The sequence below is a fragment of the Hymenobacter aerilatus genome, assembly GCF_022921095.1.
GTDB classification, from domain to species: Bacteria; Bacteroidota; Bacteroidia; order Cytophagales; family Hymenobacteraceae; genus Hymenobacter; species Hymenobacter aerilatus.
Map to the genome: position 1 here is coordinate 4,870,042 of NZ_CP095053.1, position 57,671 is coordinate 4,927,712.

A 57,671-nucleotide genomic window follows, 5' to 3' on the forward strand; every position below is an offset into this window, starting at 1 on the left:
GTGGGCATCACTGGCCGGCTGCGAATATCGTCGCCCTCGTCCAGCACCTGTCGTGTAAAGCGCCGGCTCAGGGAATCACGGCTACCATCGGGAATTTCCTGGCGGTTGTCGTAGAGCGTCATCGACCAGTCGGAGCTACCCCAGCTTTTGTCTACCCCAGCCGTGGCCGTGGCGTTCAGCTCCCGGAAGGCAGTGCCGTACACGCGGCCATCCACAGGGTTGCGGTAATTCTGGGCCAGGCGGTAGGAAGCGCGGCCGCCGTAGTGCCAGCCGGCGCGGTGGTAGCGCAGGCCGATGGAAGCGCCCAGCAGGTTGTTGTTGGTTTGATATTCCGTGAGGGCGTCGCCATGTAGCTGGCCCTCGGGGCCATCGTCGGGGCGGCGGGGTAGGAGGTTCACTACCCCAGCCACGGCATCGGAACCGTAGATGAGGCTGGCAGGACCTTTTACTACCTCAATGCGCTCAATATCATACTGATCTACCTCAATGCCATGCTCATCGCCCCACTGCTGGCCCTCCTGGCGCAGGCCATTGTACATGGTCAGCACGCGGTTGTAGCCAAGGCCGCGAATAAACGGTTTGCTGATGTTGGGACCAGTCGTTACGGCGCTCAGACCAGGCACGCCCCGCACAGCCGCATCAATCACGTTGCCGTTGGCGTTCAGGTTGATGTCGCGGCGGTTGAGGGCCGCTACCGGCACGGGACTTCGGCGCAACTCCGTAGCGCGCGATACGCCCGTCACCACTACTTCTTCCAGCGCGGCGGGCGTGGCTACTAGTGCTGCATCCAGTACCAGGGTTTGGGTTGCTGCTACCGTCACGCGCCGCCGCACCGGCTGGTAACCCACAAACGAAAACACAATTTCGGCAGTGCCGATGGGTACGTTGCGCAACTCGTATCGGCCTTGCGCATTGGTAGTACAGCCCTCCGCGGTGCCTACCAGCGCCACCGTCACTTGCTCCAATGGCTGGCCTACCGCCCGCACCTGCCCCCGAATGGTAGCCGTAGCAGACTGCGCTAGCGCCTCACTTCCTACCAACAGCACCAAAAGAAGAAAGAAAAGCTGTTTCATATTTAAAGCGTGTGAAAAATATATTTAGGGTAGTCTAAACCTGAAAACGTAAAAAAGCGCCGTAGCGGACTTGCCCGCTACGGCGCCTTCTGTATTACCCGATAAACGTTTGCACCAGCAAGTACACGTTCAGCGCCACGATGATGCTGGACACGCCCCAGGCCGTAGCTTGCAGCCAGGGCTTATTCACGAATACGCCCATTTTGAGTTTGCTACCCGTGAAGAGTACCAAGGGTATTACAGCGAAGCTGAGCTGAAATGACAGGATAACCTGGCTGAGTACCAGCAACTCGCTGGTGCCATGCTCTCCGTAGAGCAGCGTTACTACAAAAGCCGGCACCACCGCAATACTGCGCGTAATCAGGCGGCGCATCCAGGGCTTCAGCTTTAGATCTAGAAAGCCTTCCATCACAATCTGGCCTGCGAGGGTTCCTGTGAGGGTAGAGTTTTGACCCGAAGCCAGCAGCGCTACGGCAAATAGCACACTGGCCGCGCCCGCGCCTAGCACCGGCGCCAGCAGTTTGTGTGCGTCCGTAATGTCGGCCACATCGCGGTAGCCGTTGTAGTGGAAGGCTGCAGCCGACGTGACCAGAATGGCCCCGTTCACGAAAAACGCCAGTAGCAATGACACCGTGCTGTCGATGGTTGCGAACTTGATGGCCATGCGCTTGCCGGGTTCCGTCTGCTCGATCTGCCGCGTCTGCACAATACTGGAGTGCAGGTACAGGTTATGCGGCATTACGGTAGCCCCCAGAATACCAATGGCAATGTAGAGCATGTGCGGATTGGTAACAATCTGGGGCTGAGGAATCAGGCCCTGGGCCAAGGCGAAGTAATCGGGGTGCGACACCACCACTTCGTAGATGAAGCACACGAAAATCACCACCATCAGTCCGGCCACAATGCTCTCCAACGCCCGGAAACCCTTGTTTTGGAACAACAGCACCACCATCACATCCAGGATAGTGAGGGCCACGCCCCAGGTAAGGGGTAGGCCAAAGAGCAGGTTGAGTGCAATAGCCGAACCGATAACCTCAGCCAAATCACAGGCAGCAATAGCAATTTCGCAGAGCACCCACAGCACCAGCGACACTGGCCGGGAGTAGTGGTCGCGGCAGGCCTGGGCCAAGTCGCGCCCGGTTACAATGCCGAGCTTGGCCGCCAGGTGCTGCAAAAGCATGGCGAAAAAGTTGGAAATCAAAATTACCGACAGCAGCGTGTAGCCGTAGCGGGCGCCACCCTCAATATCGGTGGCCCAGTTGCCGGGATCCATGTAACCCACAGCCACCATCAAGCCGGGTCCGCCAAATGCCAGCAACTTGCGCCAGAACGACGCATTAGCGGCCGGCACCTTGATGGAGCCGTACACCTCGGGTAGAGATTTGGCACGCCGGGCGTGCCGCCAACCGGCATCGGGCGCGTCGGCGGTGGGGGTAGCAGGAGCGAGAGGGGGAGGAGAATCTTGTACGCGTGGAGGCATAAACGACTTGCAGCAGATACGTTACGAAAGCTAGCTAATTTTTTAGATAAACCTAAAAATTAATTTAAGCGTCTATAAATACGTATAGAGCGGCAGTAAAAGTTTCGCTGGCAGCAGAAGTAGTTTTTTTAGCGGAATTTTGTGGCCCTTTTTGCCGTTGCTCCCCTCCCTATGCTTGATAAGAAAACTAAAAACCGTCTGGGCCTGCTGTCGTTGGTGGTGAGCGTGGCGCTGGTGGCGCTCAAGTTCTACGCCTACTTCATGACCCGCTCGCAGGTGGTGCTCACCGACGCGCTGGAGTCGATTATCAACGTCTTTACCAGTGGGTTTGCTTTTTATAGCATCTACCTGGCCAGCCTACCCAAAGACGAAAACCACCCCTACGGCCACGGCAAAATCGAGCACCTATCGGTGGGGTTCGAGGGCGGACTGATTCTGTTTGCCGGCCTCTATATCTTCTACAGCGCCACGCGCACCCTCTTTGAGCCGCACGCTGTGGCCGCGCCCGACCTGGGCGTATGGCTGCTGGCGGCGGCGGGCATCATCAACCTGGGGATAGGCTACGTGCTGGTGCGCGAGGGCAAGCGCCTGAAATCGGCCGCGCTGGTTGGCGACGGGCAGCACCTCTACATCGACGCACTGACTTCGCTGGTGTCGTGCGCGGCCTTGCTACTGGTGTTTTTCACGGGTATTGTGCTGTTCGATACGCTAGCAGCGCTGTTGCTGGGCGTGGTGATTGTGGTGAATGGCTATAAGATGGTGCGCAGCTCTGCCTCAGCGCTGATGGATGAGTCGGATGCAGCGACGGTGGCCGAGGTGGTGGCTGAGTTGCAACGCCACCGCCAGCCTGCCTGGATAGATGTGCACAACCTGCGCGTGCAGCGCTACGGTGCCAATCTGCATATCGACTGCCACATGCAGATGCCGTATTACTTCAGCCTCGAAGCCATTCACAACGAGCTAAACAAGATTGAAACGCTTATGCGTCAGCACGCCGACGCTGAGGTAGAAATGTTTGTGCACGCCGACCCCTGCACCTTCCGCGCCTGCTCCCTGTGCCACATGCCCGACTGCCCCGTGCGCCAACACGCTTTCGCGCACGAGGTAGAATGGAACCTTGCCAACGCCGTCCGCAACGAGCGGCACCAGCTGGCAGAAGGGTAGGGAGATGAAAAACGGCGCCTCTTTGTCTTATGCTGACGCGCATCGTGGTTGGAAAGGCACGGAATGACTTGCGGAAGTAGCTGGGCCGAGTAGCTTTGCTGTATACCCGCTGTCCCTCCCCTTGCCATGATAAGAAAAGCCCTACCCTACCTCGTCGTGGGCCTGACCTGCTTCGGCGCGGGCGCCTTTGCCACGCGCCCGGCTGAGCTGCCACCTATCACGCTGGCCGCTGCACAGGCCGCGCAAGACCTGCTGGGCCTGCACTTCTCCGACGCCCAGCTCGACTCTACCCTTAGCAACCTGCGGCAGAACCGCGCCAGCTATGAGGCTCTGCGTAAGCTCGATCTGCCCAACAGCGTCGCTCCCGCCGAAACCTTCGATCCGCGCCCGCTCCGTGTTCGGCAAGCCATGCAGCCCGCCCGCGTGCCGGACGCCGGCAAGCTGCCCAAACTGAGCAAGGTGAAGCTGCCTGCAAACCGCGGCGACCTGGCTTACTACACTGTGCGCCAGCTGGGCGAGCTACTGCGTACCAAACAGCTTTCGTCGGAAGAACTGACGCGATTCTGTCTGGCCCGCCTCAAAAAGTACGATCCGCAGTTGCACTGCGTCATCACCCTCACCGAGGAGCTGGCGATGCAGCAGGCCCGCCAAGCCGACCAGGAAATACGTGCCGGCAAATACCGCGGGCCGCTGCACGGTATTCCGTGCGGGGTGAAGGACTTGTTTAGTGCCAAGGGCTACAAAACCACCTGGGGCGCCATGCCTTATAAAGACCAGATGCTGGACGAAAACTCGGCCGTAGTGGAGCGCTTGGAGCAGGCCGGGTCGGTGCTGGTGGCCAAGTTTACGCTGGGCGCGCTGGCTCAGGGCGACGTGTGGTTTGGGGGCAAAACCCGCTCGCCGTGGAAGCTGAGCGAGGGCAGCAGCGGCTCGTCGGCGGGGTCGGCCTCGGCGGTGGCAGCGGGGCTGGTGCCGTTTGCCATCGGCACCGAAACGCTGGGGTCCATTGTGAGTCCCAGCACGGCTTGCGGTACCACCGGCCTGCGGCCTACCTACGGGCGTATCAGCAGGGCCGGGGCTATGGCCCTGAGCTGGACCATGGACAAGGTAGGGCCGCTTACCCGCTCAGCTGAAGATTGCGCCCTGGTGCTAGCCGCCCTGGCCGGCCCCGACCCCCACGACCCAGCTACCCTGCAAGCACCTGCGCCCTTCCGCTACGCCTTCGATACCAATATCAGGAAGCTACGGGTAGGCTACGTGAAAACGGAGTTTGACCGCGACTACCCTACCAAGGCCAACGACCAGGCGAGCTTGGAGGTGCTGCGCAAGCTAGGTGTGAAACTGGTGCCGCTGGAGCTGCCTACCCTGCCGGCCGGGGCTATGCGCTTCGGTCTCTCAGTAGAAGGCGCTACTGCCTTCGACGACCTCACCCGCTCGGGCCGCGACGGGCTGCTGGTGCAGCAGCACCGCTACGCCTGGCCCAACACGTTCCGGTCGTCGCGCTTTGTACCGGCAGTGGAGTACCTCCAGGCCCAACGAGCCCGCACGTTGCTGATAGAAGCCATGGACCGGCAGCTGCAGGGCTTGGACCTTTACCTGGCGCCCACCAGTAGCGCTAGCCTCACCATCACCAACCTCACCGGCCACCCGGCCGTAGCCGTGCCGAATGGCTTCCGCCAGAGCGGCCTACCCAGTACCATCACCTTCACCGGCCAGCTCTACGAAGAAGGCAAGTTGCTGGCCCTAGCAAAAGCCTACCAAGACGCCACGGACTTTGACGAGAAGCATCCGCCGCTGTTTCAATAAAGGTTGTCATGCTTCGACTCCGCTCAGTATGACGTTCATTATCAGTAATAGACCCGAATCCTGCCCATGCATTCCCAAACCAACCCCGACGGCTTCCGCATCAGCACCAACCCGGCCGAGTTAGACATAGCCGCCATTCACCGCTATCTGTCCGAAGACTCCTACTGGGCCACCAATATGCCGCTGGAAACCCTGGAACGCGCCATTGCTAACTCACTCAACTTTGGGCTGTTTACGCCCGATGGCCAATTGGCGGGCTTCGCGCGGGTCATTACGGACCGGGCCACGTTTGCCTGGCTCTGCGACGTATTTGTGCTACCCGAGTTCCGAGGTAGGGGGCTGTCGAAATGGCTGATGGAGGTGATATGGGCGCACCCCGAGCTGAAAGACCAGCGTCGGCACATGCTGGCTACTATAGATGCGCACGGCCTGTACCAGCAGTTCGGCTTCACACCGCTCTCTTCTCCTGAGCGTTTTTTGGAAAAACGCCGGTTAAATCCGTACGGAGCCCCTACAAAGAACTAATCAGGCATCATTTTTTGTAGAAAGTAGACTTCCTACTGAATCCAATTGATGTGACAAATTCTACCTTATCTAACCGCTGGCATCAGCTGACGGCTCCTCTTCTACCCGATGAGGCCGCCCGAGCCGCAGCGTACGAACAACTTAGCGCCGCCTATTCTGCTTCCGACCGCCATTACCACACCCTGCACCACGTGCGGGCGCTGCTAGATGTTGCTGAGCGCCATGCCTCTACCCTGCAAGACTCCACGGTAGTGCAGCTTGCCATCTGGTTTCATGATGCCGTGTACAGTGCTCGTCGCTCCGACAATGAGGAGCGTAGCGCAGCGCTGGCCTTGAAGTTTCTGGAGCAAACCACCTTGCCTGCCGCCCGCCGGCAGCGCGTGGCCTATCTCATCGAGCGCACCAAAGACCACACGCAGCCGCTTTCTGCACCGGATGCCGACTTGGCGTTTTTCCTGGATGCTGATCTGCAAATCCTGGGTGCGCCGGAGGCCGATTATTGGCAGTACGCCCGCCAGATCCGGCAAGAGTATCGCCTGATTCCGGATTTGCTCTACCGCCCCGGCCGGCGCAAAGTATTGGAGAAGATGCTGGCTGCGCCTACCCTGTACCGCACGCCCGAGTTTCGGCAGCGGCTGGAAGACACCGCCCGCCGCAACCTGCGCCTGGAGTTAGCCGATTTGTAGCACAAGTTCCTGTTCAATGAGTTGATGAAATGCCATTTCATGTCCAGACGCATAGTTCTGTTACTGTGTTTGTGGCTGGTACCATCCTTGGCATTTGCGCACGGTGAGGAAGTACTGCTTCCTGTGCTTACTCAGTTTCTATCTCTCATCTTTTTTTTGATTTTTATCCTGTTTAGTCGACTTAGTTATTCCACAAAAGCTTGGTTGACTACTACTTATTTACTGGCAGTAATCATCATATGGGTCATGTTTGGTAACTTGCCATACCTTGCTTATCTTAAGATATTTAGTTTTTCTATTGGTCTGGCTCCTATTGCTAGCTGCCTGATAGTCTATTTCATTATAAAGCTGCGTCAGAAATAGTCATTGAACACTGCATGAGTTGGGGCAAGCTGCTGGTTGCAACGCCAGCCGGCGGTTGGCGTCCTTGGGAGGAACTGCGTAAGTTGCGGCTCCTCCTTCTGCCTGTCTATGCGAAAACTCTCCGCTCTGCTTGTAATCACTAGCGCATTGCCACTGGCTGCTAGTGCCCAAACGGCTTCCACTGCATCGCCGCTGGCTCCGCTAACCGTGGAGAAAATTATGCGCGACCCTACCCAGTGGCTGGGCACGTCGCCCAGCAACGTGTTTTGGAGTGAGGATGGCAAGCGCATCTATTTCAGCTGGAACCCCGACAAAAACCGCCAGGACTCCTTGTATTCCGTGACGCCAGGCGGCGGTTCTGCCCGGAAGGTCGGCTTTCGGGAGCAGCAAGCCCTACCCGCCGGTAGCGGTACCTACGATGAGCGGTACACCCGCAAGGTGTACGAAAAGGACGGCGACATTTTTCTGTTGGATCTGAAAGCGGGCACCATCCGGCAGGTGACGAACACCGCTGAGCGCGAATCCAGCCCCGATTTTGCGTTGCGTGGTCAGCTGGTAAGCTACGCCCGCGGCGGCAACCTGTTCACCTGGAATCCTGCCACCGGCGAAACGGTTCAGCGCACCGACTTCCGCAAGGGCTTGAAGCCCAAAACTAGCCTTACTGACCCCGGAGAGAAATTCTTGAAAGCGCAGCAGCTGGCGCTATTCGACATCATTCGGCAGCGCGACCAGGATGCCAAGGCCCGCGAGCGGGTGCAAAAAGCCCTTAGCAAGCTGCGGCCCAAGCCCATCTATCTGGGTCAGCAATCGGTGCGCAGCCTCCAGCTCTCCCCCGATGGCCGCTACGTGACCTATTCCCTGGTGCAAGAGCCGGCCAGCGAGAAAGTAGCTATTGTGCCGGCCTTCGTGACGGCCTCAGGTTTCACCGAGGATATTTCGACCCGCACCAAGGTAGGCGCCCCGCAAACGGCGTTGCAATTGGGTATTTATGATGTGGGTAGGGATACTACGTTTGTACTGGGTTACAAAGAATTACAAGGGCTCGACGAGCAGCCGGCCTACCGTAAGGAGTATCAACTGAAAGCCAAAGCACCTACCCCCGCCGACTCAGCCAAAGCTGCTACGGCCGCCAAAAAGGAAAAGCCAGCCACCGAGCTGCGCCGCGTGCAGCCCTACGGCCCCGTGTGGAGCTCCGATGGCAAGCATGCTTTCGTAGTCATTCGCTCGGCCGACAACAAGGACCGCTGGATTGTGGGCCTCGACCCTGCTACCCAGAAAATTACCCTTCTGGACCGTCAGCACGACGACGCCTGGATCAATGGGCCTGGCATTGGCTATGGCACCGGCAACGTGGGCTGGCTGCCCGACAACCGGCGCATGTGGTTTCAGAGCGAAGCCACAGGCTACTCCCACCTCTACACCATCGATGTCACCAACGGCCAGAAAAAGGCACTCACCAGCGGCAAGTTTGAAATCCTGAATGCCCAGCTCAGCCGCGACAAGAAAACCTGGTACCTCACTGCCAACAAGCCCGAGCCCGGCCAGCAGCAGTTCTACCGTATGCCAGTAGAAGGCGGCCCCATGACGCAGATTACCAGTAAGGTAGGCGCCAACGAAGTCACGCTCTCGCCCGACGAAAAGACCTTGGCCGTGCGCTACAGCTACTCCAACAAGCCCTGGGAGCTGTACGTGATGGACAACAAGCCCGGCGCCAAAATGCGCCAGCTCACGCACTCCACTACCCCCGAGTTTGAAAGCTACCCCTGGCGCGAACCGGAAGTTGTGACCTTCAAAGCCCGCGACGGCGCCGATGTGTATGCCCGCCTTTACCGCCCCGCTACCCCCGCGGCGCAAGGTCCGGCCGTGATTTTTGTGCATGGTGCTGGCTACCTGCAAAACGCGCACAAGTGGTGGAGCAGCTACTTCCGCGAGTACATGTTCCATAATCTGCTGGTAGAGAAAGGCTACACCGTACTGGACATGGACTACCGCGGCTCGGCCGGCTACGGCCGCGACGTACGCACCGGCATCTACCGCTATATGGGTGGCAAAGACCTCACCGACCACGTAGACGGCGCCAAGATGTTAGCTGAAAAATACGGAGTCAGCCCCCAGCGCATTGGTATTTACGGTGGCAGCTACGGCGGCTTCATCACGCTCATGGCCATGTTCACCCAGCCCGAGGTGTTTAAAGCCGGTGCGGCCCTGCGCTCCGTCACGGACTGGGCGCACTACAACCACGGCTACACCGACAATATCCTCAATGAGCCCTACAACGACAGCATCGCCTACGTCCGCTCCTCGCCCATCTACTACGCAGATGGCTTAAAGGGCGCCCTACTCATGTGCCATGGCATGGTGGACACCAACGTGCATTTTCAGGACATTGTGCGCCTTTCGCAGCGCCTCATCGAGCTACACAAAGAAAACTGGGAGCTGGCCGTCTACCCCGTCGAGAACCACGGCTTCGAGGAACCCGCCTCTTGGACCGACGAATACAAACGGATTCTGAAGCTGTTCGAGATGAATCTGAAGCCCGCCGGGATAGGGAGCAGTAGTGGTACCGGACAGTAGGTTGCGCTGCCTTGCAAAAGACCAAAAGCCCCGCTGTCTATATCGACAGCGGGGCTTTTGGTCTTTTGTTTTCGGTTATTTACAGCCGCTTCGTAATAGCCAGGCCACTATACCCGTAGCCGTTAATATTAATTCCCTGCACCGGCGTTAGCGAAAGGCCAGTGCGCTCGGCGGTTTTGTGCAACTGGGGAACCACGATGCCTGTGGCTGCGCCAATGGCATAGCCTACGATGTTGTCGGACAAAAAGTGCTTGCCCGCTTTAAGGCGCGTATAAGCTTGCGCAGCTGGCACCAAGGCCGCTGCCGTCCACACAAACGGTTCGGCCGCTGAGCCAGGATGAAAATCGTGGTATACTTTGGCTGCAAAAAAAGTAGCCGCTGCGGTATTAGCAGTATGACCAGCGTAGAAAGAGTTGGTAGAGATATGGCTGTTTCGGTCGCTGCCTCCCTCGGTACCATATAGGAAAGGACGGTAGCGTGTAGTAGTACCAATAGTCATAGTGAAAATGGCGTTCTGGGCTGCCAGAGTCTGCAAGTACAGGCCCAGCACTTGACCATACCGCCCGCGCACATCACCATTCAGCGCCAGCAAGCCCGGCGCAATAAGCAGGGTAGGATATACAATGAAGTCTCCTACCGTTTGGGCAGTAGTACTGTAGTAACCAGCCGAGAATCGGTCGAATTTGGGTACGTCGTTCTTGTTCAGCGTCGCTAGCTGAGCGTCATTCAGGCCATCTTTCTGTGAGACTAAATATAACCCTAAGCCGCTAATGGTACCCAGCCCCGCCGTGATGGGCGCATCCACGGCAAAGCGTGTTTTATAGGGCGAAGGCGCTTTCTGAGCCGTTGCCACAGGTAAAGTGGCCATGGTTAGTAAGGTAACCAGCACAAAGGAGGGAGGGTATTTCATAAGCGAAAGAAAGCGTTTCAGTTACTGAGCCTACCAAGAGTAATGATGAAATGGGAATAGTGAGCTGGCAACGCCGTAAAAGGAGGCTATCTTTCAACGTGTTTCTATCTTATCACGGCGGGTGAGTTGGTAAGCTAGCGATAAGGCTATGCTCAGCGTACGACTTTGATAGTTGTGGTATGAGCTTTCGTACTCGCCGGGCCTAACCTCCAAGATACTGAAGTTGGTGAGTTCCTCCCGCCCATAACGTCTGCCGATCAGCGCCAAGGTTAGGCGATTGTGTCGTACTCCGGCTTCGAGGTAAGGAAAGAGAGAGCGGCGAAAGCCGCTATAAAACACACTCTCACTATAAATAGTATTTAACTCAACCCCGGCGCCACCCAGCCACTGATAGCGACCCTTTCCCAGCAGGCGCAGGCCCAATTGTGCAGAAATAAGCTGGCCACGCCAATCTAAGGATCCATCAGGCCCTACCCCAGTGAGAGAACGAATGTCAATGCGGCGGCCGAAACGCGTGTAAGTTAGGGCCGTATGCAGCGCCGGCCTGCGGCCGGGATTTACCACATCGAAATATATACCTACCTGGCCGTGCAGCTGCCCATCCAGATCCAGGTCATTTAGGGGGCCAGGTTGCCCGGTCTGGTTGTAGGGGTGCAGGCGACTGGTGTTGTAGCGTATCCCCACTACGGGGCCAATTTGCACCAAGATATTGGAACGTCCTTTCTCGCTGGTTTGTCCTGTTTTACCAGCTTTTCGTTCAGCGGAGCACTGTATGTTATAGCTCTGCACCACGCGCACTATACTTTCTGCGTTGAAGGGTGCTTTCTTCACCACTTCCTTGGTAGGTGGGCAGTCGTTGAAATACTGCGACAACTCCCCCCGGTAAGTGTTGCCATCCATTACCCGGGTAGCGTCATCATCTTGCCTTAGGTAACGCCTTTCGGCCAGTTCGAGGTAGGGTTGGCCTTCGCGCCGAACTAGAAAATGCCTGACATCGTTTAGCTTGACTTCAAGCAGTAAGGCCGCGCCATCCACCAGCACATCGGCCAATACGGTATCGGGGCGTTGTTGCCGACTAGGGCCATATGGCAGCTTGTCCATCGCTACTTGAGCCGTCCGATCCAGTGGCACCACCTCACGGCGCAGCACCCTACCCGAAGCGAGGCCAATGCCGCGCAGTTGCCGGGCCGTATAGCTAGTAAGAGGAGCCGTAGTGGCAGCTCGGAAGCGTATAGCTGTGGGTGGATCGGACCAAAATAGGTTTTCTATTTCGCCCCGCAGCGTGTCGCCAGTACTTAAAGCCAAATAACCTTTTTCAAAAGCTTGAGCGCGCGCGCGCCCAGATAGCAGAAGACAGACGCAGCAGAGTAGTAAGTAGCGATAAGACATCTAATGAATTGTGTGTTAGTAAAGAAGGGCGAAGAACGCAAAAAGCGAGGAATCTGCACACTACTTTAGAAAAGAGGAGCGAAGCATTTTTACATACCATTTCCTTCGCCATGAGTAAAACTCGTAGCTTTGCGGTCCTACCTGGTTTCACCGCCAGTGTGGGGCAGGGGCTGCCGGCCCCTTGCGTACCTTATATGCTTCTACGCTGATGCCGTACTTGTTCACCTCCGAATCGGTTTCGGAAGGCCACCCCGATAAAATAGCCGACCAGATTTCGGACGCTATCCTCGACGAATTTCTGCGTCAGGACCCCACTTCCAAGGTGGCCTGCGAAACGCTCGTTACCACCGACTATGTACTGCTCGCCGGCGAAATCAAATCTACGGCACAGGTAGACGTAGAACAGATTGCCCGCGACGTGATTCGTCGCATCGGTTATAACAACCCCGACTACAAGTTCGACGGCAACACCTGCCAGGTAGAAAATCGCCTGCACGCGCAGTCGCCCGATATCAACCAAGGTGTAGAGCGTCAAAACCCCGAAGAGCAGGGGGCCGGCGACCAGGGCATGATGTTCGGCTACGCTACCCGCGAGACCGAGAACTACATGCCCCTAGCGCTGGACCTATCGCACCGGCTGCTGCGCGAGTTGGCCGCCATTCGCAAGGAGGGTAAGGAAATGACTTACCTTCGGCCCGATGCTAAGGCCCAGGTGACCATCCGCTACGCCGACGACAATACGCCCGAAGCCATCGAAACCATTGTGGTGAGCACCCAGCACGATGAGTTCGACGAATCGGAGGAAAAGATGCTCACGCAGATTGCCACCGACATCAAAACCATCCTGATTCCGCGTGTGAAAGCTAATCTGAGCGCTGATGTGCAACGCCTCTTCACCGACCAGATTACTTACCACATCAATCCTACCGGCAAGTTTGTAATCGGTGGGCCGCACGGCGACTCCGGCCTCACGGGGCGCAAAATTATTGTGGATACCTACGGCGGCAAGGGCGCCCACGGCGGTGGTGCTTTCTCCGGCAAAGACTCCTCCAAAGTAGACCGCTCGGCTGCGTACGCGGCGCGGCACATTGCCAAAAACCTGGTAGCCGCTGGCGTGGCCGATCAAGTGCTGGTACAGGTAGCCTATGCTATTGGCGTAGCCAAGCCAGTAGGCGTGTACGTGACCACCTATGGCACCACCAAGGCTACCAACCCCAGCGGCCAACTACTCACCGATGGTGAAATTTCGGCGAAAGTGCAGCAGCTGTTTGATATGCGCCCATACGCCATTGTGCAGCGCCTGGGCCTGCAAAAGCCCATCTTCGGCGCCACGGCAGCCTACGGACACATGGGCCGTCAGCCCGGTCAGGTTTCGTTGAATGGCAACGGCCAAACCGCCGAAACCTTCACCTGGGAAAAGCTCGACTACGTGGAGCAGATTAAGGGAGCGTTTGAACTATAAGGTTAGAAATTCAGCAACTAGCAAAAGGCCCTACCCACAACGAGTGGGTAGGGCCTTTTGCTAGTTGCCGGATGTATATTACGTAAGGCTGCGGCCTTAGTGTGACATGTGTTTTTCCTTGTACTTCACGATCTGTCGGCGTAGGCATTCATACGCTGCATCAGCCGCCGACTCGAAGGTAGGCGCTTCTTCCTGGCAAAAAATAGTGGAGCCAGGTACCAGTAGCTTCACTTCCAGGGTTTTATTGCTAATGCCATCTTTGTTGTTCAACTTCAGAATAACTTCGCCTTCTGTCACGCGGTCATAGAAGGTTTCCAGTTTGTCGAGGCGCTTCTGGATGAAATCGAGCAAGGATTGGTCGGCAGTGAAGTGCACCGAATGCATCTGTACTTTCATCGGGTAAGGGGTTAAGGGTAAAAGAAATAGCTTAGGCTTTTGGATGAGCCTGCTCAAAAACCGCTTTTAGCTTGTCAATCGATAAATGCGTGTACACTTGAGTAGCAGCCAGATTAGCATGCCCCAACAGCTCTTTAATAGCATTGAGGTCGGCCCCTTTGCCAAGCAGGTGCGTAGCAAAGGAATGTCGCAGCACGTGCGGATGTTGCTGCGACGACGCGGTGGTGATCTGGCTCAGATAGTGCTTCACAGTACGATAGACAAACTTCTCGTAGAGCGGGTCTCCCTTATCCGTAACGAGGAGCACCCGCTGGGCGTTGTCGGCCGTCCCAAATTCCTGCTGCTTTTGCAGTAAGTATTTGTCTAACACAGCCAATAAAGTAGGGTTGAGTGGCACTATGCGCTGCTTGTTGCCTTTTCCTGTAACGCGCACTGTGCGGCCGGCCAGGCTTACGTCATCGTGGTGGATGCCAATCAACTCTGATAAGCGGATTCCTGTGCCATAGAGCAATTCGAGCAACAATTGGTCGCGCACGCCAGCAAAAGTGCCTGGAAATTCAAATGAATTCAGTAGCCCGTTTAATGAGTCCTCGGGTACAAAGTCGGGCAGCTTCTTCGCTACCTTCGGCGACTTGATGCGCAGCATGGGGTTGCGTGTGGCAACACCCGTTTGTAGTAGAAACTTATAGTAGGAGCGTAGACAGGCAATTTTGCGGTTTACGGTGCGCGGATCCAACTCCTGCTGCATCAGGCTCACTACCCAACTACGAATCAGTGTGTGATCAGCTTGGGCCGGCTCTACCAGTTCATACTCCACCAGTAGATACTCAGCAAACTGTCGCAAATCCGTTTGGTATGACAGTAAAGTGTGCGGACTATAACGCTTTTCGAAGCGTAGGTACTCAAAAAACAATTCCATACAAATACTCCGGCCAGGTAGGGGTCGGGTTGCCAATGTATGGAATTCTGTAGAAAAGTATGCACGCGAAAAACCGGCTGACTAGCTCCGGAAAGCTGATCAGCCGGTTTTGTCAACTCAAAGAGCAATCAGGCTAGTCGTTGCCCGTGCCGTAGGTGGCTTGCTTGTAGATAGCCTTCTCTTTCTGCTTGCGATTGGTTACCGACGGCTTCTGGAAGAACGTGCGGCGACGCAGCTCTTTCAGCACGCCTGTGCGCTCAAATTTCTTCTTGAAGCGCTTCAGCGCGCGGTCTACCGACTCGTTCTCCTTGATTTGGACGATGATCATATGTTCAGTTAGCTTGAAAACTTCTGCTTTGGTAAAGGGCTGCAAAGATAATCATAGTTTCTGATGATTTCAAAGCAAGCATACTAAGTTTCAGACGATAAAGTGTTTTACAGTCTTTCAAGTTAGTTTCTTCGGGTATGCTATATGGAGATGGAAGTTAGCAATATCGAACTCAAGCACTGAGCAGGCTGCGGGCAATAACCAGCTTTTGAATTTCAGAAGTGCCCTCTCCAATGGTGCAAAGCTTGGCGTCTCGGTAGTATTTCTCCGCAGGGTAGTCTTTGGTGTAGCCATAGCCACCAAAAATCTGCACGCCCTCATTTGCCACGCGCACTGCTACCTCCGACGCATAGAGTTTCGCCATAGCCGATTCGCGGTTCACGTTTTGGCCCCGTTGCTTCATATCGGCGGCGCGGTAGGTAAGCAAGGAGGCTGCTTCTATTTCCGTGGCCATATCAGCCAGCTTAAAGGAAATGCCCTGAAAATTGCTAATAGGCTGATTGAATTGATGACGCTCCTGCGAATAGCGCAGGGCCGCCTCCAGGGCACCCTGTGCAATACCCAGGCTGAGCGCTGCAATGCTGATGCGGCCACCATCCAGCACCTTCAGTGACTGAATAAAGCCGTCGCCTACCTGCCCAATCACGTTTTCTTGAGGTACTCGGCAGTCCGTAAAAATCATCTCCGTTGTTTCAGAAGCGCGCATACCTAGTTTGTCCTCCTTACGGCCGCCTGCAAAGCCGGGCGTGCCGCGCTCTACAATAAAGGCCGTCATACCGTGCGAGTCGCCTACCTCGCCTGTGCGTGCAATTACTACGGCTACGTGACCCGATCTGCCGTGAGTGATGAAGTTCTTAGCGCCGTTAAGCACGTATTCATTGCCATCCAGTACGGCGGTGGTGCGCATGTTGCCAGCATCTGAGCCAGTATTAGGTTCGGTAAGGCCCCAGGCGCCAATCCACTCGCCGGATGCCAACTTCGGGAGATACTTTTGCTTTTGCTCCTCGGAAGCATGCTGCAAAATGTGACCCGTACAAAGCGAATTATGCGCCGCCATCGAAAGACCGATGCTTCCATCAACTTTTGATAGTTCGGCAATGGCTGTCACGTACTCTGGATAGCCAAAGCCTGAGCCGCCATACTGCTGCGGGACCAGGACGCCCATTAGGCCTAATTCGCCTAGCTTATGAAAAACGTCAATAGGAAATTCCTGGCTTTCATCCCAGCGCATCATGTGCGGTTTGATATGGATAGCACTAAAATCGCGCACCATCTGTGTAATCAGCGTCTGATTTTCAACTTCTTCTACTAGCATGGGTGGGGTGGGAGACAAGTTTATACTAACAAACGTAAGTTATTACATATACGTTGATATTAAAAAATAAAGCATGTTGGTAGTGCTCAGGTATCGACGCATACTGGTGTGAATTTTGAAAGCCACCACCAATTTGGTTACTTTGAAGGTTTCCAGATAGGTAAAACAGTGCTAACGTGCTGTCTCCTTGTATTATAGCTCTGATCCGGCTCGTCCGGCCTGCATGCAACAACTATCCACTACCCGTCGCCATCTGTTTTTCTGGCTGTTATGCTTGCCTTTTGCGCTGCTAACGCTACTCTCTTCCTGCACTACCTCACGCGTGCGGCAGCAGAACACCATGTTTCGCCTCGACGGCACTATGGCTGACACGTCTAAACTACGACGTGCTGTAAATCGTGCTGAGCGCAACTACATTATCCAGCCTAACGACTACCTCGCTATTCGGGTGTATACAAATGAGGGGGAGTCTATTATAGATCCGAATGGCGAGTTGCTATTTGGGTCTCCTACTGGTGGAGGCGTACGGCAGCCCGCTGGAACTGGCCGGCAGGCCACTAATCGCGGGGGGGGTGTTCAAAATGGTGGCACCGAGTTTCTAGTACAGAACGATGGCCTAGTGCGCTTACCAATGGTAGGTGATGTAAAACTTAGCGGCTATACTTTGCTAGAAGCAGATAGCGTGCTTAAAGGCCGGTACAATGAGTTTTACCAGCAGCCGTTTGTCACTACCCAGGTCAGTAATAATCGCATCGTCATATTGGGAGCTGTTGGTGGTAGTAGTGGCCAGATCATTCCATTGGTCAACGATAATATGAACCTCATTGAGGTGCTAGCATTAGCTGGCGGTATAGATGGTGGTGCCGTTACTGGCATAGGGACCAATCGGGTGGGTCGAGCAGATAATATCCGCTTGATCCGAGGTGATTTGAAAAATCCACGCGTGCAGGTTATCGACCTGACTTCTTTTGCGGGCATGCGTCAGGCTAATCTACAGGTGGAACCCAATGATATAATTTATGTTGAACCTGTACGCCGTCCTTTCTTTGAGGCAGTGGGGGATATTGCACCTTTGTTTAGTATCGTTAGTGGACTAGCAGGACTGGCTACCACTATCATCTATTTGTCGATTGCGCTGAGAAACAATAATTAGTAGGTATCATGCTTGCTATTAATGTTAAGCTGCTTTAACCAAAATCAACAGCAAAGCGCTCTATGGCTGCGAGAGAAGAAGTTGAATTAGAAGAGCTGATCCGCAACGCGGGTGGTAGTGAGGCGGAGTCTGAAGAAGAAGAAGGCCCCGGTCTGGATCTAACTACACTTCTCATGGTAGCGCGCAAAAGCTTACCATGGGTTGTATTGCTGATTGGCTTGGGATTGACAGCCTCATGGCTGTTTTTGCGTTATACGCCACCTATCTACCGGTCATCGTCGGTGCTAAAAATCGATGAAAAAACAGAGGCTGGGGTACTAGGACTAGGCAGTATTGGCGAAGGCATGGAGCAGCAGCAAAGCCTTAATAAGCTATCCGGCGAGGTAGAGCTGATTAAGTCTGACCTGATCTACCGGCGTCTGAAAGACTCACTGATGCTAGACGTAAATTACTATGCTGAGGGCACAGTATTAGAGCGTGAGTTGTATCGGATTTCGCCATTTACGGTCAACTATACCAAGCAGAATGACTCGCAGTTTAATACCCGATTTGTAGTCGATTTTCTAGATGAAAATCGATTTACACTCTCCTATGAATTAAATGGTCAGGAGCAAAGCCAAGAATATACCATTGGTCAGCCTATTCAAACGCCTGGCTTCGTGCTAACTGTATCTAAGACTGATTTCTTTAGTCCGGATGTAATAGATGGCAACTACTATTTTATAATTAACGATAGTGGTGCCATCAATAATTATTTAAATACTAATCTAAGTGTGGCAATCGAGAATCCGGATGCAAATACAATTAATATATCCTTCACAGATAAAACACCACTTAAAGCTCAGGATATTGTTAATAAGGTAGATACAGTTTATTTAATTGAAAAGGTACTGAAGAAGCAGGAAAAGGCAGCTCGCACACTTCGGTACATCGATTCTGAATTAGAAAAAAGCCGAGCTGAATTAAGCAAAGCGGAAGGTGCTATTCAGTCGTTTGCAGAACGTAATCAAGCCTTTGATGTGAAAGGAGAGCTGACTACTGTCGCTTCTACTATTGCTGATCAGGAGGTGGAGCGACGGAAGTTGCTGGAGAAAGTGAAACTGCTTACGGAACTTCGCAATACTGTAAATAATGATCAGATAGTTGGACGTGAAGACGTGGATGTGGCGCAGGCTATTCCCGCATTAGGGGATATGGGCGATTCACAGCTACCACAATTATTACAACAGTTCAACAACCAGCAATTGGAGTTGCAGCAGGTCTTAAAATCATATAAACCCACTACTACTGCTGTTCAACTACGACAGGAGGCGCTGGCTTTCACCAAGAAAACGGTGCAGGAGTTGTTATTGCAAAACCAAACTGTACTGCAAAAGCAGTTGGCGTTAATGGACCAACAACGCCAGCAGATGGAAGCTAAATTGCAAGCCCTTCCTCAAAAATTTACAGAGCAAGAACGACTACGTAGACCGTTTGAGGCATTGGAGCGCAATACCGGGATGCTGATGGAACGCAAAATATCGTATGGTATGGCAATGGCCGGAACTACACCTGATTTCCAGATTCTATCACCTGCGTCCGCCCCAGCTACTCCCATATCACCAGTTCGGGCTATGGTATATGCTATTGGATTAGCTGGAGGTATTGTGTTGGGCATCGGGCTGATTGCGGTGCGTTACCTCATGCACAACACCGTAACGAATATCGGGGAGTTGGAGCGGAACAGCACTGCGACTGTATTGGGTGTAATCCCTACCTACGACCGGGAGAAAATGGCCGTGTCAAAGCTGGTGGTAGATAAAAACCCCAAATCAGCAATTTCGGAGGCTATTCGCTCCATTCGTACTAATTTGGAATTTATGGCTTCTTCCAAGAAGAAGCGTCTTATATCGGTGACGTCGACAATCAGCGGCGAGGGCAAGACCTTCGTGACGGTAAATTTGGCGGCTATTATCGCTTCTTCCGAGCAGCGAGTGGTGGTACTGGATCTGGATATGCGGAAACCCAAGGTCAATCTGGCCTTTGACGCTCCCAACGTGAAAGGCGTCAGTACAATTCTGATTGAGCGTCATACTTGGGAAGAATGCATTCAGCATACCCCTATCCCTACCCTTGATTTTATCTCGGCCGGTCCTACACCGCCCAATCCATCGGAGCTTATACTAAATCCGAAGTTTGACGAGCTACTGGCAGAACTATACCGGCACTACGATGTAGTGATGATTGACACGCCCCCGGTAGGATTGGTCACAGACGGAATCCTGATTATGCGCAAAGCCGATGTACCGATCTACATTGTGCGCGCTAATTACTCCAAGAAAGCCTTCCTGAAGAATATCAACAAGCTAATTCGTGCCAACGGTTTCACTAAGCTGACTACCATCCTGAACGATGCTAAGCCAAATGGTATGTACGGCTACGGTTATGGCTATGGCTACGGCTATGGCTATGGACAGGGATATTACGAGGAGCCAACCGCGCCCAAAGGACTAGTTGGGCGTCTGCGGAAGCGTATCTCCTCTTAGATACCGGGACGAAATGACCTCTTTTCTGCAAAGATTATTTGGTAGCATAGTGCCAACTGCGGCTCCTGCATCGTTGCAAGAGTTGGTAGTAGACATGCACTCACATCTGCTACCGGGTATCGATGATGGGGCCGCTACAGTGGAGCATTCAGTGGAGCTGTTGCGGGAAATGCAGGAACTGGGTTATCGTAAGCTGATTATGACGCCCCATGTGATGGGGGACTTTTTTCGGAACACACCTGCTACCATCAGGGCCGCGCTAGCTCAATTGCAAACAGCTGCTTCGGCAGCGGGTATTGAAGACATCGAGCTGGAATGCGCTGCTGAGTACTACCTCGACGAATGGTTTGGGCGTAAACTGGAAGCAGGTGAGGAGCTACTAACGTTTGGGGGCGACCGGCACTACCTGCTTTTTGAGACGTCCTACATCAACGAGCCTTTTAATCTGGCCGAAACCGTATTTAATCTGCGGGCAGCGGGCTATCAACCAGTGCTAGCGCATCCTGAGCGCTACACGTACCTCTACGGTCGGTTTGAGGAATTGGAGCGTATCCGCGAGAGTGGGGTGTTATTACAGGTAAATCTGAACTCACTGGCAGGCTATTATTCATCGGGAGCACAGCGTGTGGCCGAAAAGCTGATTGACGCCGGCCTGGTAGATATGCTGGGCACCGATGCCCACAACGTAAAGCATACGGGCACCTTACGTAATAAAGTGCTCACGGCTAGCTATCTGCGTAAAGCGTTAGAATTGCCCCTGCTAAATAAGACTTTGTAGGTAGCTGTAGGCCCGCAAATTTTCCTACATTCGGTTACGGACGATCCACCTTCGTCACGCTTATTTCCTTTGTATGATTTTCGTCACCGGTGGTAGCGGCCTGCTGGGCAGTTTCCTGATTGATGCGCTGGTGGCGCGCGGATACGCAGTACGGGCTTTGTATAGAAACGCCATTCCAACTGGTGCAACGGCCCAGCAGGTAGAGTGGGTGCAGGGCGACATTCGGGATACGGAGTTACTGTACGCTTCCCTAGACGGTATTACGCACCTGTTTCATTGTGCAGGGCTGGTTTCCTATGCGCCCCAGGACGAAACAGCGCTACTGCAGGTGAACGTGGAAGGAACGGCAGCGGTGGTTGATGCTTGTTTGCAGCGTGCGGGCGTGCGGCTTTGTCATGTGTCGTCGGTGGCAGCGCTAGGGGGCGCAACTGCAACGCCGGAAGCACCGGCGGGGCCACTGGTGCTGGATGAAACGGCAAAATGGGACCTGGGTGCTGAGCACCCTGCCTACGCTACGTCTAAATACCTCGCCGAGCTGGAAGTGTGGCGAGGAGTGGCCGAAGGGCTGAATGCTGTGATAGTAAATCCTTCTGTGATACTAGGGCCAGCCGACTGGGACCGAAGCAGTACCCGCCTGTTTCGCTACGCCTACCAACAACACGCCTTTTACACTGCCGGTAACATCAACTTCGTGGATGTGCGCGATGTGGTAGCAATGATGCTGTATTTGGCTTTTGAAACCAGCCTGATGAGCCAGCGCTATGTGCTGAGTGCGGGTGCAATGCCCCTGCGCGAGTTCCTGACGGAAGTGGCTCGCTACTTTCAAAAGAAGCCGCCTACCCTGCAAGTACCAACATGGGCAGCCGAGGCAATCTGGCGGCTGGAGCACCTGCGCTCTGTTGTAACCGGAGCCCGCCCGCTTATCACCAAAGACACGGCCCGCGCCGGCCGCCGCGCCACTAGTTACCGCGCCGAAAAGGTGCAGCAGGCTACGGGCCTACCCTTTCGACCACTAGCCGAAACCATTGCGTGGTGCTGCGAGGGCCTGCTGCAGAACTTGCCGGCATCCGGTGCGGTTGTTGTATCTTAGAAACAGTAGCGCTGCGCCCGTGGCCTACCTTACCATAGTCGGCAGAGTCTGCCTTTTTGACGGCTCTTTGCTTTTTGCAGTATGAGAATGAACGAGAATTTTGAGGAGCGGGATGAGGTACAGGCTACCGTACGCCGTTTCGAGCAGATGGTGGCCAGCAACGAGTCCGCCTTTTTTGACCTGGCTGAGTTTGAGAGTATCATCGACCACTATACTACCAATACCCAATACGATAAGGCTTTGCAAGCCTGCGAAGCAGCTGTTGCGCAGTATCCCTTTAGCACGGAGTTGCTGATTGACCGGGCGCAGGTGCTGGCCATGAAAGGCGAGTATACCGCCGCTGCCACCCAGATTGAAGCCGTAGCCCTGCTTGACCCCGACAACCCAGATGTAGCCGTGACGCGGGGCATTATCGCTACCCAGCGTGGCGACTTCTCAACGGCTGTGGACTTTTTTCTGGGTGCCGTAGAGCGCGCACCCGACCGCGACGACATTTTCTTTAATCTAGGGCTGGCGTATCAGAGCTGGCAGAAATACAAGAGTGCTGCTAAGTACTACAAGCAGAGCCTGCGCCTGAACCTCGACAATGATGTGGCCGTGCAGGAGCTGCTATACTGCCTAGAAGTGAGCGAGCGGCTGGAAGCTAACCTGGATTTTTTCCGGCGTTTCACCGACGAGGACCCATACTCCGCCATTGCTTGGTACAACCTGGGGCAGGCTTACTACCGTGCGGCTGATTATGAAAAGGCCGTTAGCGCGTTCGAGTACGCCATTCTTATCGATAATAAGTTCTACGAAGCGCACGGCTACCTAGCTAGCACCTATGTGAGCCAGGAGAAATACCAGGCAGCTATCGAGGAGTTTGCGTTGAGCTACGAGAAAGATCAGCCTACAGCTGAAGCTCTCTGTAATATCGGAGAGTGCTACGAAAAGCTGGAAAACTGGACCGAAGCTCGCCGTAACTACCAACGTTCCATCGACATCAATCCAGAGATGGACGAGGCGTGGTTTGGTATCGGTATTGTGCTGAACGCGCAAGAGCGGTGGCTGGAGGCCATTCATTTCTTCCGCAAAGCCACGACTCTATACGACGAGAGCGTGGAGTACTGGCTGGCTTTAGCAGCAGCAGAATACCAACTGGGCAACGTAGTATCGGCGGTAGAGGCCTACGACCGGGCCACGCAGGTAGCTCCCGACAACAAGGAGGGCTGGCTGAATTGGAGCATCATTCTCTACGAGCAGGGTAACTTTGACGGCGCCATCGACCTGATGCGCAATGCCGTGGAGGTGCAGCCCGCCGAAGCGGAACTGTATTATCGCCTATGCGCCTACTTATTGGCCGCTGGTCGTTACCGTGAAGCCTATGAGGTGTTGGAAAATGCGCTAACGCTGGACTTCAGCAAACATCGACTGCTGTTTGATTATTTTCCGGAGCTGGAATCGCAACGTGCCCTGGCCCGGTTGATTGACCAGTATCGGAAATAGGTAGGAGGGTACGGGGGACTAAAATGCTGCGGACTAGGTGACCGTTCAGCAGTTATTTTTCGAAGGGCAATTCAGCCCAACTCCTCAGTCTCCCGAACCCTCACTCTTACTTATAAAATTCGGGCGTACTTTTACGCCCGTTCTTTTTTTCGGGGCCACCCTTAATATGCCAACCAAGCCCCAAGACCCTAAGACCCTCATATGAACTACCACCTCGATCAACTTCCTGAACGCACTGAGAAACCCCGCGAGCAGGGCTACACCATGGTAATGGACAAAGGCCTGAGTGTACGCGAAACAGAGGATTTTCTGGAAGTAGGTGCCCCGTACACGGATATTGTGAAGCTGGGTTGGGCTACCTCCTTTGTGACGCCTAACTTGAAGCGCAAGCTGGCTGTGTACAAGGAAGCGGGTATTCCGGTGTATTTTGGTGGTACGTTGTTTGAAGCGTTTATCATTCGCAATCAGTTTGATGACTACCGACGGCTGCTGAGCGAGTTTGGAATGGAGTACGCCGAGGTATCGGACGGCTCGCTGGATATGCCCCACGACAAGAAATGCGAGTATATCCGCATACTGTCGAAAGACGTGAAGGTGCTATCGGAGGTAGGGAGTAAGGATGCGGAAAAGATTATTCCGCCGTACAAGTGGATTTCGCAGATGCAGACCGAGCTGGAAGCCGGCTCCATCAAAGTAATTGGCGAAGCCCGCGAGGCTGGTAACGTAGGCCTGTTCCGGAGCACGGGCGAGGTGCGCTCGGGCCTGGTAGAAGAAATCCTGACCAAAGTACCAGTGGAAAAAATCCTGTGGGAGGCTCCTCAGAAAGCTCAGCAAGTGTGGTTTATCAAGCTGCTCGGAGCCAACGTGAACCTGGGCAACATTGCACCCAACGAGATTGTGAGCTTGGAAACCATCCGCCTGGGCCTGCGCGGCGACACCTTCACGCACTTCCTGGATATGGACAACGTGGACGAGATGTTCAAACCTGCCAAGCCTACCGGTCGCCCTGGCACCTCTATGCCGCGCGGGTAGGCGAGTTATAATTCCTTAGAGGAAAACGCGGAGGCTCGTGGTGTTCTAACGTAAATACTCGTTGAATACTACGGGCCTCCGCGTTTTCTTCTGCGAACCTCTGCGAGATTATCCTCATAGTTTCTCACCGCCAGGGTAGGAACATTGCCTGTCGGTAGTGCGTAAGGGAGTATCCATTCTGTACTACCCTACATGAACCATCAACAGCTTTCTATATTCCTGATTCCTTTGCTTTTAGCGGGCGCGTGCAGCGGGCCTTCGAAGGAAGAAAAGCAGGAGGCCCAGGCCACTACCCCCACCGATACGGTAGCCACTGCCGTGCAGCCCCTGAAGTTGCCGGCACCTTACAAAACAGAATCGGTGACGCACCGGGTGAAGGTAATTGGCTGGCCGACCGGCAAAACGCCTACAGTACCCGCCGGTTTCGCCATCACCGAGTACGGTGGCAATTTTGATAGCCCGCGTTGGGCCTACGTGCTACCCAACGGCGACGTGCTGGTAGCCGAGGCGAATACATTGCCTAACAAGACCATCAAAAAGAAAGTAACGGCCGCCCTGGATTTGGATCCGTCTAAATCCTTGCAAGCCACGAGCGCCAACCGCATCACGCTGCTGCGCGATACCAACAAGGATGGTAAGCCTGATGTGCGTGAGACGTTTCTAAGCGACCTGAATCAGCCCTTTGGGATGCTGGTAGTAGGCAACAATTTTTACGTGGCCAATACCGATGGCGTAGTGCGCTACGCCTACAAACCGGGCCAAACCAAAATCACCGGACCGGGCCAGAAAATCTTGAGCTTACCTAAAGGGGGCTACAACAACCACTGGACGCGCAATCTACTAGCCTCGCCCGATGGCTCTAAAATCTATGTGAGCGTGGGCTCAGGCTCTAATGTGATGGAACACGGCGCCGAGAATGAGGAGCGTCGCGCCAACATCTTGCAAATTAACCCCGATGGCTCGGGTGAAAAGGTATACGCTAGCGGCTTGCGCAACCCCGTAGGCATGGACTGGCAGCCTACCTCCGGTAAGCTTTGGACCGCCGTGAACGAGCGCGACGAGCTGGGCGACGAGCTAGTACCCGATTACTTGACCAGTGTGCAAGAAGGCGGCTTTTATGGGTGGCCCTACTCGTATTTCGGGCAGAACGTAGACCCGCGCCGCAAGGACGAGCGGCCCGATCTGGTGAAGAAAGCCATCATGCCTGAGGTGCCACTGGGGCCGCACACGGCCTCGCTGGGGCTGGCGTTTTATGATCAGAAAACCTTCCCGACACGCTACCAGAACGGTGCATTTATTGGGCAGCACGGCTCCTGGAACCGCTCTACCTTCTCGGGATACAAGGTGGTATTTGTGCCGTTTGAGGGGGGCAAACCCACGGGCAAGTACGAGGATTTTGTAACAGGCTTCCTGGTAGGCAACGGCGACGAAGCATACGGCCGCCCGGTAGGTGTAACGGTAATGCCCGACGGCTCGATGCTGGTGACCGACGATGCCGGCAACAAGGTGTGGCGCGTGGCCGCCTCAACAGGTGCGCGCGGAGTCGCCAAATTATAGATGAAATAGTCAGTGAAGCCGGAAATTTGTTGGTGAAACGCCATTGGATTTCCGGCTTCACTCGGAATGACGGCCGCACGTGCTTTCTTTGTGGTCTAAACCCCGCTTCATGGAACTCCTACACCAAGCGCTGGACTTCGTTCTGCATCTCGACAAGCACCTCACCGCCATCATTGCCGACTATGGCACATGGACCTACGCCATCCTATTCCTGATTATTTTCGTGGAAACAGGCGTGGTGGTATTGCCCTTCCTACCCGGTGACTCTCTTCTGTTTGCAGCTGGCTCGCTGGCTGCTCTAGATGGCAGCCCACTGAATGTGGCTGTGCTGATGGCGCTCCTCATTGTGGCGGCTATATTGGGCGACACGCTCAACTATCACATCGGCGACTATTTGGGGCCGCGGGTATTCACGGATAAGTCGCGATTCCTAAAGCGGGAGCACCTGCTGAAAACGCAGGAATTCTACGTAAAGCACGGGGCTAAGACACTCATACTAGCCCGCTTCATTCCCATCATTCGCACGTTTGCGCCGTTTGTAGCGGGCATGGGTACCATGAGCTACGCCCGATTCTTAGCTTACAATGTCATTGGCGGCATTTTGTGGGTGATTTTGCTGGTAGGCACCGGCTATCTATTTGGACAGGTGCCCATTGTGCAGAAGAACTTTTCACTGGTCGTGGTAGCCATTATTGTGCTGTCTATTTTGCCGGCGGTATTCGAGTTCTTTCGGTCGCGCGGTCAGAAATCGGCCGTCTAAGTTGTTTTTTCAATAGAAAATAAACCGCTTCGTCCGCGCCGGATGGGGCGGTTTTTTCGTTGTTTTAGGTCGCCTACTATTTTGCTATTTGCTGTATGAAAGAATTTGGATTGATTGGCCGCACGCTGAAACACTCGTTTTCGCAGACCTATTTCACCCAAAAGTTTCACAACCTAGGCCTCGACGACCACCAATACGAGCTGTTTGAGCTACCCGAGGCCGCCGACCTGGCACAGCTGCTGGCGGCGCGCCCGCACCTGGCTGGCCTCAACGTCACGATTCCGTACAAAGAGCAAATCTGGCCCTACCTCGACGAACTGGCCTCTTCGGCCGCTAGGGTAGGGGCCGTGAATGTGGTGGAGTTTACGGCCGATGGCCGCCGCGTGGGGCACAACACCGATGTGGTAGGCTTCCAGGAGTCGTTGCGCCGGTTCTACCCCCGCCGCGACGTGCCCGACCGCGCCCTGGTGCTAGGCACTGGCGGCGCCTCCAAGGCGGTAGAAGTAGCCCTGCGCGACCTGGGTATTGGCTACTGGCTGGTATCGCGCAACCCGCTCAACCACGGCCTCACCTACGACGACCTGGCGCCCGACCTAGTGGCGGCGCACCCGCTCATCATCAACACTACGCCTTTGGGCACTTTCCCCAACGTGGACGAGTGCCCGCCGCTGCCCTATCACGCCCTCACTCCCCAGCACTACCTCTTCGACCTCATCTACAACCCCGCCGAAACCAAGTTTCTGCAACATGGCCTCGCCGCCGGCGCCCACGTCCTCAACGGCTTCGAAATGCTCTGTCTGCAAGCCGAAGCCGCCTGGGAGATTTGGAATAGGTGAAAGGGTAAAGTTGTAGGTGGTGAAGTGGAGAAAGGGTAAATAGTGAGTTAAAAACGCGTGTCATCCTAAGCTTGCGAAGGACCTTCTCACGTTTGGACGAGTCGTTATTACGATGGTCGTTCTACTGCGAGAAGGTCCTTCGCAAGCTCAGGATGACACGCGTTTTTTAACTCACTCAGCTACTCTCTCACCCAGTCACTCCCTACCCTCCCTGCTGGCCGCCACCACCGCCTTTGCTGTCGTTGTTTTGAATGCTGCGACGCCGGCGTTGGGGGGCACCGTTGTCTACCTTGCCGAAGCGGTAGCTAAACGACAGGCGCACGTTGCGCTGGTAGCTGAAGAAATTGCTGCGGCTGATGAAACGGTCGGTGGTAGTGGTATTGCGGAAGTTGATGCCGGGCTGAAAGAACGTGTTGGCGTTCAGCGTGAGGTCGGCTTTTTCGTTCAGGAAGGTGCGTTTCAGGCCTAACGAGTAGTAGTAGTAGCCCGAGTTGCGAGACTGAAGTTGTACCCAGCCGGCATAGTAACCAGCGTAGAATTGGGCAGTGTATTTCTCCTTGAACTTATAGGAAGAGTTGACGTTGGCACCGTACATAAACCGGCTGCTGGTGCGGTTGAGCGCCGGACTGTTCAGGCGGATGTAACTTATATCGAGGTTGCCACCCAGCTGCAAGCCCTTCACCGGCCGTACCGAGGTGTAGATGTTGGAGCCGATGGTGCTGCTGCTGGCAATGTTGCGGAAGGTGGACTCGCTGCGACCTTGCTCTTCATTATAAAATAGTACCGATTCGATAGAATTGCTCGTGCGCCGTCCGTAGAGCGAGACGGTGAGCGACGACTTCTCGGCGTAGGTATTGTACGACAAGTCGATGTTCTGCGTCAGTTCGGGGCGCAGCTCGGGGTTGCCGTAGGAAATATTGCGCGGGTCGGTTTGGTTGACGTACGGATTGAGGTAATAAATCTGGGGGCGCTGGATGCGGCGGGCGTAGGTGATGCCCAGCGTTTGGCCTTCCTTCTTGAGGTTGCGGGTAGCGCTCAGGGTAGGTAGCACGTTCAGATAGTCATTCCGAAACCGGCCGTTTTCACCCGAAAATTCACCCTTGATATCCGTGTACTCAGCCCGTGTGCCCAGCGTGAAGCTGTACTTCTTTCCGAGTGCAAAACCCAGGCTGCCATACGCCGCCAGCACGTTTTGACGGTAATCGAAGGCATTGGAGCGGAGGTCATTACGTATAAAGTCGGCTTGCTGACCTGTTCGAAGCGTGTCTAAGTCATAGTCGCTACTTACTTGGCGCAGAATGGCCTTGGCACCCGTTTCCAGCGTAGTCTTGCCCTTGAAGGGGTGTATGTAATCAGTCTGAATAGTGTTTTCGCGGTTGAAGGCCAAGTTTTCACTCCGTTCTTGGTATTCTAACCGCTCGCTTTCTTCCGTCGTCCAGAAGGGCTGAAATTGGTCCAGTGTATAGTTCTGGCGCGAGCGGCTCACGGAGTGCTGACCAAGCACGCTCCACTCGCGGCGGGGCTGATCCTTGAAAGTACGCGTGTAGCCGGCACTTACGTCGTAGTTGCGCGAGGGCGTGCGCTGCCGGATGTCACGGGTGTAGAGCGTATTCAGGCTGTTGTATTGCTCTAACTGAGGAAACACCCGGTACTCATTGAACAGATCCTGGTCGTTGACGGAGTGGTAGGCATTGCCGGTGAAATCCAGCGTGAAGCCGCTTTGCTCGGTCGGGTCGAAGGTGAGGCCTACCTTGCCAAAACCTCCACCGCCGCGCGACTTATTTTCCGTGTTCTGCGTGAGTTGGCCGGTAGCTCCGTCCAGGTAATCGGTGCGGGAGCTGTTACTACGACCGGGGTATTGGTTGTAGAAGCCGCTGAGGCTGCTGGTAAAGCCCACTTTACCGCGGCGGGCGTTCAGGGCACCATTTAGGTTCTGGTTGCGGTTGCCTACCCCAGCGCCTACCCGCCCATTCACGCCCTGCAACGAGTTCTTCTTCAATACAATATTCACTACCCCGCCCGTGCCCTCGGCATCGTACCGGGCCGATGGGGTAGTCAATACTTCCACGGCCTTGATCTGGTCGGCTGGAATCTGCTTGAGCGCCTCTGCCAAGTTACCGGCTAAGATGGCCGAAGGCTTATTGTTGATGAGTACGCGCAGGTTGCTAGAGCCGCGCAGCTGCACGTTGCCGTCGGCGTCCACGTTCAGCAAGGGTGTTTTGCGCAGTACGTCGGAGGCCGTGCCGCCGGTGTTGGTAGCATCGGCCTCGGCGTTGTATACGATGCGGTCGGGGCGGGCCTCTACTAAGGGCTTTTCGCCTACCACCGTTACCTCACTCAGCTTCTGCGTGGTAGCCGCCAGCGTCAGTTGGCCCAGGTTTTTGGGCGTAGCCCCTAGCGTTACAGTTTCGGTGCGGCTGGTGTAGCCCACAAAGCTGACCACTAAGCGGTAGGCGCCGGCTGGGGCTGTCAGCACAAAGCTGCCCTTCTCGTCGCAGGCCGCGCCAGCCACGGGCTTGTCGCCGGTGGGGGGTAGGAGGGCCACCGTGGCAAAAGGTACGGGTTGCTTGGTAGCCTCGTCTAGCACGGTGCCCGTGAGGCGGGTGGTAGTGCTCTGGGCCGTGGGCGTGGGCGCTGACTGAGCCTGTACTGTATGGCCGTAGCTAAGCGTGCCGGCAAGCAGCAGGTAGGTAAAGTAATACTTCATACAACTATAGAAAGGAAGGCGATAAATGGCACAGATAAGGCGCAATCGGGGCAAGGATTCGAGAAGGGTAGGCAAGGTTGCATCGGCTTGCTAACGCCAAACATATATTAATTCTGATATAGGGTAAGTTAAATTTCTATAAACTCATTCTATATACCTATCAAAGTGATAATCACCTCAATAAAAGGCAATAAAGCGCTGGCAAACAGACGAGCTATGTTCGTCGAGGAAAGCATCTTATCCGTCATGGTTTGCACGCCTTTCGTTGAAAATTATCCGGACATACAGCACTAGTGTGTTACTTGTAGTGGCCTACCCCTGCGTTCTGTTTATGCCCCTTTCGCTTTCTGTTTCTACGACCATGCGGCACAGGCTGCGGCCCTGGCTACCCGCGTGGCTGCCGCTGCGGCCATGGCCACATGTGGTATGGTTAGCGCTGCTGCTATTTGCCGATTTTCAATTGTGGTACAGCCAGATGGGCCTTTACTACCGCGAAACCGAAAGTGGTTGGCACTTCTTGCTGAAAGCTTTGTGGGTGGATGCCGTTGACTGCGCCTTGTTCTACTTCAATTGGATTGTGTTGTCGCGCCTGCTGCCGGCGCGGCGGCTGGTGCTGTACGTCGGGGCAGTGGTAGGGGGCGTGCTGGTGTTTGCCGCGCTGCGCATCGGCATTAGCGTATTCTATGCCGAAGGGGTGCAGCAGTTTACGTTTGCCGAGCATGTGCAGATGCTCAGTAACTACCATTTGGTGCTGGGGTTGCTGATTGTACTGCTCAGCGGCGGCCTGCGCCTGGCCGTCGACTACGTGCAGGAACACGACAACCGCCGTGAGTTACAAGCCCAGCACCTCGTCACGGAGCTGTCGTTGCTGAAGGCACAGGTAAACCCGCATTTTCTATTCAATACACTCAACAACATCTACGCCCTCACGCTGCAACACTCGCCCCGCGCCCCCGAGGCCGTGTTGCGCCTGGCCGAAATCATGCGCTACGTGCTCTACGAAAGCGGCGCCGATACTGTGCCACTAACTAGGGAGCTAACGCATTTGCGCGGCTTTCTGGACTTGCAGCGCCTGCGCCTACCCGGCAACGCCGCCGCGGCCGTGCAGTTGCACACTACCTTGGCAACCGGCGCCGAGTACGTGTTTCCGATAGCGCCCATGCTGCTGCTCCCCCTGGTCGAGAATGCCTTCAAGCACGGCCACTTGCAGGCCCCGGCTCCCGCCGTGCAGCTTGAGTTGCAAGTGAATGAAGCCGGCGTGCTGCGCTTTATGGTGCGCAATGCAGTGGCCGCGCCGCAAGCGGCCTCATTGGAAGCGCCCGGCGGGGTAGGGCTACCCAACCTGCGGCGGCGACTAGCGCTGCTTTACCCACAGCGCCACACGCTGACCATCGACGCCACGGCGCAGGAGTTTTGCGCTACTCTTACGGTGCAGCTGCGCCCCACGGCGGTTATCTTATAGCATCATGGAAAGTTCTTCTGCGGTGCGCAGGTTATCCTGCGTCCTCATCGACGACGAGCCGCTGGCCCTGGATGTGCTAGCCGGCTACTGCGCTCAACTACCTTTTCTGACGGTACAAGCCCAGTTTCATGAGGCCACGGCGGCGCTGGCGTACTTGCGCACGCAGCCCGTGGATGTAGTATTTCTGGATATTCAGATGCCAGGGCTCAATGGGCTGCACCTGGCGCAGCTGCTGCCCGCGCCGGCCCCGCGCATCATCTTCACCACCGCCTACGACCAGTACGCCGTGCGCAGCTACGAGCTAAATGCCACCGACTACCTTCTAAAACCCGTGGCCTTCGAGCGGTTTGTGCAGGCAGTAAGTAAAGTATATAGCGGTCCAGGGCGCAGCGAGCCAGCCCTACCCACGTTGCCAATAGAGCCACCACCCGAGGCCATTTTGGTGCGTCACGAAGGCCAGCTACGCCGAGTAGCTTTCTCCGAAATTCAGTATATCGAAGGGCGTAAGGAGTACTTGTTACTGCATACCACCCAGGGTAGGCTGCTCACGTTACAGTCGTTTCGGCGGGCTGAGGAGGTGCTGCCGCCCACGCGTTTTGTGCGTATTCACCGCTCCTACCTCATTGCCCTGGCGCATATAGAGTACCTGGAGCGTGGTAGGGTGCGGGTAGCCGGCCAGTTCCTACCCATCGGCGACACCTACCGCGAGGCTTTTTTGGAAAGGCTGCGAGGGTATGAGCAGCTGTGAAGGTAGAGGTTACAAACAACATCTTAAAAGAACGTCCTGCTGAGCGAAGTTGAAGCATCTCTACTGATAGTAAATGGATTACTCACAGTAGAGATGCTTCAACTTCGCTCAGCAGGACGTTCTTTTATTAAGGCGCTTACGCCTCTAAAAATATCGGCTTACGAAGCCAGTTTCTTAGCAATTTGGGCAGTGTGCCGGCCTTGGAAGCGGGCACCTTCCAGCTCGTTTTCGCTGGGCTGCCGCTCGCCCTGGCCGCCGGCCACGGTGCTAGCGCCGTAGGGCGTGCCACCGGTTACCTCGTGGTGACCCATCTGACCCTGCCAAGCGTAGGGTAGGCCCACCAGAATAATGCCGTGGTGCAGTAGCGCTGTGTGCATCGCTCGAATGGTTGTTTCCTGACCGCCGTGCTGGGTAGCTGTGCTTACAAAAGCGCCGCCTACTTTGCCTACCAGCGCACCTTTCGCCCATAGGCCACCGGTGCTATCGAGAAAGGCTTGTATCTGGCCGCACATGTTGCCGTAGCGGGTAGGGGTGCCAAGGATAATGGCGTCGTACTCCGTCAATTCGTTGGGGGTGGCTACCGGCACGTGCGCAAAGGCCTTTTGGGCTCCAGTGGCACCCGTTTTGTCGAGTACTTCTTGGGGTAGGGTCTCTGGCACGCGTTTAATTACCACGTCGTTGCCTTCTACCTCGCGGGCACCTTCCGCAATGGCTTCGGCCAGCTTGTACACGTGACCATAGGTGGAGTAAAACAGGATGAGTGTTTTCATGGACAAAATGAAAATAGAAAATGGTGGAAGGAGTTGGCAATAAGTAAGGCAACGGGTGTAGATACACTATATGCCTCAGTATAGTTGTGCTACACAGACTAAATTCGCTTTTAACTAACTGATTAAAAATAATTTACTAAATAAAATGTCATAAATATATTGCTGGGTGCAACCTTACCGTGGGTAGCTGGCATCTACTACACACAACTCAGTAGCCACGCTCTGTAATTGCTTCCTATTCCACAGTTCCGCGTTGTATGTTGCATTCTTACTGCTGCCCCTGCGCCCTTAGAGCTAGTACTCAAAAGTCTATTGCTGCCTACGCAGGTAGCTGGGCCCAATGAGCGCGCTGGCTAATGCGCTGGGTGCTACGGGCGCTTTGCGCGGGCTGTTCAGCCGGCAAACCGCCGAGGAGCTACCGGCCCCAACGGCCGCAGTGCGCCGCCTGACGCCCCCCGCCCAACTCACTGAGGCCGAGTTGATTGACGGCTGCCTGAATGGTAGCCGCCTGATGCAAAAGCATCTCTATGAGCGGTTTGCTGCCCGCATGATGGCCGTGTGCCTGCGCTACGCCCAAACCACCTTCGAGGCGGAGGACGTATTGCAGGAAGGGTTCCTGACCGTATTTAAGAACCTGGGCAGCTTCCGGCGCGAGTGCCCGCTGGAGTTCTGGATCCGGCGCATTATGGTAAATGCCGCGCTGCGCCAGCACCGCCGCAACATGCCCCTGGTGGCCGTGAGCGACGGGGGCGACTACCCCGAAGACCTAGCTGGGGAGGAGTTCGTATTGGCCAATTATGCCTTCGAAGATCTGTTGGGGATGGTGCAAGAGCTGGCTCCGCGCTACCGCATGGTGTTCAACCTGTTCGCCATCGAAGGCTATAGCCACAAGGAAATAGGGGAGATGCTGGGTATTTCCGAGGGCACCAGCAAGTCGCAGTACTCACGGGCCCGCGTTATTTTGAAGACTAAACTTGAGCGCCTCGACGCGCAACATTCGCATGGGCACCTCCGCAAATAAAGCCGCCCCTACCTCTCCGGACCCCCGGCCTACCGGCGACCTGGAGTACCTATTCCAGCAAAAGCTGGGCGAGGCCGAAGTCGCGCCCCGCTTCCAGTTGTGGGAGCAACTCGACCACGACTTGCTGGTGCAACAAAATGAAACCTACCGCAAGCGGCTGCTGCTGCATCGATGGGTGGCAGCGGCTTGCCTACTGCTGCTGCTGGGCGCGGGCAGCTGGTTGGGGATGCAGCAATGGCAAACCACCACTGCTCCCGAGCTGGCCAGCACCACTCCGGCCGGGCACTCCTCTGCCGACTATGCCGCTACCCATAGCGGACGTAGTGCTACGGCGGCCGGTACTTCGGTAGCAGCCGATACCAGCCGTACGGAATCGGAAAGTGACGCAGCGGGACTAACCGCAGCGCTGGGGGGCGAGGAAGCATCCTCTGCCAACCACTTACTAGCAGTCGTGTCGCAAGCGGCCGGGCGCTCGGCAGGACGAGCAGCGTATCCCGGCACGTCGCTGGTTGATGCTGGAGTTGGTGCTTCGGGTGAGCTAACCACTGCTTTCTCGCGTGGCAATTCGTCATCAGTGTTTGCAGCCTATATGCCTGCTACCGCCGCTGAGGTCAGCCAAAGCACTAAGGCGGGTACTACCGCTTGGGAGTTGCTTGCTACGCGGGCGGCGCGGCTGGGCTCGACGTTGGGCCGCTTCACCCACCCCGATACCCTGAAGCCTTCTTTGCTGGCCGCGCCGCCCATGCTGGCTGCCCTAGAGCCCCCAGTTGAGGAAGAAAAGAAAAAAGTAGCATTGGGTGGGTGGCGTTTCGGCGGCTCACACGCCGTGTCGTCGTTTAATCCCAACATTAATTTTGCGCAGGCCAGCGCTCAAAGCACTGCTTCGGCCATCAACAACCTCGCCTTTCTGGATAGCCGGGGCGTACAAAACGTGGCCTACGAAGCCGGCGCCGCCGAGTACCGGCAGAACCTGCGCGCCGGGGTAGGGCAGCGCGTGGCCCTCACGGCTGCCCGCCCGGCTGGCAAGCACTGGGTGCTGCTGGCCGGCGTAGAAGCCGGCGAGTACCGTGCTTCCTCCGAAACGTCGTTTGCGTCGGTAGCACAGAGCGAAACGGCGTTTGCCGGCCGCGCTACGCCGGCTTATCAATCGTCTCCTTCCAACTCCTTCTCGAATGATGCTGCATCGGCCCGCCCGGCCGTGGCCTATACCACTACCCCACGCGCTACTTCCTACCGCTACCGCACGGTGGGCGTGCCCGTGGCCGTGCGCTACGGCTCCCAAAAGACGGGCGTGTCGCTCTACGCCAAGGTAGGCGCTGCTGTGGACCTGTTGCTGGGTAGCCGGGTAGAGGTAGCCGACGAGGCCGCCGCCACACGGGAATACTCCATCAGCACAGCCAACTCGCCCTACCGTCAGGTAATAGCCACCGTGCGCGGCGGTGGTGGCGTGCAATACCGCCCGGCTGGCGCCACGTGGGCCATCCTGGCTGGTCCTACTGCTGAGGCTGGCCTGACCACCCTCAACCGTGACCCGACCCAAGCCCTACTGCGCCGCTCGCGGCCTTATCTAGTGGGCGTGGAAGCCAGTATAGAGTTTGGCGGCGCATCAACGAGGCATTAAACAGATTGTGCCTGTACAAATTCGTTATATCAAAAAAATATGAAAAGGTACGGCATATTATCTGTTGCCTTCTTATTACTGGTATCTTGCTCCAAGACAGAATCTGACACTCTGATTATCTCAGAAGGCGAGTGCATCGAAAAAATAGCTGTAAAGCAAGATACGCATCGGGTGTCCGATGCCGACTATACTGCAACCACGCGCCTTTTTCAACAAAATTCAATTCCTCTACAAGGGCTGCGTATTGTACAATACGATACAGAAACTATTATTCTTAATGGAGTGAGTAACTCTTATGTACATATAAAAGTCGCTCAATACAGCGGAGATCTGCCCTTCTTCTACGGAGAGATTGGGTATCACTTTAAAGACGGTAAGTTTTATTATCTATCTGGCGATAAGCTCACTACAACCTTAAGTCCAGTAGGAAAGTTGCCTTTGCGTGCCGTGCGTACCTTATACTTTAAAGCATTTGCTACTTATAATCAGCAGAGAAACTTTTATAAAGCGGCAGATTTTATGAATAAATGTGTAGACGCTGAATTAGGGTATTATCCTGTGAAAACATCTTCTACGCCAACAAAGATTGTGCGGGCATGGCATGTTACGCCGAAAGGCAAACAGTATCCAGAGGCATATATTGATGATGAGAATAGTGAAACTATTTATTTTTTCGATGGGATTATGAGTTTATCGAAATAAGTAGTGAATTTATAATTTAATTATTTATCGCTGATAAAAAGCCTGACCACTGAAATGGTCAGGCTTTTTACTGCTATTTAAAGCAATTTATAATCTGATAGAATATCAATAACTGATGGCCTGCTTATGGTAGGTGCTAAGGCTTTTCAGATCAGGTTGCAGGTAGGGCACGGCAAAATGCGTGTCGGCAAAAAACGCCTGCTGCTGTTGCAGCTGGGCTTGTAGGGTAGGGCTGATAGTGTGCGAGAACCGCCGGATGGTTTTACCTTGTTGGTCGGCTAGGGCTATTTCGAGCGTTGCGCCCGTGTGGCGCACTTGCAGCGTGGCACCCGCGGGTAGTGGCATTGTCACCTCCTCAAAACCGGGCAGCGAAAACCGGAGGGTAGGCGTTACGCCTACTGCCTGCACGGAGTACGTGCTGATGGCGCCGATTTGGTAGTGCGCGCGCAGCTGCCCCGCGCCCACCGCCACGGCAAAGGCTACATCTGTTAGTGCTGAGGGTAGGCGCGGTTGCACCACCACTTCGTTGCGCAGCATATCGGGCCGTATGCCCAGGAAATATTGGTACCACACGCGTAGCTGCTCGGCGTTGGACCAGGCCTGCAAAAACGCACCCGAAGGCTTGCCTCGCGTATGGCCGGGACGGGGTAGGGCATCGGCATTTTCGCTGAGGCTACCCACGGCGCCCTCGGCCAGCGCTTGGTGGTTCATATGCGCAAACAACTGGTAGGCAATGTCAGGCTGGTTTTCTTCCAGCATCCGCTGCATGGCCATGCCGTTGTTCCAGAGCCAGACAGTACCATTGTGATAGGCCGCATCTTTGTGGTAGTAGTGCCAGTTTTCGTGGTAGGGGTGAAAGTCGGGGTCATGCTGGCTGAGCGAGGCCACGCCCCAGGGGTACACCAGTTCCTGCCACACCAGCTTGGTGAGTTGCATCCGGCACTCGGGGTCGGGCACCAGGGGGTAGGCGTAGAGCTGATTGGGGCGCAGCTGAAAGTCGCGCTGGCCGGCGCTGGTGAGGCGGTCGGCCATGTAGGGATGCTCGGCATCAAAGAAATCCTGCGGAAACTGCTGCTGTACCTGGGCCGCCACGGCGCGCCACTGCCGGGCGTTGGCGTCGTCGTGCAGATAGTCAGCCAGTTGCGCGCTAGCCAGCAGCTGCTCGTACCACAGCGCCTGCACGTCGTTGGCACGGTTGCCGCGGGGCGAAAGCGGCGTGACATTCTTTATTTTGGCATCCATCCACGTATCGGCATCGTCGTGGGTGAGGTAGCCGTGGGCGTCTACCCAGTATTTCAGAGCGCCTTCGGCGGCGCGCTTCACGGCCGGGTAAAATTCCCGAATAGCGGCCGTATCGCCGGAGTAGCGCAGGTAGTCCAGCATCTCCAGCACGAAACGCGGCGTGCCGTCGGTGGTATTATAGATGATGGCATCGGGGCGGGCGCGGTTGGGCACGCGGCCGTAGTCTTTTGAGGTAGGGTCCTGATTTTGCAACTCGGCAAACGACAGTAAAATCTTCTTTGCCGTATCGAACTGCCCCGTTACGAGGCAGGCGCCGGGTAGGGAAATGAACAGGTCGCGGCCCCAATAGTCGTTGAACCACGGTAGCCCCGCGTAGATGCCCCAGCCCTGTTGCTTGGTGACTAGCTCATCGGTAGTCAGCAGCAGCCAAGGTAGGGCCTTGTCGAGCTGTGGACTGTTGCTGGTAAAGGGATTAGTGCTGGCTACCAGCGTGTTCATGCGTTGCTTGCGTTGCTGTAGCCACGCCGCGTGGTGTTCCCGAAATTGCTCCAGCAGTGCCAGCACGTTTTCCTTGGCGTGGCCATACACCAGCACAAACCCACCGCTGGCGGCCGGTACGGTCAGGGCATCGTCTTGCACAGAGGTAGGTACGGGGAACCAGGGGGCTACCAGGAGGCGGTGGGTAGGCGCCTCTTTGGGAATCAGCCACAAACCATCGGGAGTGGCCGTGTCAGGCGTCGTCAGGTCGCCAACGGGGCGCCAAGTGAGCTGGTTTCCCTGCGCGCTTGTAAGGCGTAGGCTTACTACGGGCTGATTATCATACAAATACAGTTCTTCCTGGGCCGCGGCGAAAGTACGTTGCAGCTTATAGGGGTACACCTGTGCGCGGGCCGTCTGGCGGTCCAGCAGGGCACCATCAACCTGCACTGCATAGTCGTGCAATACGCGGTGGGTAGCAATGTTCCAGCCGGCGTGCCAGGCCGATTGCTCGTTGGCGTGGGTAGTGGCGTAGTAGTAGCCCGATTGCTTATCAGTAAACGAGAAAGCCCGGTTTTCAGCAGGTGGCACGTCGAGGGCGAGCTGATCTAGGAACGCGGTAGAGGTAGCATGCGGCATGCGGAGGAGGAGCAGGTAGTTTATGCCAAAATCAGTGATACGAGAACAAAGAGGAGCGGTGTTCTGGCAAAAAAGCACAGAACAGGAAAAGCGCAGACATAGCTGCCCCGTGACTTGGGAGCAAATGCGCTAAAAGTCGGCACCAGCTGGAACCGGCGCCCTACCTGTGGTCAAGACCACCAGCAACCCAATAGTAGTATGCGCGTCTATGAATAAGCCAAACGATATATTGTGCTACTAAATAAGATAATAATTATAGAAGGATAGAGGTAATAGTGTGATAAGTAATATTTTGTGATTTGTGTAATGTCTTATTTATAGTTTGAGATATGTGTACATTTGCTGCTAAGTCTTTTATATTTTATACTTTATGACCATTGCTTCTGAGCATTTTGCAGGCCCTGCGGGCACATCCGTTGCACCAGAAAGCGAACAGCTATGGCGCGGGTGGGCCGAAAAATATATTGCAGAGCTGGAGCAGGCCGTAGCAGCGGCACAAACGCAGCTACGGCAGCAGGAGGCTCGTTTTCAGGCGTTGCTGGATGTAGTGCCGGGTCCCGCAGTAGTGGTAGCAGCTAGCGGCGAGGTAGTAATGGCCAATGAACACGGTAGCGCGCTCCTGGCGCCAGCACCAAAGCAAGTGCCTGAGCCGCTGAGCCGCCTGATGGAGGCAACTGCGCATCCAGCTTCGTATCCAGTAACGCTAGCCGATAACCAGTACGAGGCCGTAATCCAACCGGCCGGCTCCGAAACAGTGCTGTACCTGCACGATACCACCGCCCTACGTAGCGCCGAGGCTGCCTTGGTTGCGCAACAGGAGCAGTATGAGACCATCCTGCACGAGCTGCCCGTAGAAATTGCGGTGTTTGATGCGGCGCATCGCTATACCTTCGTCAACGCAGCCTCAATAAAGAACCCGGAGCTGCGGACCTGGCTTATCGGGCAGGACGATTTTGCGTACTGCGCGCACCGCCAGCGGCCTCAGGAGTTGGCCGTGCGTCGGCGCGCGCGTTTCGATCATGTGGTGCAGACGCGTACAGCGGCCATGTGGGAGGAGCAAGAGCCAATGGGAGAGCAAATGATGCATATTCAACGGCATTACCGCCCTGTGTTTGCTCCCGATGGTGCGTTGCGTATGGTGGTGGGCATGGCTATAAACGTAACCGAACGGCGCCAGATGGAAGAGCGGTTGGTGGAGCAGCGCACCTTCTACGAGTTTGTGCTAGACCATTTGCCTACCGATGTGGGCGTGTTTGACAATCAGTTTCGCTATCGGTTTGTGAATGCTCGCGGTATTAAAGACTCGGAAACGCGCAAGTGGGTGATTGGCAAAGACAATTTTGCCTATTTCCAGCGTACCGGGCGGCCCGAGTCGATGGCCCGTGAGCGGCAGGCGCAGCTGGAAGAAGCGGCCCGCACCGGCGAACTGGTCACCTACGAAGAAACCTTCACGCGGCCCGACGGCGACCGGCACCTGTTGCGCTGCCTGCAGCCCGTGTTTCACCCCGATGGTTCCCTGCACCTGATCTTGGGCTACGGGCTGGATGTAACGGAGCGCGTAGCCACGGAGCGTGCCCTGCGCCACGCCAAAATCACGGCCGAGTCGGCGGTGCGGGCGCGGGAGCTGTTTCTGGCCAACATGAGCCACGAGATTCGCACGCCCATGAACGCCATTCTGGGCATGAGCCAACTGCTGGCCAAAACGCCGCTCACGCCCATTCAGAGCAGTTATCAGGAGGCCATTACCACTTCGGCCGAAAACCTGCTCGTCATTATTAATGATATCCTGGACCTCTCGAAGCTGGAAGCGGGCAAGATGGCGCTGGAGCAAGTGGGCTTTGCGCCTACCCTGCTGCTGGACCAGGTAGAGCAGACCTTGCGCTACAAGGCCGCCGAAAAAGGCCTACGCCTGCGCACCGAGCTAGACGAGCGCCTACCCGCAGTATTGCTCGGCGACCCATACCGCATCACGCAGGTATTGCTCAATCTGGCCGGCAACGCTATTAAGTTCACGGAGCGCGGGGAGGTGGTAGTGGCCTGCGAGGTAGTAACTGCCTCGTCTGCCGCCGCTGGCCCAGTCATACAGTTTCGGGTGACGGATACGGGGGTGGGCATCGAGCCGGAGTTCCTGGCGCGTATCTTCCAGGAGTTCAGCCAAGAAGACGCCTCCGTAACGCGTAAGTTTGGCGGCACCGGGCTGGGCCTCTCCATCTGCCGCAATCTGGTGAAGCTGATGGGTGGCGATGTGCAGGTGCGCAGCCAGAAAAACCAGGGCACAGTGGTGGAGTTTACCTTGAGCCTACCCGTAGGCTCTGCCTCCGACCTGTTACCCCAAACCATCCTGCCCGAAGACAGCGCCATCCGGCAGAACCTGCGCTACAAGCACGTGCTGTTGGTAGAAGACAACCGCTTCAACCGCCAGATTGCCCGCACCTTCCTGCAGCAAGCCCAAGTGCAGGTAACCGAGGCCGAAAACGGCGAGCAGGCTGTGGAACTGGCCCAAGCCCAGCCTTTCGACCTGATTCTGATGGACATTCAGATGCCGGTGCTGGATGGCTACGCGGCCACGGCAGCGCTGCGTCATGAGTTACAGGTTACGACCCCCATCATTGCCCTCACGGCTAATGCCATTAAAGGGGAGCGGGAAAAATGTCTGGCGGCCGGCATGAATGGCTACCTGGCCAAGCCCTTCCAGGAAACGGCGCTGCTGCAGGTGGTGAGCGAGTGGATGGCCCCACACCACGCGGCCCCTATCCCGGTGCCCGCGCCGCCCCTGTTCCGGGTAGACGAGCTGTTGAAAATCGGGCAGGGCGACCAGGAGTTTGTGCGTTTTATGTTGGAAACCTTCCTGGAAAGCAGCGAGGAAATCTTGCTGGAGCTGACGCAAGGCTTGCAGGAAGGCAACCTGACCCGCCTGAAAACCGCCGCTCATACCCTCAAGCCCGGCCTTACCCATCTCTGCGTGGAGCACCTAATACCGCCTGTGGCCGAGCTGGACCAATGGCAGGCAGACTTCCAGCGCGACGCCCTTACGGCGCTGATACTAGCCATTGCCCCGCCCCTACGCGAAGTGATGGACCAAATGCGTGCCTACCTGACTATGCCGGAGTAGTTACGAGTGGTGAAGTTGTGAAGAAGTGAGCATAGCAAAACGGCTGTCATCCTGCGCGTAGCGCAGGATGACAGCCGTTTTGCTATGCTCACTTCTTCACAACTTCAACTCCTTCCCGGCTACGTCTTCCCAGCGGTAGTAATGAAAGTAGCGTCCTTCCGACATCACTACAAACAAGCCCTTTGGAAACTGGGCGTTCAGCGGAACGCTCGTTACGTCGGAACCGTCGCTGTGTAGGGCTTCTACCTTGATAACTTTGACGAGCTCGTGCGAGTGGTCTTTTCCTTCTTCGCGACGGTAAATGTGAAACTGGTTGGCGCCTTGGTCTGATACCAGAATGTAGCCTTTCTTCTTGCTGGTTTTGTAGATGCTGATGCCCTCGTGGTCGTCGGTGAAGCCTTGGGTAGCAAACAGGCTGAGCTGTTCGTCGCCGCGAGCGGGGTCGGCGTAGTACTGGCGCACGCCCACACCTTCGTCGGAGTAGTAGATGTAGCCCAGCTCATTGTCTACGGCAATGGCCTCGACTTCCTTACGGCCGCTATAGGTGCCAAACTTGCGCACCAGCGTCATTTTCACGTGGCCCGTGCCATCGTCTTCTAGCCGGTACTGCCAGAGGTAGCCGGTGGTAGGGCCATCCTTGCGACCCACAATCGCAAACATGGCCTTATCGGAAGGTCGGGTGTAGAGGGCAATACCCATAGGCAGGTTGTGCGCCTCACCCGCGAAGACGGGTAGGCCGCCGTTGTCTACCGGCTGCATGTCGGGTAGGCGGAAGATGCGCAGACGCTGCTGCTCGCGCTCCGTCGTCACGGCAATATCGGTAGGCTGGCCGCCGAGGGGTAGGCCATAGGCTATGTCTACGTTGTTGGGGCGCTGCAAACCGTGCACAGTGCGACCGGGTACTTCCTTGCCCTGCAAATCAAACACGTAGAGGCCACCATCAGAATTTTTATCGGTGCCGATAATCAGGCTTTGCGCAGGGTCTTTCGGGTTGATCCAGATGGCCGGATCGTCGGTGTCGTGCCGTACGGGGTCCGTAACGATAGTAGGCTTAAGGGTAGGACCCGTAGCCACGCCGGGCGTAGCGGAAGGTAGGGTAGCACGCTGGCAGCCAGCGGCAAGCAGTAAAAGCACCGCACAGGCGCGGGGGAAGCAAGAAAAAAACATTCGAAACGCGATAAGCTGGCTGCCGAGGGCACAACCAAAAAGTAAGAAAGCGAACAAATGCATAGCGGCCCCGCTTCCGGCGCTGGTGGCGTCGGGAACGGGGCCGCTATGGTAAAAGACTACAAGTCGAACTTCAGACCAGCATTGAAGCGGGCATTGTAGTACTCGCTTTGCACCGTACGGTTGCGGTTGCCCTGGTAGTAGCGCAGGGGCTGGTTGGTGAGGTTGTTGGCTTCCACAAACAACCGCAACTTGGGCGTGAAGGCATAGCCGGCGTTGGCATCCAGCTGGAGCTGGTGGTCGAGGTAGCGGAAGGCCGTGCTGCCGTCGGAAAGCGTAACCGACGCCTCGTCGGGGTCGACGAAGCCGCTGTGCCGGTTTACGGACACGCGCAGTGTCAGGCGCTTGCTCTCGTAGGAAAGCGACGTGTTCCAGTTATGCTTGGCGGTGCCGGGTAGGGAGGTGCGCTCAGCTAGGCCATTGGCGCGGGAGCTCGTGAAGGTATAGTTAGCATACACGCCCAGCCCACGCAGCACGCCGGGTAGGAAATCGAGCTGACGCTGGATGGCTACTTCAGCTCCGCGCAAGGTAGCTGAGTTGCCGTTGAGCGGCCGGTTGTAACGCAGAAACGTGTTGCCGGTGACAGGGTCGGTGTAGTTCAGCTCCGTGGTGGTGAACACGAAATTGCTGATGTCCTTATAAAATACGCCGCCCGAAATCAACCCCACCGACGTGAAGTAGTGCTCGGCCATCAGGTCGAAGTTGGTGGAGGTAGTAGCTTTCAGATCGGGGTTACCCTCGGTCAGCTCGTTGGTCGAGGCATCGACGGTGCGGGTAGGGGCCAGCGCAGCGTAGTCGGGGCGGGCCAGCGAGTTGGTGTAAGCTGCCCGCAGAATGGTGTTGTCGGTCAGGTTATACTTCAAGTGCAACGCGGGCAGGAAGTTGGTGTAGCTATTCACGCCCGTAGCATTGGTAGTAGGTCCTTCACCAGTGGCATCGGCCGGAATGGTAGCCTGGTAGCGAATGTAGGTGTGCTCTACTCGCAGGCCAGCAATGGCCGAAAACCGAGCGCCCAACTGTTGATTCAGCATGGCGTAACCACCCGAAATCCGCTCATCAGCCCGGAAGCTGGCCGAGAGGTTGTCGTAGGTATTGTCCTCATAAGTGGCGTTGAACTGCTGCTGGAAAGCTGGTAGCGCCGAGTTTTGGGCAGCCGGACCTATCCGGTAGCGCGTATTGCCGCCGTTGGCGAGGAAATGATTATCGGAGAAATCGGCGGTTGGAATGGAATTCCAGGTCACGTCTTCCTCCGTCACCAGCTCGCCCCGGCGCTGGGCTACTTCCTTGTGCTTGTCGCGGTAGCGGCCGCCTACCTTCAGGCTGTTCATGAACGGACCCTCGGTTTGGAGGGGTAGGAGCAAGTCGATGCGGCCGTTCAGGTCGCGCTCGTGGGTGTTGTCGTTGCGCAACTGGTAGCGGCGGAAGGGGATAGTGGTATAGTTGAGGGGCGCTGCTGGCTCCACAACGGGGTGCTCCTCGTCTATCGTATTGGGGCGCAGTGAGATGTTGCCCGTCCGGAAGCTGATGTAGCTTTCCTGGGGACGGTTCTCAGAGGCGTAGGCGTAGGTGCCGGCCCAGGTGAGGCGGGCGCGGCTGGCAATCAGGTGCTCACCCGAAAGCGTGTTGCTGAAGGTTTTCTGACGCTCCAGGCGGGCATTGTGCTTGCCGTTACCACCTTTGGTTTCAATTTCGTAGCGGCCACGCGTCAGGCCGTTGCTACCCGGCACACCCAGGCCGGAGTAGGTAGCGCGGTAGCGGTTCTCAAAGTCGTCGCGCACATTGTAGAGGCTGCGCAGGGTAAGGGTAGAGTTGGGCGACAAGCGGTAGTCCACCGACACCGAGCCGCTGCGCCGGATGCGCTGCACGTCGTACTTGCGGATTTCAAACTGCGTGAGGTAGTCCCGCTCGCCTTCGGCCCGGTCCCAGGCAGCCTCCACGTTGTCGGAACCGAAGCGGTGGTTGAAGTAGGAGCCGCTGGCTATAATGCCCAGCTTGCCATCCAGGAAGCGGTTGCCAACTACTAGCGAGCCCAGGTAGGGCACCTTCTCTGATAAGAAATTGTAGCCCGCACCCGCTGTGCCCGAGATGCGCAGGCCGTTGGGCGCGGCGCGCGTCACTAAGTTGGCGGTGCCGCCAATGGCATCGGCGTCCATGTCGGGCGTCAGGGTCTTGCTTACTTCAATGGCCTGCACCATGTCCGACGGAATCAGGTCGAGCTGCACGCTGCGGGTACCGCCTTCGGCCGAGGGTAGCCGCTCGCCATTTACCGTTACGGAGTTGAAGCGCGGCTCCGTACCCCGAATCAGGCCGAAGCGGGCCTCGCCCTGGTCGTTGAGCACTGTGATGCCGGGCACGCGCTTGAGGGCGTCGCCCACGTTGGCATCGGGGAAACGGCCAATCTGGTCGGCGGCTACCACGTTGGTGATGTTGGCGTTGGTGCGCTGCTCATTCAGCGCTTTGGCCTGGCCTTGCAGGCGGGCACCTAGTACCTGCACCTCGCCCATTTGGTTGGTGCCCGCGCTCAGCTCGATGGGTAGGGTAGCGGTAGTGCGGTCAGTCACCGTCACGGTAGTCGAAAACTCCTGGTAGCCGAGGTAGGAAACCATTACCTGGTGGGTGCCCACGGGTACATCGGCTAGCAAGTAGGCGCCGTCCTCATCCGATACGGCACCGCGGCCCAGCTCCGGCAGCCGCACCGAAGCGCCCGGCAACGACAGGCGGGTACCATCCAGCACCTTGCCTCGAATGGCACCCGTTTGGGCCAGCAGCACCGGCGATAGAAATAGTGTTAAGAAGCTCAATAAGAGCAGTCGGCGTAGAAAATAGGGCATATACCAGTCGAAAAATGAAGATTCGATGAAATCGACTGCAAAGCTCTTGGCGGTATATTGCCTCAGTTTGTTGGGATTATTACGCTTGTGTTAAGAGTGGTTGGGTTAGAAGGGTAGGAGGTCTGTCATCCTGAGCAGAGCGAAGGACCTTATCACGCATGAACAATGCAATTGAGTATGATCCTTTCAAAGGCTTGTGCCAATTCATTACCTTGCTCTATACCTATAAACAGCTTGTGGCTGGCTTACGCTAATTTGTAGCACGTTGCCCTAGCGGAACATTTCGATTTAAACAGATCAGTTTTATTATTCTAACTCTACCTATTTCAATGAAAACTGTATTGTGTGCGGGTGCCATTGTGCTATGTCTGCTCACCGGCTGCGAGAAAGACCCATTTAATCGATTACCAAACGCGACCCAGAAGGGCAAGAATACCGCGGGCTTCTTGCTGGAAGGTGAAGCTTGGTTGCCAGAGGGCAAGTTCCTGACGTCAACCAGAAATCCTGTGAGCGGCTTTTGGCGTAAAACTCCTCGCGGGTCAAGTCTGGGGCTTTCTTTTTTGCAAGTCAACAGCGCGAAAGCAAGATTTTCGGGGGTTGATATTTATCTTGTCGGTATTCGACAGCCCGGTACCTACTCGTTGCAGCAGGAACCTGATATTAATTTAGGAGAGCGTCGGCAAGGGTATGCTTCCTTCTTTATCAGTCAGCCTGCTCCTTCTATTCAATACTACACCGGCCCGACAGCCCCCGGCACCGTAACCATCACGCGCCTCGATACCATCAATCGTATTGCCTCAGGTACGTTCGACCTGACGCTGCTGGAAGATGGCGGCACGCGCACAGTACGCATTACCAAAGGCCGCTTCGATGTACGCTTAGCAGATTAGCCGACCGGTATCGTGGCACGAGCTTCATGCTGACGCTACCCTCTACTGGCACCAGGGGCAGCACGATACCGGTTGGACGCCTGCGGCGTCGGACCGGCATGCGTCAGCTTCACCTCGATTATTTAGCTTCCCAGGAAACCTCCCCGCGGCAAATCCGGTTATCATAGGCTACCTTTTCGGCCTACTTTCCCCGCTGCATGAACTACCAACTTACCTCGGAATTCAAGCCGACCGGCGACCAACCCACCGCCATTGCCCAACTCGTGGAGGGCATCAACAACGGCGAGCCGGCGCAGGTGCTGCTGGGCGCCACCGGTACGGGTAAAACCTTCACGATGGCCAACGTTATTGCCGAAACCGGCAAGCCAGCTCTCGTGCTCTGCCACAACAAAACCCTGGCTGCCCAGCTCTACGGCGAGTTCAAAACGTTCTTCCCCAACAACGCCGTCGAGTACTACATCAGCTACTACGACTACTACCAGCCGGAGGCCTACATTGCCAGCACCGACGTGTTTATCGAGAAAGACCTAGCCATCAACCAGGAAATCGAGAAGCTGCGGCTGCACTGCACCTCCACGCTGCTCTCGGGCCGCCGCGACGTGATTGTGGTGGCGTCGGTGTCGTGTATCTACGGTATCGGTAATCCCGAGGAGTTTGGCAAAAACGTCATTTATATGGCGCCGGGGCTGAAATTCTCACGCAACAATCTGCTCTACCAGTTCGTGCAGATTCTGTATTCGCGCACCGAGGCCGAATTCACGCGCGGTTCGTTTCGGGTGAAGGGCGATACCGTAGACGTGTTCCCAGCCTACGCCGACTACGCCTACCGCATCTTCTTCTTTGGGGATGAAATCGAGGCTATTCACCGCATCGACCCCATTAGCGGCAAGAAGTTGGCTGACGAGAAATCGGCGACGCTCTACCCCGCCAACCTGTTTGTGACGGGCAAAGACACGCTGAATGAGGCTATCAAGCAAATTCAGTTTGACTTGGTGCAGCAACATGCCTACTTCGAGAAGGAGGGTAGGGACTCGGAAGCCAAGCGCATTATGGAGCGCACGGAGTTCGACCTAGAGATGATTCGGGAGCTGGGCTACTGCTCCGGCATCGAGAACTACTCGCGCTATTTTGATGGTCGCCAGCCCGGCAGCCGCCCCTTCTGCCTGCTCGATTACTTCCCCGACGATTTCCTCCTGGTGGTAGACGAAAGCCATGCCACCATGCCTCAGATTCGGGCCATGTGGGGTGGCGACCGGAGCCGTAAGACTGCTCTCATCGAGTATGGCTTCCGCCTACCCTCGGCCTTCGACAACCGCCCGCTCACGTTCAACGAGTTCGAGAGCATGTACCGGCAGGCCGTGTTCGTATCGGCCACGCCGGCCGACTACGAGCTGGCCCAGGCCGACGGCGTGGTAGTGGAGCAAATCATCCGCCCTACCGGTCTGCTCGATCCCGAAATCGACATTCGCCCCAGCATCAACCAGATAGACGATCTGCTGGACGAAGTGGACGAGCGCGTGAAGATGGGCGACCGGGTGCTGGTAACGACCCTCACGAAGCGCATGGCCGAGGAGCTGCAAAAGTACATGGAGCGCCTGGGCATCAAGTCGCAGTACGTGCACTCCGATGTGAAGTCGCTGGACCGGGTAGAGATTCTGCGGCAATTGCGCTTGGGCGAAATCGACGTGCTCATCGGCGTGAACCTGCTACGTGAAGGTCTTGACCTTCCCGAAGTGAGCTTGGTGGCCATCTTGGATGCCGATAAAGAAGGCTTCTTGCGCGACCAGCGCAGCCTGATTCAGACCATGGGCCGCGCTGCCCGTAACGACCACGGTAAAGTTATCATGTACGCCGACCGCATGACCGGCTCCATGCAGCGCGCCATCGACGAAACCAACCGCCGCCGCGCCACCCAGATGGCCTATAACGAGGAGCACGGCATCACGCCGCGCACCGTGAAGAAGTCACGCGAGGCTATTATGGGCCAGACCTCCGTAGCCGACTACCGCATTGCAGAGCCCAAAGCCTACGTAGGCCCCAGCGAGGAAAGCGCCCTGGCTCTGGCTGCCGAGCCCATCGTGTCGATGATGAACCGCACCGATCTGGAAAAGCTCATCAAAACCACCGAAAAGCAAATGGAAGCCGCCGCCAAAGAATTAGACTTCCTGCAAGCTGCCAAGTTCCGCGACGAGCTGTCCCAGCTCAAGCAACTATTGAAAAACAAGCGGGAGTAGCGAAGTATTGGATTACTATAGTAGCAGAGCCACCTATCTTGGTGGCTCTGTTTATTTTTATCAATACAAGATGATGAATATCCTAAAACGCACGGCCGGAATCCTTGGGCTACTAGTGCTACTATCCTCTTCTGCTGCCGTTGCCCAAACACGATTCCACTTTATGCAGATGACGGTGGCAGGGCGCATTCCCTTCCGAATTTACTTTGCGCCAGCCTTCAAAGGTCAGGCAGGAGTAGAACTGGAACGAGGTTTTCTCACGTTGTCGCAAGACAAATTTGCGGATCGTCTACAGCGGAACGATAGTTTTGTGATGCAAAAGCTCGGGGAGCTTTCAGCCGACGGTTGGGAACTAGTAACGACAACCAGCCAGACCGGTGGAAAAGACGAGACGGACTACGTGCGCTACCTCTTTCGGAAGGCATATTAAGCGTTGAGCACTGCTCGTGCCGCGGTCAAATGCGCCTGCTTGCCGGCTTCGCGGCGTTGTAGGGCCGTGCGTGTCCAGTAGCGGTGCTCACTCAAGAACGTCACTTGCAGTTCCTGCCAGGCGCGTAGGTCCTGCATTTTGCCGCGGGCTTGTAGCTCTTGCAGCAAGGTATTGCTAATGGGTAGAAAATCGGGGCGGCCGAGGTAGTCGAGGTCGGCGTCGCAGAGGATTTGGGCCAGGTGCGAGTCGCCGGGGTTCTGGGGCATCTGGGTAGCCATAATTAGGCGGCAAATATGCCCAATCTGATCAGCGGTGTAGCCCATACTGGGTAGCGCTTGGCGGGCCAAGTCGCAGCCAGCTTCCTCGTGGCCTTGGTAGGTGGTCAGGAAGCCCGTATCATGAAAAAACGCAGCCGTGCGTAGTAGAGCCCGCTCCTGCACGTCGACGACTCCCTCGGCGTCGGCTAGCGACTCGGCTTGGGCTACCACGTCTAGGGTGTGGTGCAGGCCGTGGTAGTAGAGGGTAGGGGAGAGATGCTGCAACTGGTGCAGCACGTAAGTTTCGGCGCGTTGGCAGTCCATCATAAGTCGGCAAGCGAAAAAGAAGCAAGCGTAAGTACAGGAAAATTACGCTGTCAGCCACTTTATGCTCCTATCTTGCGGAGGAGTATCAGTGGTGAGGTACGAGTTCTAGAGAATGCTCATACCCGGCAACTCGCGCCTCATCACTGTCAACTGTAACAAACGCATGACACTACTCGCACGCTGGCAACAACTGGTGGGAATTCGCGCCGAGGAAGGCCGCACGGTTGGGCTGTTTTTTCTGCACAACTTTCTGCTGGGCATCGGTACCATTCTGGTGTACGTCTCGGCCAACGTTATCCTGCTCGAAAACCATCCCGAGCGCAACCTACCGCTGGCCTACGGGGTAGCCGCACTGGCTATGCTGGCTGCCGGCAAACTCTACGCCCACTACGAACACCACTTGGGCTTGCAGCGCGTGGCAGTGCGGGTACTTCTGGCCGTAGTGGTGCTCACGGGCGTACTGGGGGTGTTAGTGTACGCGGGGCACTCGGTAGCGGCGGCAGTGGCTATTATGGCCGGCTACCGCGTCATTTACTTGCTCACCAACCTGGAGTTTTGGGGCGTGTCGGCGGTGGTATTTGATGTGCGTCAGAGCCGACGTTTATTCAGCGTCATTAGCTCCGGCGACATGCCCGCCAAAGCGCTGGGCGCCGTACTGGCCATTCTTATTCACCATCATACCGAGTTGTTGTGGCTGCTGCTCACGGCTTTTGGTGCCTACCTGGCGGCCCTGCTCACGTTGCGCGCTACCTCGCGCCGGCACGAGGTAGCCGTGCAGCCTACTCGCCGGGCTGCGCGCCAAGAGGCCGTAGCGCCGGGCTTGCAGCGTTGGTTTGGCAGCAGCCGCCTGGTGCTATCCATGTGCCTGAGCATGTTGGCTATTGCCATCGTGACGACGGGCGTGGAATACTCGTTTTTTGTGAACGTGAAGCACCGCTTCCATGACCAAGCGCTGGTGATGCGCTACGTGGGTGGCGTACTGGTACTCACCTATTTAGTGGCATTGCTGATGAAGCTTCTCCTCACCGGCCAAGCGCTGGACAGAGTAGGAATGCGCCGAGTGCTGCTGGCCCTGCCGGTGGTGATGCTGGGCGCGCTGGCCCTGTTTGGCGGGTTGCACCTGAGCGGCATTGCCAATAGTATGCTGTACTTCTGCGGTCTGTTCCTGACGCTGGAAGTGCTGCGCCGCGCCGTGTTCGACCCGGTGTTTTTGGTGTTGTTTCAGCCCCTTTCGCCACCCGAGCGGCTGGAGGCCCATACACTGGCCAAGGGCGTATACGAGCCGCTGGGTATGGGTCTGGCGGGTGCGGCGCTGTTTCTGCTGGCTGGTGGGGAAGGCCTAACCCAAGGTGCAATGTTCGCGTGGCTGGGGGTATTTCTGCTGGTGGTGCTGTTTTACCTGCATCGCACCTACGGCCACTACTTGGTAGAGCTGCAGCACGCCGTGCGCCGCCGCTTCGCCGATGCAGATGGAACTGTGCCCGCACCTACCGCCGAGGCCGAAAATACGCCTGCTACCCCCGCCGAAATTCGCCAGCTCATTGCCCTGCTACCCGACAAAGCGCGCCGCGCCGACGCCTCGGCCCGCTTGCTTCGGCTGGGTACCACGGCCCTACCCCTGCTCACGGAAGCCCTGCGTACCAGCACCGATGAGCACCTCATTCGGCGGGTGGCGCAGCTGTGCGGGCGCCTAACAGGAGCGGCCAGCCGACAGGCGCTGGTGGAGTTGGTACGTCAGTCGCACCTGTTCCGGCGCGAAGCCGGGCTGCGGGCGCTCCGGTCGTTTGGACCGGCTGTGGCCGATGAGCCTGTGTTTCAAGACTTGGTGCAGGAGGAGTTGCGCCTGGCCCAGGAGCTGCTGCACGGCCAGGCTGTTGCCCCCGATATGACCCTGCGCGACAGTCTGGAATATGAGCTGACACGCCTGCAACAGCGCGTGTTTGGCTTGCTACTGCAGCTCTACCCGCCCCAGCTTATTGCCGATGCCCAGCGCGGCGTGGCCCACGCTGCCCGCGAGCGACAGGCCAACGCCCTCGAAATGCTTGACAACCTCGTTGCGCGGCCCGTGTATCAGGCCCTGCAAACCCTGCTGGATGTGGCGCCGCCCGCTGCCAAAGCCCGCCGCTTCGAGAATTTATTGGGGGCGGCCGCCACCTCCGCCCCGCTCACCGAAACCATCATCCGGCGCGGCAATGCGGCCTTCACCGACTGGACTGTTGCGGTAGCGCTGCGCCAGTGGCACCCTACCCCCTACACGATTGAGGCGCTGCTGCCACACCTGAACAGCGCCAGCCCGCTGGTGCAGGAAAGTGCCCTAGCGGTGCTCAACCGCTTCGCCCACGACGCGCCCGAAGGCTTCCAATACCTCCTTACCGCTCATCCTACCCTAGCTTCCCTGCGCATGCACCACGCCGCTTCCGCCTCCCATATTTCGGCCGCCGAACGCGTTGCCCTCCTCAAAAACACCGCGCTATTTGCTGCTACTCCCGAAAACGTGCTTAGCAGCATCGTTCCCATCATGAAGGAGGTAAGCTTCGACAAAGACCACCAGATTTTTGCCAAGGGCGACCTGGGCACGTCCTTGTTTATTGTATACGAAGGCGAGGTAGGCATTTTCACCGGCGCCCAGCAGTTGGCCACCTTCCGGGCCGGCGACTTCTTCGGCGAGCTGGCCCTACTCGACGCCGAGCCGCGTTCCGCTTCCGCTATAGCGCAGACCCCCGTCACCGCCTTCCGCCTCGATCAGGAAGATTTCTACGACGTGATGGAAGAGCGCGGCGAGGTGCTGCGCAACATTCTGCGTGTCCTCTGCCAACGCCTGCGCCGGCAGAACGAAGCGGTGAAGTTGTGAGATGGCGGTGAGCTAGGAGCAAAGATCTGAGCCAAAAGACGCGTGTCATCCTGAGCGCAGCGAAGGACCTTCTCACAGTAGAACGATTATCGTAACAACGACTCGTTCTGACGTGAGAAGGTCCTTCGCTGCGCTCAGGATGACACGCGTCTTTTGGCTCAGATCTTTGCTCCTAGCTCACCGCCATCTCACAACTTCACCATTCAGCTCACTACCTCATAAATCATCACCGGTTGGGCTTTGTTCTTCAGGCTGACTTCCTGCAAGGGTTGGCAGTGAAACGACTCTTTCACTTGCTGATAGGTAGCTTCCGTGATGATGATCTGTCCGGGCTGAGCGGCCGATTGTAGGCGCTGGCTTACGTTCACGGTATCGCCAATGACGGTGTAATCGAGGCGCTTGAGGGAAGCCGAGCCGATATTGCCGGATACCATTTCGCCGGTGTTCACGCCAATGCTCACCTGGGGGCGGTAGGTGCGGCCGTCGGGTAGGGCAAACTCGTTGGCCTGTACCACGGCCCGCGCTGCTAGCGCTGCGTCGATGGCGCGGTCGAGGTGAAACTCGTCGCGGAACACAGCCATCACAGCGTCGCCCATAAACTTGTCGATGTAGCCCCCCTGCGCAATTACCTCTTTCACCATCTGGTCGAAGTAGGTGTTGAGCATGGTCACGATGTCGGCTGGGGGTAGGACTTCGGATAGCGACGTGAAGCCGCAAATGTCGATAAAGACCACCGTGGCCTCCACTGTCTCGCTCACCATCAGCGACTTCTCAAAGTCCGGCCTACCCATGAAGTTGAGCACGGTATCGTCCACGTACATGCGCAGGATGTTGTTCTCCTGGATGGCCTTCAGCGTGTCGCGCAGCTGCCGAACCTGCTGGGCAGTTTTCTCCACGGTCACCTCCAAGTCATTGAAATCAACAGGCTTGCAGATGAAATCAAAAGCCCCGCGGTTCATAGCCAGCCGAATATTCTCCATATCTCCGTAGGCCGATACAATCACGGCTTTGGCCACTGGGTTGGCCTCCGGAAGCTTGCCTAGCAACGTCAGCCCATCCATAATAGGCATATTAATGTCGCTGAGAATCACGTCCATATCCGGGTGCTCCCGGATGCAGTCCAGTGCTTCCTGGCCGTTGCTGGCAAACACAAATTCGTAGACGTTTTCCCGAATCTTACGCCGGAACTTCTGCTTGATGAGCAGCTCTAGATCAGCCTCGTCGTCTACTACCAGTATCTTAGTTTTCATGGCTCGCTAGCACAGTCAGTTTCTCTTTCAGCGCGGCAAAATCTACAGGCTTCGTCAGGAAGTCGTTGGCTCCCAGTTGCATGGCTTGCTGGCGACTAGTGTCGTCACCATAGGCCGTTATCATCATCACCTGGGGTGGGGTAGGGGGTGGGGTAGGGTAGGTCTGCCTGATATGGCGCAGCAGCTCCAGCCCACTCATGCCTGGCATGTTGATGTCTGATAGAATCAGCACCACCTCTGAGGCATGATCGTGCAAATACGTCAGGGCTTCCTCGCCCGAGTAGGCAAAAGAGAAGGTGAACAACCCATTGCGGATTTCGCGCCGAAAGCGCTGCTCAAACAGCACGCGCACATCGGTTTCATCGTCAACTACCAGAATTTTCATCACAAACAAAGCTAACAGAATGGGGTAGGGATTGCGCGCACCAACAAAAATATCGCTTGTCCTTCCGCGCGTAGCCAGGAATCTAGGTGTAAACCACGCTGACATTCACTCAGATTCCTCGCTACGCGCGGAAGGACAATATGCTTAGGGTTTTGTGGCCGGCAGCGTGATAATAAACTCCGTACCTTCGCCTTCTTCGGTCTCTACCGTCAGGGTGCCGTCGTGGCCTTTTGTGATGATATCGTAGCTAAGCGACAGGCCCAGCCCGGTACCCTCGCCGGTGGGCTTGGTGGTGAAAAATGGTTGAAAAATTTTGTCTTTCACACTCTCCGGAATGCCCGTACCGTTGTCGCGCACCCGAATCTCTACCTCGCCCGATGAGCGGTGCAGGGTGTTGACGCTCACGGTGGGCACGTAGCCCGGCGTGTGGCCCTCCTTCTGCTTTTTCTGCACCGCGTAGAAGGCGTTGGTAAACAGATTTAGCAGCACCCGCCCAAGATCTTGCGATACGGCGCTGATCTGGCCCAACGATGGATCGAAGAAGGTGGTAATAGTGGCGTTGAAGGTCTTGTCCTTGGCGCGCAGACCGTGGTAGGCCAGGCGCAAGTACTCATCGGCCAGCTTGTTGAGGTCGGTGGGTTGCCGCTCGCCGTTGTTGGCGCGGGAGTGCTCCAGCATGGCCCGCACAATGCTGGCGGCGCGCTGCCCGTGGTGGGTGATTTTCTGAAGATTCTGCTTGAGGTCGGTCAGAATTTCGGCTTCCAGTTCCGGGTCGCGGTCAGCTTTCTGCTGCTCCTCTTCCAACTCCGTCAGCAACTCGGTACTTACATCGGAGAAGTTCGTTACAAAATTCAGCGGGTTCTGAATTTCGTGGGCGATGCCCGCCGTGAGCTCCCCTAGGCTTGCCATCTTCTCGCTCTGAATCAGCTGGTTCTGCGTGATGCGCAGCTCCGTAAGAGCATAGCGTAATTCCTCGGCCTGTTGCGTGAGCGTGGCTGTGCGCTCGGCTACCAGGCGCTCCAGCTCCACGTTCTGCGCCGAAATACGCTGCTTGGCTTGTTCTTCTTCCTCGCGCAGCAGCCGGTCTTTTTCCAGTTGGTTTTTCTGATTGCGGGCAATAAGGGCAAACGTAAACAGCCAGATAAAAGTAAACGCCTGCGCTACTTCAAAGCTGTCGTCATAATCCTTCAACAGCGCAGGAGTGACCAGCGCCAACAGCAACTCGAAGGCTGAATACGCCACAAAGGGAATAACGGCCAGCAATAGCAGTCGCGCCGGGCGGTAGGTGCGCAGGCGCAACAGGATCCAGATGCCTACCCCAAACACTAGGAGTAGGTAGATTTCGTCTAATTGATCTGATTTCCAACTGATAAGCGAAGAAAGCGCGAACAGCGCCACGCCCGGCACCCAAATATAGTCCAGCAGTCGGTTGACGCGGGGTAGGCGCGTCGGCAGATCCAGAAACCGCCGGATGACGCGCACCAGCACCACCGCAATGACAATACTGAAAAAGATGGTCGTGTTGACGTTCATAAACGAGCAAATACAGCGGAATTAACGGCAAAGAGATGGCGTGGTGTCAGCGGAGCCACCACTACGGACCGGTTTCCTTTTCCTTCTTCGTACCCCAACCCTTGGGCAGTGCCAGCGTGAAAACAATAACCGGATTGCTGGTGCGCAGCGGCCGGGGTGCAGTCAGGGTTTTTAGCTTGTCTTTCTGTTTGGAAAACAGCGTGTTGGCGTAGTCGCTCAGCGTGGCTATGGCGGTAGGCACCGTCACGCGTACCACCAACTCCTGTTGCTCCTTGGGTGGTGGGGGCGGGGTAGGCGGCGCGCCTTGCGCCCGGCTGCTACCGGCTACCAGCAAGAACCCGATAAGTAGAAGAAATAAGCGAAAGGCGACCATAGGGAAGTATTAGCGCCCTAAATATGCCACGAATAAAAGACGATACCCAATCCAGCAGAGGAAAGCCGATAGAGTGCCTGCCGCATAGCCAGCAGCACACAGTTGAAGTATGCGTTGCAAAATTTGAATAGTCGTCTGCTTGTATAGGCTATCGGTCTGTATATCATTTGTCTTATTATGAGAATAAGGTTGATTATATTATTTTTATAAAAATGGATTTATATAATAATATAGTATTTGAAAACGTGTCCAGAGAATATTTATTTAGTTTGTATAAATCTTGTATCAGTTTGATTTTTCGGACAATTAGATGTGTGTGTTATGGATTATTAAAATTTATGTAGTTTTTTGTACTATGTTTTTATATAACTAAATAAAGTATTCTTGTAGCTAGACAAGAATTGATTTTAAGTTAGGTTTGCTCTCAAAATTGGAAGAGTGGTTTTCAGTTGGATCAGATGGACGAGATAGCACAATCAGACATTAACGTTCAGTATGTGCAGCAGCTGTTTGAGCTGAGTGCTACCCAGCATGCGTCGCAGGTAGCCCTAGTGGCAGATAGCACACAGTTTACCTATGCGCAGCTAGATGTCGCTGCCACGCAACTAAGCCAGCAGATACAGCGGCAGGCAGGCTCAACCGCCCTAGTGGGCATCAGCAGCACCCGTGGCCCGGCCATGATCATCGGTGTGCTGGCCATCCTGAAAGCTGGCAAAGCCTACCTCCCGCTCGACCCTGCTTTCTCGCCACAGCGGCTGCAAAAGATTATAACCAGCTCTGGCCTCACACACTGCCTAGCTCCTGCCACTGAAGCGGACCTATTTACTGGTCTGGGTTTGCAGGTAATTTCAGATCAAGAGACCTCTGCGGAGACTACGAGTACTGCTGCGGAGCTAGGAAAGCTGACCTATGTGCTGTATACCTCCGGCTCTACGGGTGAGCCCAAGGGCGTAAGCATGGGCCACCGTTCCCTGCT

Annotated in this window: 44 protein-coding genes (2 of these 44 only partly in view); 26 read left to right on the plus strand and 18 right to left on the minus strand. The window is 56.0% G+C overall.

Translation table 11 applies throughout. From position 1 onward, the window contains the following. Positions 1-1,073: the 5' end (the start) of a TonB-dependent receptor gene (locus MUN82_RS20325; RefSeq protein ID WP_245093387.1), read on the minus strand. The gene continues 1,390 nt to the left of window position 1, outside the view; the window shows 1,073 of its 2,463 coding nt (coding positions 1-1,073); its start codon is at positions 1,071-1,073; the stop codon falls past the left edge of the window. A 94-nt stretch (positions 1,074-1,167) separates the two neighbouring features. Beyond that, positions 1,168-2,553, minus strand: coding sequence for an Nramp family divalent metal transporter (locus tag MUN82_RS20330; RefSeq protein ID WP_245093389.1), 1,386 nt, complete (start codon positions 2,551-2,553; stop codon positions 1,168-1,170). A 171-nt stretch (positions 2,554-2,724) separates the two neighbouring features. Here MUN82_RS20330 and MUN82_RS20335 point away from each other — a divergent pair, with 171 nt between their 5' ends. From MUN82_RS20335 to MUN82_RS20355, 5 genes are all read left to right on the plus strand, one after another. Beyond that, on the plus strand, positions 2,725-3,717 hold the full coding sequence (locus tag MUN82_RS20335; RefSeq protein ID WP_245093391.1) for a cation diffusion facilitator family transporter: 993 nt from the start codon (positions 2,725-2,727) through the stop codon (positions 3,715-3,717). Between the two features lie 126 nt (positions 3,718-3,843). Continuing rightward, positions 3,844-5,523: an amidase gene (locus tag MUN82_RS20340; RefSeq protein WP_245093393.1), complete on the plus strand. Its 1,680-nt coding sequence runs from the start codon at positions 3,844-3,846 to the stop codon at positions 5,521-5,523. Positions 5,524-5,589: 66 nt separating this feature from the next. Beyond that, entirely contained in the window at positions 5,590-6,048 is a 459-nt protein-coding gene (locus MUN82_RS20345) for a GNAT family N-acetyltransferase (protein ID WP_245093395.1), read from the plus strand. A gap of 50 nt (positions 6,049-6,098) precedes the next feature. Continuing rightward, positions 6,099-6,734, plus strand: a complete 636-nt coding sequence (locus MUN82_RS20350) for an HD domain-containing protein (protein WP_245093397.1) — start codon at positions 6,099-6,101, stop codon at positions 6,732-6,734. 471 nt (positions 6,735-7,205) lie between these two features. Continuing rightward, on the plus strand, positions 7,206-9,671 hold the full coding sequence (locus MUN82_RS20355) for a S9 family peptidase (protein WP_245093398.1): 2,466 nt from the start codon (positions 7,206-7,208) through the stop codon (positions 9,669-9,671). A 79-nt stretch (positions 9,672-9,750) separates the two neighbouring features. Here MUN82_RS20355 and MUN82_RS20360 read toward each other — a convergent pair whose 3' ends face one another. Further along, positions 9,751-10,581: a phosphatase PAP2 family protein gene (locus MUN82_RS20360; protein ID WP_245093399.1), complete on the minus strand. Its 831-nt coding sequence runs from the start codon at positions 10,579-10,581 to the stop codon at positions 9,751-9,753. Positions 10,582-10,674: 93 nt separating this feature from the next. Beyond that, complete coding sequence (locus MUN82_RS20365; RefSeq protein WP_245093400.1) at positions 10,675-11,886, minus strand: hypothetical protein; 1,212 nt, start codon at positions 11,884-11,886, stop codon at positions 10,675-10,677. 292 nt (positions 11,887-12,178) lie between these two features. On the opposite strand from MUN82_RS20365, the gene metK reads away from it, so the two are divergent. After that, positions 12,179-13,432, plus strand: a complete 1,254-nt coding sequence (metK, locus tag MUN82_RS20370) for a methionine adenosyltransferase (RefSeq protein ID WP_245093401.1) — start codon at positions 12,179-12,181, stop codon at positions 13,430-13,432. A 96-nt stretch (positions 13,433-13,528) separates the two neighbouring features. On the opposite strand, the gene hpf is transcribed toward metK, so the two are convergent. The 4 genes from hpf to MUN82_RS20390 form a co-directional block, all read right to left on the minus strand. Next, entirely contained in the window at positions 13,529-13,828 is a 300-nt protein-coding gene (gene hpf / locus MUN82_RS20375; RefSeq protein ID WP_185281437.1) for a ribosome hibernation-promoting factor, HPF/YfiA family, read from the minus strand. 31 nt (positions 13,829-13,859) lie between these two features. Beyond that, on the minus strand, positions 13,860-14,747 hold the full coding sequence (locus MUN82_RS20380; RefSeq protein WP_245093402.1) for a tyrosine-type recombinase/integrase: 888 nt from the start codon (positions 14,745-14,747) through the stop codon (positions 13,860-13,862). A 133-nt stretch (positions 14,748-14,880) separates the two neighbouring features. Further along, positions 14,881-15,075: a 30S ribosomal protein S21 gene (gene rpsU, locus MUN82_RS20385; protein ID WP_185281435.1), complete on the minus strand. Its 195-nt coding sequence runs from the start codon at positions 15,073-15,075 to the stop codon at positions 14,881-14,883. Positions 15,076-15,247: 172 nt separating this feature from the next. Continuing rightward, the gene (locus MUN82_RS20390; protein WP_245093403.1) at positions 15,248-16,390 is read right to left on the minus strand and encodes an acyl-CoA dehydrogenase family protein; all 1,143 of its coding nucleotides are present in this window, start codon (positions 16,388-16,390) and stop codon (positions 15,248-15,250) included. Between the two features lie 223 nt (positions 16,391-16,613). On the opposite strand from MUN82_RS20390, the gene MUN82_RS20395 reads away from it, so the two are divergent. The 9 genes from MUN82_RS20395 (at position 16,614) to MUN82_RS20435 (ending at position 27,606) form a co-directional block, all read left to right on the plus strand. Further along, entirely contained in the window at positions 16,614-17,543 is a 930-nt protein-coding gene (locus MUN82_RS20395; protein ID WP_245093404.1) for a polysaccharide biosynthesis/export family protein, read from the plus strand. Between the two features lie 62 nt (positions 17,544-17,605). After that, positions 17,606-20,068, plus strand: a complete 2,463-nt coding sequence (locus tag MUN82_RS20400) for a GumC family protein (RefSeq protein WP_245093405.1) — start codon at positions 17,606-17,608, stop codon at positions 20,066-20,068. Positions 20,069-20,081: 13 nt separating this feature from the next. Then, on the plus strand, positions 20,082-20,846 hold the full coding sequence (locus MUN82_RS20405) for a tyrosine-protein phosphatase (protein ID WP_245093407.1): 765 nt from the start codon (positions 20,082-20,084) through the stop codon (positions 20,844-20,846). Between the two features lie 73 nt (positions 20,847-20,919). After that, entirely contained in the window at positions 20,920-21,936 is a 1,017-nt protein-coding gene (locus tag MUN82_RS20410; RefSeq protein WP_245093408.1) for an NAD-dependent epimerase/dehydratase family protein, read from the plus strand. Between the two features lie 87 nt (positions 21,937-22,023). Then, complete coding sequence (locus MUN82_RS20415) at positions 22,024-23,421, plus strand: tetratricopeptide repeat protein (protein WP_245093409.1); 1,398 nt, start codon at positions 22,024-22,026, stop codon at positions 23,419-23,421. A 201-nt stretch (positions 23,422-23,622) separates the two neighbouring features. Next, entirely contained in the window at positions 23,623-24,453 is an 831-nt protein-coding gene (locus MUN82_RS20420; RefSeq protein WP_245093411.1) for a phosphosulfolactate synthase, read from the plus strand. Positions 24,454-24,645: 192 nt separating this feature from the next. Continuing rightward, positions 24,646-26,010, plus strand: a complete 1,365-nt coding sequence (locus MUN82_RS20425; RefSeq protein ID WP_245093413.1) for a PQQ-dependent sugar dehydrogenase — start codon at positions 24,646-24,648, stop codon at positions 26,008-26,010. A 109-nt stretch (positions 26,011-26,119) separates the two neighbouring features. After that, positions 26,120-26,770, plus strand: a complete 651-nt coding sequence (locus MUN82_RS20430; protein ID WP_245093415.1) for a DedA family protein — start codon at positions 26,120-26,122, stop codon at positions 26,768-26,770. Between the two features lie 95 nt (positions 26,771-26,865). After that, positions 26,866-27,606, plus strand: coding sequence for a shikimate dehydrogenase family protein (locus MUN82_RS20435; protein ID WP_245093417.1), 741 nt, complete (start codon positions 26,866-26,868; stop codon positions 27,604-27,606). A 202-nt stretch (positions 27,607-27,808) separates the two neighbouring features. On the opposite strand, the gene MUN82_RS20440 is transcribed toward MUN82_RS20435, so the two are convergent. Beyond that, positions 27,809-30,313, minus strand: coding sequence for a TonB-dependent receptor (locus MUN82_RS20440; protein WP_245093419.1), 2,505 nt, complete (start codon positions 30,311-30,313; stop codon positions 27,809-27,811). Between the two features lie 331 nt (positions 30,314-30,644). On the opposite strand from MUN82_RS20440, the gene MUN82_RS20445 reads away from it, so the two are divergent. Together MUN82_RS20445 and MUN82_RS20450 are read left to right on the plus strand one after the other, a co-directional pair. After that, a complete protein-coding gene (locus MUN82_RS20445; RefSeq protein ID WP_245093420.1) occupies positions 30,645-31,775 on the plus strand; it encodes a sensor histidine kinase in 1,131 nt (376 codons plus the stop codon). A 4-nt stretch (positions 31,776-31,779) separates the two neighbouring features. Then, a complete protein-coding gene (locus MUN82_RS20450; RefSeq protein WP_245093422.1) occupies positions 31,780-32,523 on the plus strand; it encodes a LytR/AlgR family response regulator transcription factor in 744 nt (247 codons plus the stop codon). 158 nt (positions 32,524-32,681) lie between these two features. Here the strand turns inward: MUN82_RS20450 and wrbA are convergent, their stop codons facing one another. Then, positions 32,682-33,293: an NAD(P)H:quinone oxidoreductase gene (gene wrbA / locus MUN82_RS20455; protein ID WP_245093424.1), complete on the minus strand. Its 612-nt coding sequence runs from the start codon at positions 33,291-33,293 to the stop codon at positions 32,682-32,684. A gap of 340 nt (positions 33,294-33,633) precedes the next feature. Between wrbA and MUN82_RS20460 the strand changes: the two genes are divergently transcribed. Genes MUN82_RS20460 through MUN82_RS20470 form a run of 3 tightly spaced genes read left to right on the plus strand, consistent with a single transcriptional unit; the run spans position 33,634 to position 36,637 of the window. After that, entirely contained in the window at positions 33,634-34,314 is a 681-nt protein-coding gene (locus tag MUN82_RS20460; RefSeq protein WP_245093426.1) for an RNA polymerase sigma factor, read from the plus strand. Beyond that, complete coding sequence (locus tag MUN82_RS20465; RefSeq protein WP_245093428.1) at positions 34,268-35,935, plus strand: hypothetical protein; 1,668 nt, start codon at positions 34,268-34,270, stop codon at positions 35,933-35,935. Before MUN82_RS20460 ends, MUN82_RS20465 begins: the two co-directional genes overlap by 47 nt. Before the next feature lie 39 nt (positions 35,936-35,974). Further along, positions 35,975-36,637: a hypothetical protein gene (locus MUN82_RS20470; protein ID WP_245093430.1), complete on the plus strand. Its 663-nt coding sequence runs from the start codon at positions 35,975-35,977 to the stop codon at positions 36,635-36,637. A 105-nt stretch (positions 36,638-36,742) separates the two neighbouring features. Here MUN82_RS20470 and MUN82_RS20475 read toward each other — a convergent pair whose 3' ends face one another. Then, positions 36,743-38,995 carry an amylo-alpha-1,6-glucosidase gene (locus tag MUN82_RS20475; RefSeq protein ID WP_245093432.1) on the minus strand — a complete coding sequence of 751 codons (2,253 nt, stop codon included), beginning with the start codon at positions 38,993-38,995 and terminating at the stop codon, positions 36,743-36,745. A 370-nt stretch (positions 38,996-39,365) separates the two neighbouring features. On the opposite strand from MUN82_RS20475, the gene MUN82_RS20480 reads away from it, so the two are divergent. Continuing rightward, on the plus strand, positions 39,366-42,107 hold the full coding sequence (locus MUN82_RS20480) for a hybrid sensor histidine kinase/response regulator (RefSeq protein WP_245093434.1): 2,742 nt from the start codon (positions 39,366-39,368) through the stop codon (positions 42,105-42,107). Positions 42,108-42,203: 96 nt separating this feature from the next. Here the strand turns inward: MUN82_RS20480 and MUN82_RS20485 are convergent, their stop codons facing one another. Together MUN82_RS20485 and MUN82_RS20490 are read right to left on the minus strand one after the other, a co-directional pair. Continuing rightward, on the minus strand, positions 42,204-43,241 hold the full coding sequence (locus MUN82_RS20485; RefSeq protein ID WP_311136411.1) for a phytase: 1,038 nt from the start codon (positions 43,239-43,241) through the stop codon (positions 42,204-42,206). Between the two features lie 152 nt (positions 43,242-43,393). Continuing rightward, positions 43,394-46,165, minus strand: coding sequence for a TonB-dependent receptor (locus MUN82_RS20490; RefSeq protein WP_245093436.1), 2,772 nt, complete (start codon positions 46,163-46,165; stop codon positions 43,394-43,396). 329 nt (positions 46,166-46,494) lie between these two features. Here MUN82_RS20490 and MUN82_RS20495 point away from each other — a divergent pair, with 329 nt between their 5' ends. From MUN82_RS20495 to MUN82_RS20505, 3 genes are all read left to right on the plus strand, one after another. Beyond that, positions 46,495-47,055 carry a Riean_0653 family protein gene (locus MUN82_RS20495; RefSeq protein ID WP_245093438.1) on the plus strand — a complete coding sequence of 187 codons (561 nt, stop codon included), beginning with the start codon at positions 46,495-46,497 and terminating at the stop codon, positions 47,053-47,055. Between the two features lie 197 nt (positions 47,056-47,252). Beyond that, on the plus strand, positions 47,253-49,289 hold the full coding sequence (gene uvrB, locus MUN82_RS20500) for an excinuclease ABC subunit UvrB (RefSeq protein ID WP_245093440.1): 2,037 nt from the start codon (positions 47,253-47,255) through the stop codon (positions 49,287-49,289). A gap of 70 nt (positions 49,290-49,359) precedes the next feature. Further along, complete coding sequence (locus MUN82_RS20505; RefSeq protein WP_245093442.1) at positions 49,360-49,719, plus strand: hypothetical protein; 360 nt, start codon at positions 49,360-49,362, stop codon at positions 49,717-49,719. On the opposite strand, the gene MUN82_RS20510 is transcribed toward MUN82_RS20505, so the two are convergent. Then, complete coding sequence (locus MUN82_RS20510) at positions 49,716-50,303, minus strand: HD domain-containing protein (RefSeq protein ID WP_245093444.1); 588 nt, start codon at positions 50,301-50,303, stop codon at positions 49,716-49,718. The two genes, MUN82_RS20505 and MUN82_RS20510, sit on opposite strands and share 4 nt — an antisense overlap. 163 nt (positions 50,304-50,466) lie before the next feature. Here MUN82_RS20510 and MUN82_RS20515 point away from each other — a divergent pair, with 163 nt between their 5' ends. Continuing rightward, complete coding sequence (locus MUN82_RS20515) at positions 50,467-53,154, plus strand: cyclic nucleotide-binding domain-containing protein (protein WP_245093446.1); 2,688 nt, start codon at positions 50,467-50,469, stop codon at positions 53,152-53,154. A 203-nt stretch (positions 53,155-53,357) separates the two neighbouring features. Here MUN82_RS20515 and MUN82_RS20520 read toward each other — a convergent pair whose 3' ends face one another. From MUN82_RS20520 to MUN82_RS20535, 4 genes are all read right to left on the minus strand, one after another. Further along, positions 53,358-54,404, minus strand: coding sequence for an adenylate/guanylate cyclase domain-containing protein (locus MUN82_RS20520; protein WP_245093448.1), 1,047 nt, complete (start codon positions 54,402-54,404; stop codon positions 53,358-53,360). Beyond that, on the minus strand, positions 54,394-54,789 hold the full coding sequence (locus tag MUN82_RS20525) for a response regulator (RefSeq protein ID WP_245093450.1): 396 nt from the start codon (positions 54,787-54,789) through the stop codon (positions 54,394-54,396). Before MUN82_RS20525 ends, MUN82_RS20520 begins: the two co-directional genes overlap by 11 nt. A 144-nt stretch (positions 54,790-54,933) precedes the next feature. Then, the gene (locus MUN82_RS20530) at positions 54,934-56,322 is read right to left on the minus strand and encodes an ATP-binding protein (RefSeq protein WP_245093452.1); all 1,389 of its coding nucleotides are present in this window, start codon (positions 56,320-56,322) and stop codon (positions 54,934-54,936) included. A gap of 61 nt (positions 56,323-56,383) precedes the next feature. Beyond that, positions 56,384-56,695, minus strand: a complete 312-nt coding sequence (locus MUN82_RS20535; RefSeq protein WP_245093454.1) for a hypothetical protein — start codon at positions 56,693-56,695, stop codon at positions 56,384-56,386. Positions 56,696-57,153: 458 nt separating this feature from the next. On the opposite strand from MUN82_RS20535, the gene MUN82_RS20540 reads away from it, so the two are divergent. After that, on the plus strand, positions 57,154-57,671 hold the 5' end (the start) of the coding sequence (locus tag MUN82_RS20540) for a polyketide synthase (RefSeq protein ID WP_245093456.1). It continues 6,154 nt past the right edge of the window; only the first 518 of its 6,672 coding nucleotides appear in the window; the start codon lies at positions 57,154-57,156; its stop codon lies off the right edge, out of view.

Excerpts from the sequence above, each read along its gene's own strand:
- MUN82_RS20330 (WP_245093389.1), bottom strand. The coding sequence starts at position 2,553 with ATGCCTCCACGCGTACAAGATTCTCCTCCCCCTCTCGCTCCTGCTACC.
- MUN82_RS20335 (WP_245093391.1), top strand. The coding sequence starts at position 2,725 with ATGCTTGATAAGAAAACTAAAAACCGTCTGGGCCTGCTGTCGTTGGTG.
- MUN82_RS20340 (WP_245093393.1), top strand. The coding sequence starts at position 3,844 with ATGATAAGAAAAGCCCTACCCTACCTCGTCGTGGGCCTGACCTGCTTC.
- MUN82_RS20345 (WP_245093395.1), top strand. The coding sequence starts at position 5,590 with ATGCATTCCCAAACCAACCCCGACGGCTTCCGCATCAGCACCAACCCG.
- MUN82_RS20355 (WP_245093398.1), top strand. The coding sequence starts at position 7,206 with ATGCGAAAACTCTCCGCTCTGCTTGTAATCACTAGCGCATTGCCACTG.
- MUN82_RS20360 (WP_245093399.1), bottom strand. The coding sequence starts at position 10,581 with ATGAAATACCCTCCCTCCTTTGTGCTGGTTACCTTACTAACCATGGCC.
- metK (WP_245093401.1), top strand. The coding sequence starts at position 12,179 with ATGCCGTACTTGTTCACCTCCGAATCGGTTTCGGAAGGCCACCCCGAT.
- hpf (WP_185281437.1), bottom strand. The coding sequence starts at position 13,828 with ATGAAAGTACAGATGCATTCGGTGCACTTCACTGCCGACCAATCCTTG.
- MUN82_RS20380 (WP_245093402.1), bottom strand. The coding sequence starts at position 14,747 with ATGGAATTGTTTTTTGAGTACCTACGCTTCGAAAAGCGTTATAGTCCG.
- rpsU (WP_185281435.1), bottom strand. The coding sequence starts at position 15,075 with ATGATCATCGTCCAAATCAAGGAGAACGAGTCGGTAGACCGCGCGCTG.
- MUN82_RS20390 (WP_245093403.1), bottom strand. The coding sequence starts at position 16,390 with ATGCTAGTAGAAGAAGTTGAAAATCAGACGCTGATTACACAGATGGTG.
- MUN82_RS20395 (WP_245093404.1), top strand. The coding sequence starts at position 16,614 with ATGCAACAACTATCCACTACCCGTCGCCATCTGTTTTTCTGGCTGTTA.
- MUN82_RS20400 (WP_245093405.1), top strand. The coding sequence starts at position 17,606 with ATGGCTGCGAGAGAAGAAGTTGAATTAGAAGAGCTGATCCGCAACGCG.
- MUN82_RS20405 (WP_245093407.1), top strand. The coding sequence starts at position 20,082 with ATGACCTCTTTTCTGCAAAGATTATTTGGTAGCATAGTGCCAACTGCG.
- MUN82_RS20410 (WP_245093408.1), top strand. The coding sequence starts at position 20,920 with ATGATTTTCGTCACCGGTGGTAGCGGCCTGCTGGGCAGTTTCCTGATT.
- MUN82_RS20415 (WP_245093409.1), top strand. The coding sequence starts at position 22,024 with ATGAACGAGAATTTTGAGGAGCGGGATGAGGTACAGGCTACCGTACGC.
- MUN82_RS20420 (WP_245093411.1), top strand. The coding sequence starts at position 23,623 with ATGAACTACCACCTCGATCAACTTCCTGAACGCACTGAGAAACCCCGC.
- MUN82_RS20425 (WP_245093413.1), top strand. The coding sequence starts at position 24,646 with ATGAACCATCAACAGCTTTCTATATTCCTGATTCCTTTGCTTTTAGCG.
- MUN82_RS20430 (WP_245093415.1), top strand. The coding sequence starts at position 26,120 with ATGGAACTCCTACACCAAGCGCTGGACTTCGTTCTGCATCTCGACAAG.
- MUN82_RS20435 (WP_245093417.1), top strand. The coding sequence starts at position 26,866 with ATGAAAGAATTTGGATTGATTGGCCGCACGCTGAAACACTCGTTTTCG.
- MUN82_RS20440 (WP_245093419.1), bottom strand. The coding sequence starts at position 30,313 with ATGAAGTATTACTTTACCTACCTGCTGCTTGCCGGCACGCTTAGCTAC.
- MUN82_RS20445 (WP_245093420.1), top strand. The coding sequence starts at position 30,645 with ATGCCCCTTTCGCTTTCTGTTTCTACGACCATGCGGCACAGGCTGCGG.
- MUN82_RS20450 (WP_245093422.1), top strand. The coding sequence starts at position 31,780 with ATGGAAAGTTCTTCTGCGGTGCGCAGGTTATCCTGCGTCCTCATCGAC.
- wrbA (WP_245093424.1), bottom strand. The coding sequence starts at position 33,293 with ATGAAAACACTCATCCTGTTTTACTCCACCTATGGTCACGTGTACAAG.
- MUN82_RS20460 (WP_245093426.1), top strand. The coding sequence starts at position 33,634 with ATGAGCGCGCTGGCTAATGCGCTGGGTGCTACGGGCGCTTTGCGCGGG.
- MUN82_RS20470 (WP_245093430.1), top strand. The coding sequence starts at position 35,975 with ATGAAAAGGTACGGCATATTATCTGTTGCCTTCTTATTACTGGTATCT.
- MUN82_RS20475 (WP_245093432.1), bottom strand. The coding sequence starts at position 38,995 with ATGCCGCATGCTACCTCTACCGCGTTCCTAGATCAGCTCGCCCTCGAC.
- MUN82_RS20480 (WP_245093434.1), top strand. The coding sequence starts at position 39,366 with ATGACCATTGCTTCTGAGCATTTTGCAGGCCCTGCGGGCACATCCGTT.
- MUN82_RS20490 (WP_245093436.1), bottom strand. The coding sequence starts at position 46,165 with ATGCCCTATTTTCTACGCCGACTGCTCTTATTGAGCTTCTTAACACTA.
- MUN82_RS20495 (WP_245093438.1), top strand. The coding sequence starts at position 46,495 with ATGAAAACTGTATTGTGTGCGGGTGCCATTGTGCTATGTCTGCTCACC.
- uvrB (WP_245093440.1), top strand. The coding sequence starts at position 47,253 with ATGAACTACCAACTTACCTCGGAATTCAAGCCGACCGGCGACCAACCC.
- MUN82_RS20505 (WP_245093442.1), top strand. The coding sequence starts at position 49,360 with ATGATGAATATCCTAAAACGCACGGCCGGAATCCTTGGGCTACTAGTG.
- MUN82_RS20510 (WP_245093444.1), bottom strand. The coding sequence starts at position 50,303 with ATGATGGACTGCCAACGCGCCGAAACTTACGTGCTGCACCAGTTGCAG.
- MUN82_RS20515 (WP_245093446.1), top strand. The coding sequence starts at position 50,467 with ATGACACTACTCGCACGCTGGCAACAACTGGTGGGAATTCGCGCCGAG.
- MUN82_RS20520 (WP_245093448.1), bottom strand. The coding sequence starts at position 54,404 with ATGAAAACTAAGATACTGGTAGTAGACGACGAGGCTGATCTAGAGCTG.
- MUN82_RS20525 (WP_245093450.1), bottom strand. The coding sequence starts at position 54,789 with ATGAAAATTCTGGTAGTTGACGATGAAACCGATGTGCGCGTGCTGTTT.
- MUN82_RS20530 (WP_245093452.1), bottom strand. The coding sequence starts at position 56,322 with ATGAACGTCAACACGACCATCTTTTTCAGTATTGTCATTGCGGTGGTG.
- MUN82_RS20535 (WP_245093454.1), bottom strand. The coding sequence starts at position 56,695 with ATGGTCGCCTTTCGCTTATTTCTTCTACTTATCGGGTTCTTGCTGGTA.